The following is a 57,671-nucleotide window of genomic DNA, read 5'->3' as shown; positions in this document are numbered from 1 at the left end:
CCAACGCGCAGCCGCCCGCCTCCGCCGTCCCCAGCGAGAGCGGCGACCCGAGCGAGACCGGCACGCCGTCGCCCGCCGCGTCGCCCGGCTCCCCCGCCTGCGCCGGCACGACCCCGGCCCCGAGCACGGCCGGCACCCCGAGCCCCGCCCCGAGCGGCGGGTCCGGCGGCGGCACGCCGCCCTCGGCGTGCCCGGGCCCCTCGACGTCCCCGTCGCCGTCGCCGTCGCCGTCCGACACCGGTTCGACCGACCCGGGCCCGACGACCCCGAGCGACCCGCCGATCAGCGAGGAGCAGCCCGTCCCGGCCCAGTCCGAGGGCTCCTCCGCCCAGTAACCCCGCCGCCGCACGGGCCGGTGAGACACCGGCCCGGTCCCACGCCCCGCGCGGCCGGTCCGTGTGTCTACCAGCGGCCGGTGGCCGCCATGAGGACTGACAGGGCGGCGACGCCCGCCGTGGAGGTCCGCAGCACCGTCGGGCCCAGGCGCACCGTGCGGGCGCCCGCCGCCGCGAACGCCGCCAGCTCCTCCTCGGTGATCCCGCCCTCCGGCCCGACCACCGCGATGATCTCCCCGGTGGCCGGCGGCCTGACCGCGCTGAGCGGCCCCTCCGCCTCCTCGTGCAGGACCAGCGCGGCGGACGCCGCCGCGAGCCGTCCGGCGACCCGGTCGGTCGTGGCGAGCTCCGCGACCTCCGGCAGGCGGCTGCGGCGGGCCTGCTTGGCGGCCTCCCGCGCGGCGGACCGCCAGCGGCCCAGCGCCTTCTCGCGGCGCTCGGGACGCCACTGGGTGACGCAGCGGGCCGCCGCCCACGGGACGATCTCGTCCACGCCCGCCTCGGTCATCGTCTCCACCGCCAGCTCGCCGCGCTCCCCCTTGGGCAGCGCCTGGACGACCACCAGCCGCGGCTCGGGCGCCGGGCGCCGCTCGCGGGCCAGCACGTCCAGGGTCAGCGACGACCGGTCGGCCGTGACGACGACGCACTCGGCCAGCAGCCCGGCGCCGTCGGTCAGGTCGACGCGCTCGCCGGGCCGCAGCCGCTTCACGGTGGCGGCGTGCCGCCCCTCGGGGCCGTCCAGGACGACCCGCTCCCCCTCCAGACCGGCGGTCTCGGCGAGGAACACCGGCGGACTCATCGGCATCTCCTGGCGTCCGGTGCGGCCGCCGCCGGCCGCACCGCGCTCCTACTGGTTGAAGACGTCCCGGAGCCTGGAGAACACGCTCCGCTGCCCCGGTGCGAACTTGCCGGGCGGGCGCTCCTCGCCGCGCAGCTGCGCCAGGCGGCGCAGGAGCTCCTCCTGCTCCTCGTCGAGCTTGCCCGGGGTCTCGACGTTGACATGGATGTGCAGGTCGCCGCGGCCGCTCTCGTTGAGATGCCGGACGCCGCGCCCGTACAGCCTGATCACCTGGCCGGACTGGGTGGCCGGCTTGATGTCGACGTCCTCGGCGCCGTCCAGCGTCTCGACGGTGACGCTGGTGCCCAGCGCCGCGGCCGTCATCGGGATCTCGACCGTGCAGTGCAGGTCGTCGCCCTCCCGCTCGAAGATCGCGTGCGGCTTCTCCACGATCTCCAGGAACAGGTCGCCGGGCGGGCCGCCGCCCGGGCCGACCTCGCCCTCGCCGGCCAGCTGGATGTGGATGCCGTTCTCCACGCCCGCCGGGATCTTGACCTTGACGGTGCGGCGGGTGCGGACCCGGCCGTCCCCCGAGCACTCCTGGCACGGGGTGCGGATCACGCTGCCGAAGCCGCCGCACTGCGGGCACGGCCGGGCCGTCATGACCTGGCCCAGGAACGAGCGCTGCACCTGCTGCACCTCACCCCGCCCGTGGCAGGTGTCGCAGGTGTCCGGGTGGGTGCCGGGCGCGCAGCCCGAGCCACTGCAGGTGGTGCACGCCACCGCCGTGTCGATGGACAGCTCGCGGGTGGTGCCGAACGCGGTCTCGTCCAGGCCGAGCTCCACCCGCAGCGTCGCGTTGCGGCCGCGGCGGGCGCGGGTGCGCGGCCCGCGGGAGGCCGCGCTGCCGAAGAAGGCGTCCATGATGTCGCTGAACGGGAATCCGGCGCCGCCGAAGCCGCCCGCCCCGGCGCCCGCGCCGCCCGGTGCGAACGGGTCGGCGCCCAGGTCGTACATCTCGCGCTTCTTCGGGTCGGAGAGCACCTCGTAGGCCTGGGTGATCTCCTTGAACCGCTCCTGGGTCTCCGGGTCCGGGTTCACGTCCGGGTGAAGCTCCCGGGCCAGCCGGCGGTAGGCCTTCTTGACCTCGTCCGGGCTGGCGTCGCGGCGGACGCCGAGGGTCGCGTAGTAGTCGTTGGCCACTTACGACCCCGCCAGGATCTGTCCGACGTAGCGTGCCACTGCCCGTACCGCTCCCATCGTGCCGGGGTAGTCCATGCGTGTAGGCCCGAGCACTCCCAGCCGGGCCAGGGTCATGTCGCCGACCCCGTAATCGGCGACGACCACCGAGGTCGATCGGAGCCCCTCGTCGGGGTTCTCGGTGCCGATCCGCACCGTAACTGTAGAGGAGTCGCCCGTCTCCCCGAGCAGCCTCATCAGGACCACCTGCTCCTCCAGCGCCTCGAGCACCTCGCGCAGGCTCTGCGAGAAGTCCACCGCCGCCAGGTTGGCCGCGCCGGCGAAGACGATCTTCTCATCGTGCTTCTCCACCAGCGTCTCCAGCAGCACCGAGAGCACGGCGGCCGTCACCGGCCGGTCCTCGGGCTGCACCCGGTCCGGCAGGTCGGCCACCGCGGCCGGGACCTCGCCGAGCCCGCACCCGTCCAGGCATGTGTTGAGCAACGCCCGCAGGTGCCCGATCGATTCCTCGGACAGCTGCGCGGGCGCCTCGATCAAGCGCTGCTCGACCCGCCCGGTGTTGGTGATCAGGACCAGCAGCAGCCGGTGGTCGGCCACCGGGACCAGTTCGACGTGCCGGACCGACGAGCGGGTGAGCGAGGGGTACTGCACCACCGCGACCTGCCGGGTGAGCTGGGCCAGCAGCCGCACCGTGCGGCCGACCACGTCGTCGAGGTCGTAGGCGCCGGTGAGGAAGGTCTCGATCGCGCGGCGCTCCGCGCCCGACAGCGGCTTGATCGTCGACAGCCGGTCGACGAACAGCCGGTAGCCCTTGTCGGTCGGGACGCGGCCCGCGCTGGTGTGCGGCTGGTGGATGTAGCCCTGCTCCTCCAGCACCGCCATGTCGTTGCGGATCGTCGCCGGGGACACGCCGAGGTTGTGCCGGTCGACCAGCGTCTTGGACCCGACCGGCTCGTTGGTGGACACGTAGTCCTCGACTATGGCCCGCAGGACCGCGAGTTTCCTGTCGTCGAGCACGTGGTCACCTCCTCTGCCCCCGGTACTGGCACTCCATACTTCCGAGTGCCAAGTGTACGGCCAGGCGAGCCGCATTCGGAGATGCCGGACCGCCCGGGCTCTCGTTAGAGTCCTGAACGTGCAGAGCAAGGACTACGGCGACGACGTTCTGGCGGGCGACTGGCGGCGGCCCCGCAAGGGGACCATCCCGGAGATCCCGGCCGAGAACGGCCTGGTCGCCGAGGACCCGGACAGCGGATTCTGCGGCGCCGTGGTCGGATGCGACAAGTTCGGCGTCACGCTCGAGGACCGTTTCGGCAAGCGGCGCGTGTTCCCGCTCGCCAAGGCGGGGTTCCTCATCGACGGCCGGCCGGTGACGCTCGTCCGTCCCACCGGAGCGGCGCCGGGGTCCCCGGGCGGCGCGGGTGGAGCCGGCGGCGGCCAGGGTCGGCCGGTGCGGTCGGCGTCCGGGTCGATCGCCGTGCGGGGCCTGCGCGCACAGGTCGCCAAGGAGAGCCGCATCTACGTCGAGGGCGTCCACGACGCGGAGCTCGTCGAGAAGATCTGGGGCCACGACCTGCGCGTGGAAGGCGTCGTCGTGGAGTACCTGGAGGGCGTCGACGACCTCCCGGCCATCGTGGACGAGTTCGCGCCGGGCCCGGGACGCCGCCTGGGGGTGCTGGTCGACCACCTCGTCGAGGGCTCCAAGGAGAGCCGCATCGCCGCTCAGGTGTCCTCGCCCCACGTGCTCATCACGGGCCACCCCTTCATCGACATCTGGGAGGCCGTCAAGCCTTCGACGGTGGGAATTTCCGCGTGGCCGCGCGTCCCCCGCGGCGTACCCTGGAAAGAAGGTGTGCTCACCGCGCTCGGCTGGGGGGACGACGTGCGTGCCGGATGGAAACGGATCCTCGGATCGGTCGCCACCTACACCGACCTGGAACCCTCCCTCCTGGGCCGTGTCGAAGAGCTCATCGACTTCGTCACCGCGCCGGAGCCCTGAACCTCCTGACCGCACCGCGCCATCCAAGGGGTGGCGGCACCTATCTATCTCCATATCGCCAACTGCCCGATCAGTCCCCGCGCCTTAGATCGATCGCCTCCGTCAGCGACCCCCACGAGGAGAACGCGATGTCGTACGGGCCTCCGGAACAGCCAGGGTACGGACAGCAGCAGCCGGGCCACGGTCAAGCCCCGCACGGGCACGATCCCTACGGGCAGGACCCGTACGGGCAGGGCGCCGGGGGGCAGAACCCCGGCCAAGGCCAGCAGCCCGGGTACGGTCAGGCGCCCGGGTACGGACAGGCCGGTCACGACCCCGGCTACGGGGCCTACGGGCAGGCTCCGGGGTACGGTCAGGCCCCGGCCTACGGCGGCCAGATGCAGCCCTACGGCGCCCCCTATGGGCAGGGCGCGACGTCCGACGAGCGCACCTGGGCCCTCATGGGCCATCTGGGGCAGTTCCTGCTGGGGTTCATCGCCCCGCTGCTGCTCTTCCTGATCAAGAAGGACGAGTCGGCGTTCCTGCGCCACCACGGCGCCCAGGGCCTCAACCTGGCGATCAGCCAGACCGTCTACCTGATCGTCAACCTGGTGCTGAGCGTGGTCACGCTCGGGATCTGGCTCATCCCGACGCTGGCGCTGGGCGTGGCGCAGATCGTCTACCTGATCCTGGCCGCCGTGGCGGGCAACCGCGGCGAGTGGTACACCTTCCCGACCATCATGGCCTGGCCCATGATCAAGTAGGCCGCGGACCTGGTCGGGCACGCCCCGGCCCGGCCCGGCCCGGCCCGGCGCGGCCGGTCAGGTGAGGTCGCGGACGACGGCGTCGGCGAGCAGGCGGCCGCGCAGGGTGAGGACGGCGCGGCCCCGCTCGTACGGGCCGGGCTCGACGAGGCCGTCGGCGATGGCGCGCCGTACCGCCGCGTCGTCCAGCAGGCCGGCCGGGCAGCCCTCGGCCAGCCGCAGTTCCAGCATGACGCGCTCGATGTGCCGGTCATCGTCGTCCAGGACCTCGCGGGCGTGCGCGGGCGTGACCTTCTCGGCCAGCCGGGCGGCGTACGCGGCGGGATGCTTGACGTTCCACCAGCGGGTGCCGCCCACGTGGCTGTGCGCGCCGGGCCCGACGCCCCACCAGTCGGCGCCGGTCCAGTAGAGGAGGTTGTGGCGGCAGGCGGCGTCCGGGGTCGCGGCCCAGTTGGAGATCTCGTACCAGCTCAGCCCCTGGGCGGACAGCAGTTCGTCTGCCATGAGGTAGCGGTCGGCCATCGCGTCGTCATCGGGCGGGGTCAGTTCCCCCCTCCGCACCTGCGCGGCCAGGCGGGTCCCCTCCTCCACGATCAGCGCGTAGGCGGACACGTGGTCGGGGCCTGCCGCCAGCGCCGCCTCCAGGGAGGCCCGCCAGTCGTCATCGCTCTCACCCGGAGTGCCATAGATCAGGTCCAGGTTGATGTGCTCGAAGCCGGCCTTGCGCGTCCAGTCGACGACCTGGGGGATCCGGCCCGGGGTGTGGGTGCGGTCCAGGACGGCCAGCACGTGCTCGCGCGCGCTTTGCATGCCGTACGAGACGCGCGTGAACCCGTTCTCCCGCAGGCGTTCCAGGTAGCGGTCGTCCACCGATTCCGGGTTGGCCTCCGTGGTGATCTCGGCGTTCCCGGCCAGGCCGAACTCGGCGTCGATGGCCCCGAGGATCCGCCCCAGGTCTTCGGGAGGCAGCAGGGTGGGTGTGCCTCCCCCCACGAACACCGTTTCCACGGGCAGGTCCGCGTCGCCCAGCACACGGCGGGCCAGCCGTACCTCCTCGATCGCCGTCTCGGCATAGGAGTCACGGCTCGCCCCGGGGCCGAGCTCTGTGGCGGTGTAGGTGTTGAAGTCGCAGTAGCCGCACCGCGTCACGCAGAACGGGACGTGCACGTAGAAGGCGAACGGCCGCTTCCCCAGCCCGTCCAGGGCGCTCAGGGGCAGCGCACCATCGGCGGGTACCGGGTCACCGTCGGGCAGGGTAGAGGGCACCCTTCAAGTCTGCCCCGCCCGACGCCCTGCTCCGTCCCGCGCCGCCGCGTCCAAGGCGAGCCGACCAGGGCCCAGGGATACACAGCGCCCGGCCGGCGGCCCCGGGGGCGGGCGCTTCTGCCGTTAGCGGCGTGGCCTGAGGGTCGTGATGCCGTGGGCGCCCTCGCCCAGCTTGTCGCGGAGCCAGCCGGGGATGTGCTCCTCCGAACGGGGGAAGCGTTCGAGGTCGAGGGCGTAGGCGGACGGGGTCAGAGGCGGTCTGAACTCGGGTTCGCCGTCGTAGTCGAACTCGGCGCTGAACCGGCCGCCGCGCTCGATGTCCAGCCGCGCGGTGAACCACGCGCCCTGCCCCCGCCGGTACATCACGCGGCGCAGCTCGTCCATCCTGCCGACCGCCTGGCCCGGCGGCATGGCGGCGCGGCTCTCGCCCCCCGCGCCGACCACCTCGAACGAGGCGCTGTCGATGCCCACGGTCGCGCGGAACTCGAATCCGAGCCGTTCCCACCCGCTGGGGGCGGCCGAGCGCAGCGCGCGGACGGCGCCGTTCACCGCTGCCCGCTCCTTGGGAGAGCGCAGCACCTGCTCGGAGTGGGTCACGATCGAACCTCCGGAACCATAGTGGCCACTGCCCCGACCGTACCGATCCGGGGTCCCGCGCCAAGCGACCGCCGCCGTGTCGTGGCGAACCTTGGCTCCGGCAAGGTCTTTTGGACGGATAGGGTCGCCGGGTGGCTGATCAGGGGGCGGTGAAGTACGGGCGGGTGCCCACGCGCGTGCTGCTGTACGGCGAGCCGGAGGGCTGGGGCTACACGGTCGTCGACCAGCACGAGGGCGAACAGCACTTCCCCCTGAGCGGACCGGGCGTCTCCTGGCAGCCTCCAGGGCGGGCCGAACGCGACCCCGAACCCCCGTGGTGGCGGCACCGCCTGGGAGAGACGGCCGAAACCCTGCGCGACCACATCGGACGGGCGCTCACCGACCAGACCTTCCTCGAACTGGGCGCGGAGGCGCAGATCGCATGGTTCGCGGTGGACGACCCCACCTCCTGGGAAGGCCTGGTGACGCTGGGAGACCCCGACCCCGCACGGTTCCCGGGCAAGGTGCCGCCCTTCGTGGTGACCCTGGAGCCTGGACGCGGCGCCGTGCTCCCGAACGCCCACCTCCTCTTCTCGACGCTGGCCTCCGACGCGTGGACGACCCTGAACGCCGTGTCCGAACAGTGCGGCACCCCTGCGCCCAAGGCGTCCTTCCTCTGCGGGTACACCGACCACCGCAGCGTCCGTATCGGCCGGGGCGGTCTCCACGTCTCCACGCTGTGCCTGGAGGACGACACCGAGCGGATAGCCGAGATCCACGGCTCCCTGGGCCCGGGCTGGAGCGGCAACCCGGAACTGCGGCTACGGCTGGACGGCATCGACCTCCTGAACGAACCCGCCGACGATGTCGTCGCGTTGTTCCGCGGCCTCGGCCATGACGTCGCTCCCAAGGGCCGTTACGGCTTCCACGTCCCCGCCATGGGATTGACCCTGCACCGTCCGGACGCCGCCACCGCCGGCAACGGCGGCGGCCCGGCGAATCCCGAGGAGCGCTTCACCGGTGCGTCGCTGAGTTTCCCCAGCACTCCGGCGTTCTGGTTCCTGAACCGCTAACGCCATCCCCGGACGCCCCCAGGCGACGCCACGGCCCCGACACCCACGAGGGACCCGTTCGTCACCTGACCGCAATCCTGGGTCCTTAGGTTCGCGGCCCATGAGAGCCCGTGCGCGTGACACCGCCGCCCTCGCCCTCCTCGTCGCCGGCGGCGTGCCCCTGCTCGTCCACTCCCCCGCCCTCGCCTCCGCTCCGGGCACCCTCGTCGTCGAACGCGACGGCCCCGCACGCACCATTCCGTTCACGGCGGCCCGGGACGGTGAGGCGGTCATCCGGTTCGCCGCGGCCGCTCCCGCCGTCTCCTGGGCCCGCCAGGGCGCCGAATCGGCCGTCCTGGCGATCGACGTGGACGGCCGCCATGTCACCGATCTCGTCGTCCCCGGCCTCGAGGCGGTCCCGCGAAGCCTCGGGCTCGGCCACGTGCGGCAGGGCGAGCACCGGGTGACCCTGCGGTTCCTCAACGCCAGCGCGCCCGCCGCACGGCGCGTCACCCTCGCACGGCCGAAGGTGCACATGCCCACGGCCGACCAGACCGCCCTCCGGCACGCCCCCGTCGTCGTGGGACGAACCGGGTGGCCCTTCGGCGACCCTTACCAGAACGTCCGCACCGACACCCCGCTCATCGCCTGGCACGAGTCACGGCCCGCGGCCACGGCAGGCCACCGCGTCCTGGAGTACTCGGTGGTGTGGAGCAACGAGGACGGCGGCACCGACAGCCCCGCCCTGATGGCCAGGTGGGGGCGCACGACCGACGTGGAGTGGGTCTACCGGGTCGAGGTGGACGAGACCGGCCGCAGGGTCGAAGGGACCGGCGTCTACCAGGGGCCCCAGCACCTGACGCTGAAGTTCACCGGACGCTACGAGGGCGACCATCCCGTCCTGCAGACCTGCACGTCCAACAACAACATGTGCGATGTCATCTCGCCCGGGGCGCCCCTGCGGTTCCTGCCCGACGCCTCCAGGACGCGCCCCGCCGACCGCGCACGCGAGGTCGTCATGGACCGCGAGCCCTGGACGTACCGCGTCATGGCCCAGGAGATGCTGCGCGAGGGACGCGTGGAGAAGCCCTCGGACCCGGACACCCGCGAGGTCGGAAACCCGCGCACCTACCTGTTCGTGGAGCTGGCCAAGAAGACCGGTGGCCCGACCCAGGGTTGGGGCTCGGCCCCAGGGGTGACCCTCGGCGTGCGGCTCAAGGACGACACCTCCCGCCTCTACCGTTCCGACCACGGTGAACGCACCTGGTCGATCGAACGCGACGGACCCGCCGCCACCACGATCGAACTGCCCGCGGGCACCACCGTGGACGACATCGCGGGCATCGAGGCCGTCCGGCAGCCCGTGGGCCTGGGCGACAACGGCGCCCCGGCCACGGTCACCGCACTCCACCGGGGCTTCTTCCTCGGCAGGACCTACCTTCCCCGGCCATCGGCCATCACCTGGAACGGATCCGTCACCCTGACCCCGCAGACCCCGGTGGCGACGCTCTGGCGAAGGTGAAACCCCAAGAATCAGCAAAGCCGACGAAACCGGCAGGCGTTCGCCGAAGTCGATCGAGACCGATCGGAAAGGGTGAACTTCCGGCGCCTCCGGGGAGTCATAGAATTCACCAAAGGTCTCAATTCAGAGCCAGAGCGTTCCGCAACGCCAAGCGGACTCGGAGAGGACACGCGCCATGGCCTACGGGCCTCCCCCGTCGCCCGGCTACGGTCAGCAACCAGGCTGGCAGCAGCCGCCTCCTGGAGGCACGCCCCCCATGCAGGGGCACTACGGCCAGGTGAGTCACGACGACAAGACCTGGGCCCTGATGGCCTACGTCGGCCAGTTCCTGGTGGGCGCGATCGCTCCCGCGGTCGTCTTCTTCGGCAAGGGCCGCTCGGCCTTCGTCCGCCGCCACGCCGCGCAGGGCCTCAACATGGGCCTCGCCGCCATCGCCGTGTGGATCCTCGGAGGGCTGCTCTCCCTGGTCTTCGAGCCGTTCATCTGGCTGCCGCTGGTGTTCACCGCCGCCGTCATGTTCTTCCTGGTGTTCGCGGCCAGGGCGGCCAACCGGGGCGAGTTCCGCCCTGTCCCGTCCGTGGTGGCCTGGCCCCTGTTCAAGACCAGGTGACCCCTTAGCCGGGCCGCACACGCCCCTGCCCAGGCGGGCAGGGGCGAGCGCTCTCAGGCAGCTCAGAGGAACGCGGCCTCAGGACGCCTCGACCTCGACGGGACGGCGCGACCTGTCCTCGCCGTCGTCCAGGGCGTGCTCCTCGACGTCCCGGCACTCCTCCTCCACGTCGCGCCCGCGCCCTTCGGGCCCCGGACGGCGCGCGGGGCCGGGCAGGACCGTCATCGTGCCCGGCTCGCCCGGCGGCTGGTCGAGGCGCACGACGCGGCCCGGATAGGCCCGGGCCGCGATCTCCACGTCCCGCTCGTCCCAGGCGCCGTAGAAGACCGGGCAGCCGTCCCAGAGCTCGACCTTCTCCGCGCCGGTCGGCCAGCGCCGCCCGAAGGAGTCGATGAGGATCGGCTCCTCGCTGCCCGGCAGGTCGGGGCCCGCGGCGTGCGTCGTCACCTGCTCGGACAAGGCGATCATCCTCCTGGGGGCGACCCGGCGCGGCAGCCGGGCGAAGATCTGGTCGGGGGCGATGGAGATCGGGAACGGGCGGGTCAGCGTGCGGGTCTCGCCCCACGCGACACGGGCCTCCTCGGCGTACCGGGCGTCGTCGCCCAGCTCGAACACCACGACCTCGGGCTCGTCGTCGCGGACGTCCACCACCCAGTACGAGGGCACTCCGAACCGCTCGTACAGGGCCTTCTTGGGTCCGAGATCGATCGCGCGCGAGATGTCCGAGGTCACCTCGACGGCCAGCAGCGGCGGCCCCAGCACCGAGCACGCCGACGCCCCGGCACGGTCCTTCCGGAACACCGCGAGATCACAGCGCGCCCAGGTGCCCTCGCCGAGCCGCAGCCCGGCACCCGTCGCCGACCTCTGATCCGCCTTCTCCGCCAGCCCCACCGGCACTACCAGGGCGGCCACGAGAACCTGATGCAGCAACGTGTGGTTCACGACTCCCAGTGTCCTCCCGTGGACACAAGGTCACCGTCACTTTGCCAATTCAAGGGAAACAGCCACGCACCCACCCACGTCCACCTTGTCTGACCAGCGAAAAGACCGGAGACAAGGGGAATGGGCCACCGGCAGCAAAGACCTACAAACCCCTACACGCCCGCCAAAACCCAAGAATCGCGCAAACGGCCCAAACCGTTCAAACAGGCATCCGGGTGCCCCCGCACAGCCCGGTGCCGGGGGGCGGTCGTCCTACTTCTTGCCCTTGTCCGCCGGGGACGCCTCGCCGGTGGACAGGGCGGCGACGAAGGCCTCCTGCGGCACGTCGACCCGGCCGATCGTCTTCATCCGCTTCTTGCCCTCCTTCTGCCTCTCCAGGAGCTTGCGCTTACGGGAGATGTCGCCGCCGTAGCACTTGGCCAGGACGTCCTTGCGGATGGCGCGGATGTTCTCGCGGGCGATGATCCGGGCGCCGATGGCGGCCTGGATCGGCACCTCGTACTGCTGCCGCGGGATCAGTTCCTTGAGCTTGGAGGTCATCATCAGCCCGTACTCGCGGGACTTGTCGCGGTGGACGATCTGGCTGAAGGCGTCCACCGACTCGCCCTGCAGCAGGATGTCGACCTTGACCAGGTCGGACTCCTGCTCGCCGCTGGGCTCGTAGTCGAGCGAGGCGTAGCCCCGCGTGCGCGACTTCAGCTGGTCGAAGAAGTCGAAGATGATCTCCGCGAGGGGCAGCGTGTAGCGGATCTCGACCCGGTCCTCCGACAGGTAGTCCATGCCCAGCAGCACGCCCCGGCGCCCCTGGCACAGCTCCATGATCGCGCCGATGTGCTCGCTGGGGGACAGCAGCGTCGCCTTGACCACCGGCTCGTACACCGTGCCGATCTTGCCCTCGGGGAACTCGCTCGGGTTGGTGACGACGTGCTCGGTGCCGTCCTCCATGACCACCCGGTAGACCACGTTCGGCGCGGTCGAGATCAGCGACAGGCCGAACTCGCGCTCCAGCCGCTCCCGGACGATCTCCATGTGCAGCAGCCCGAGGAAGCCGCAGCGGAACCCGAAGCCCAGCGCGGCCGAGGTCTCCGGCTCGTAGATCAGCGCGGCGTCGTTCAGCCGCAGCTTGTCGAGGGCGTCCCGCAGCTCGGGGTACTGGTCGCCGTCCATCGGGTACAGGCCGGAGAACACCATCGGCTTGGGGTCCTGGTAACCGCCCAGCGCCTCGGGCGCCGCCCGCGAGGCGAGGGTCACGGTGTCGCCGACCCGCGCCTGCCGGACGTCCTTCACCCCCGTGATCAGGTAGCCGACCTCGCCGACGCCCAGGCCCGCCACCGGCTTGGGCTCGGGCGAGATCACCCCGACCTCCAGCGTCTCGTGCGCGGCGCCCGTGGACATCATCAGGCTCTTCTCGCGCCGGGACAGATGCCCGTCCATGATCCGCACGTAGGTGACCACGCCGCGGTAGGTGTCGTAGACCGAGTCGAAGATCAGCGCGCGGGCCGGGCCGTCGGGGTCGCCGACCGGGGCCGGCACCGTCTCGACGATCCGGTTGAGCAGCTCGGGGACGCCCTCCCCGGTCTTGCCGGACACGCGCAGCACGTCCGAGGGGTCGCAGCCGATGATCCCGGCCAGCTCCTCGGCGTACTTGTCGGGCTGCGCCGCGGGCAGGTCGATCTTGTTCAGCACCGGGATCAGGTGCAGGTCGGCCTCGATCGCCAGGTACAGGTTGGCCAGGGTCTGCGCCTCGATGCCCTGCGCCGCGTCCACCAGCAGCACCGCGCCCTCGCACGCCGCCAGCGAGCGCGACACCTCGTAGGAGAAGTCGACGTGCCCGGGGGTGTCGATCAGGTTGAGGACGAAGTCCGTACCGTCCGCGCCGGTCCAGGGGAGCCGCACGGCCTGGCTCTTGATCGTGATCCCGCGCTCGCGCTCGATGTCCATGCGGTCGAGGTACTGCGCGCGCATCTGCCGTTCCTCGACGACCCCCGTGAGCTGCAGCATCCGGTCGGCGAGCGTCGACTTGCCATGGTCGATGTGCGCGATGATGCAGAAGTTGCGGATGATCGCGGGGTCGGTCTTGTTGGGCTCAGGCGCTGGCACCGGGGTCCGTTCGCAAACTCACTGGTGGACAGGGAACGATGGCATGGTCAGCCGTATCCCATGGTCCCATGCCCGGCTCGATGCTCCGTACGCGGGCGGGTTTGGGCCCGTGCCGCGTGATTGGTAGGCTGTGCGACTGCGTGTGGCGTACCGTCGTGCCTCGGGGCACCGTCGCCCCGTCTATCGAACGTTGGAGCCTGCCGCCCGCTGCGCGGCAGGCGAGGATCGCAACCAAGGCTGAGGCACTACGACGTGGCTAACATCAAGTCCCAGATCAAGCGCAACAAGCAGAACGAGAAGGCCCGCCTGCGCAACAAGGCCGTCAAGTCCGAGCTGAAGACGGCGATCCGCAAGTTCCGCGAGGCCGCCGACGCCGGCGAGGTCGAGAAGGCCGTGGTCGCCCAGCGCGACGCCGCCCGCAAGCTCGACAAGGCGGTCAGCAAGGGCGTCATCCACAAGAACCAGGCCGCCAACCGCAAGTCGGCGATCGCCAAGCGCGCCGCCGCGCTCCAGGCCTGAGACAGACTCCTGTACGGCCGGGGCCGCCCCTGAAAGCGACCCCGGCCCACAGTGCTGCTCTTCGTCCCCGCCCGGACTCAATTCCGCGCCGGATCAGCGGCCATGGGTCGCCGCGTAAATGAACTGCTCGCGGGGCCCTTTACGGCTACGGTCATCACCATGGACGAGCGCCGCCTGGTGAAGGTCTCCAAGTACCTCTCCAAACACCTGCGGCACCAGCCCGAGCGCATAGGACTCACTCTCGATCCGGCCGGTTGGACCGACGTCGACGACCTGCTCCGGGCGGCCGCCGCGCACCGCTTCCCCATCACCCGGGACGAGCTCGACCATGTCGTGGCGGCCAACGACAAGCGGCGCTTCGCCTTCGACGACACCGGCGAACGGATCCGCGCGAACCAGGGCCACTCGATCCCGGTCGACCTCGGTCTTCCGGTGACGGAGCCGCCGCCCGTCCTGTACCACGGCACGGCGGGGCCCGCGCTGTCCGAGATCCGCCGCGACGGCCTGCGCCCGATGCGCCGCCACGCCGTCCACCTCTCCCCCGACCGGGAGACCGCGACCCGCGTCGGCGCCCGCCGCGGCCGGCCGGTCATCCTCACGATCGACGCCGCGGGCATGGCCGCCGCGGGCCACGAGTTCCGCGTCAGCACCAACGGCGTCTGGCTCGTCGACATCGTCCCCCCGGAGTTCCTCACCATCCCCTGAACGAACGGACTCGCGATGCGCTTCGAGATCACCGTGGACATCGACGCCCCCATCGAGACGGTCTGGGGCCACCTCGTCGACGTCGAACGCTGGCCTCAGATGACCGAGTCGATCACCCGTGTCGAGCGCCTCGACGACGGCCCGTTCGGAAAGGGCTCGAAGGCCCGAGTCCACCAGCCCAAACTCCCGGCGGCCGTCTGGACGGTCACCGACTTCGATCCCGGCCGCGCCTTCACCTGGGAGTCCCGCAGCGCCGGAGTGGTCACGACGGGCGCTCACATCCTCACCGAGTCCGCCGGCACGGTCTCCGCCCGCCTCACCCTCGACCAGAAGGGCCCCGCCGCCCCCTTGATCGGCCTCCTGTACGGCCGCCTGACCCGCCGCTACGTAACCATGGAAGCCGAAGGCCTGAAAACCATCTCCACCCCCCAAACGTAACCCCACCCCAAAAAGCCCCACGAACGCGCTACCGCAAAGCACACGCACACGGTGCCGGACGGCACGCAGACCTGATGCCGGGAAAGCACGCACACGCGCTACCGCAAGACACGCAGACCTGACAGCCGCAAGGCACACGGACCTGGTGCCCGCCAGGCACGCAGACGTGGCACCCGGAAGGCATGTGGACGTGGCGCCCAGAAGGCACACGGACGTGGCACCCGGAAGGCATGTGGACGTGGCGCCCAGAAGGCACACGGACCTGGTGCCCGCAAGGCATGTGGACGTGGTGCCGGAAGGCACGGGGTGAGAGTGGTAGGAGGGGGTCGGCGGGCGGTCAGCGGGATTGGCGGGCGGCGACGATGTCGGCGACCGTTTTCTCCAGGGCGTAGGCGGGGTCGGCGGCGCCTCCCTTGACCTGGGCGTCCGCCTCGGCGACGGCGCTGAGGGCGCGGGCCACGCCGTCTCCCGACCAGCCCCGCAGCTGCCGCTGCACCCGGTCGATCTTCCAGGGCGGCATGCCGAGATCCTTGGCGAGGGCCGCGCCCCGGGCTCCTCGCGGGGCTCCGCCGACCTTGGCCAGGCCTCGAACGCCCTGGGCGAGCGCGCTCACGATCAGCACCGGTGCGACGCCGGTCGCCAATGCCCAGCGCAGTTGTTCGAGCGCCTCGGCCAGTTGCCCCTCGATCGCCTTGTCGGCGACGGTGAACCCGCTGACCTCGGCCCGCCCCCGGTAGTACCGGGCGACGGCCGCGTCGTCGACCTTGCCCCCGGTGTCGGCGACCAGCTGGCTGCAGGCACCGGCCAGTTCCCGCAGGTCGTTGCCCACAGCGTCGAGCAGGCTGCGGGCCCCGTCCGGCGAGATCTTCCCTCCGGCGCGCCGGATCTCGCCGCGCACGAAGTCGATCCGCTCCCCCACCTTGGTGACCTTGGGGCACGACACCTTCCGCGCACCGGCCTTGGACAGGCCGTCCACCAGCGCCTTGCCCTTGGCCCCGCCGTGGTGGACGGCGACCAGCGCGACATCCTCCGCGGGCCGCTTGGCGTATGCGAGAACCTCGGCGGTGAGGTCCTTACCCAGGTCCTGGCCTGAGCGCAGGACGAGGACCTTGCCGCCGCCGAACAGGGAGGGGGAGGTCAGCTCGGCCAGCCGGCCGGGTTCGAGCCCGCCCGGCCCCAGGTCGATCACCTCGGTCTCGGGGTCCTCGGCGCGCGCGGAAGCGACGATGTCACCGATCGCCCGTTCCACGAGCAGTTCTTCGTCTCCCACGATCAGGGTGATGGCATCAGCTGGCACCCCAGCAGCATGCCACGCCGCGCTCCCTGTTCACGCCCTCGCCGCCGACCGGGCATCGTTTCAGCGGCGGGTGACCACGGACAGGCCGGTCGCGGTCCGGACGACGGCTATGTCTCCGCTCTGGTCGGTGCGGTGGATGCGGGCGCCCTGGGTGCGGAGCAGGGCGAGCGTGGGCGGGGACGGATGGCCATAGTCGTTCTCCTTTCCGGCGGAGATGATGGAGATCGAGGGGCGGGCGGCGGCGAAGAAGGCCGGATCCTGGCTGCGCGAGCCGTGGTGCGGGACCTTCAGGACGTGGACGGGCGGCACGCTCGGGGCCAGTGCCCGCTGGGCGTCGATCTCCGCGTCGCCTGCCAGGAGTGCGCTGAAGCCGGGGCTTCGGGCGACGAGCACGATGCTCGCGTTGTTCATCTCGGTGCCGTCGTCGGACGGGGACAGCCGGGGCGTGGCCGGGGGCGGGCCCAGGACCGTCAGGCTGAGCCGTCCGATGTCCCAGCGTTGCCCGGCCAGGGCAGGCCGTACGGTCAGGCCCCTCGTATAGCGGGCTTCGCGACCGAACCCGGAAGGCGTGATCAGTGCCATGCGGACGGTCCTGCCGCGTCTCACGCCCGCGGTGCCGCCGATGTGGTCGGCGTGCGGGTGGGTGAGGACCAGTATGGAGATCTCCTTCACGCCGAGACGTTTCAGGCAGCCGTCGACGGGCCGGGGGTCTGAGCCGGTGTCGACGACGACGCCGCTGCCCGTCCCGCTGGCGAGGACCAGGGCGTCGCCCTGACCGACATCGCAGGCGACCATGGCCCAGCCGGGCGGCGGCCATCCCGGGGCGGCCACGCGGAGGGCGATGACGGCGATCATCACTCCGGCCATGACGGCGACGGCGATCAGGCGCAGCCGGCGGCTCCGCAGGACGAGTAACGCCACGGCGGCGGCGATGATCAGGCTCGCCGCGCCCAGGCCTCCGCCGCGCCACGGGATGGTCGCGTACGGGAGGTCCGCCGCGGTCCGGGCGATGCCCGCGATCCAGCCGACCGCGAACCCGGCAGGCCAGACCAGGAGCCGGGCCGGCGGCATCGCGACGAGGGCGACGACCGCCGCGAGGGCGCCCAGCAGCGTGGCGGGGGCGACGGCGGGAGCCGCCAGCAGGTTGGCGACGATGGCGATCACTCCCACCTCTCCTGAGAGCATGACCAGTACCGGGGCGACGGCGACCTGCGCTGCGGCGGCGACCGCGAGGGCGTCGGCGATGGGGCCTGGGACGCGGGTCCTGAGCCGTTCCCGCCACGGAGGCGCGAGGAGCAGGAGTCCCGCCGTGGCGAGCACCGACAGGATGAAGCCGTACGAGCGGGCCAGGGCCGGATCGATGAGCACCAGGATCAGCACGGCGGCGCCGAGCGCGGGTAGCCCTTGGCGGCGCCGGCCGGTCACCAGGGCGAGCAGTCCGACGAGGCCCATGACCGTGGCCCGCAGGACGCTCGGCTCAGGCCGTGCCACCACGACGAACGCCAGGACGGCCGCCACCGCGAGGACCGGTGCGTGGAACCGCCCCAGCCCGGCGAGCCTGCAGAGCCCCAGGACCGCCCCGATGATGATCGCCAGGTTGGCCCCGGAGACGACCAGCAGGTGGGCCAGGCCCGAGGTGCGGAAGTCCTCCGCCAGTTCGGGGGTGAGCCGCGAAGTGTCGCCCACGACCATGCCGGGGAGGACGCCCCGCTGGTCGGGCGGCAGCCGCTCCGTCGCCTGGCGCAGGCGCGCCCGTACCGTCTCGGCGGCGCGCTGCACGGCCGAGGGGCCGCCGAGCGTGGCCGGCGGGCCACGGACGAACACGGTGGCCGCCAGTAACTCGGCCCGCCGGGGCGGCGCCGCACGTCCGTTCAGCCGCACCCGCTGGCTGGGCAGCAGCCCGAGCCAGCGCCGGTCGTCCGCGATCAGGAGCACCGGCACGCGGACGTGGATCCGGCGGTCGCGGACAATGACCGCCTCGACTCTGGCCCGCGCCAGGATGGTCGGGCGGCCGGGCCGGACCACCGCCTGCGGTTCCGTGGTCAGCACGGCCTCGACGATGGCGTGCGCGTGGTCGCCGGCCAACTCTCGTACCGGGCCCGAGCCCACTGCGGAGGCGCGCAGGCCCACCGCCGCGGACGACGCCGCGACGCAGGCGAGCATCACGCCCGCCACGAGACGCCCCGAGCGCCCACGCATTCCCGACGCGAGGCTTCTGCCAAACCCGTGCAGCCTGCGCCTGATGTCGAGCGCTGGGGTATTTCCCCCTCTCCAGGAACTGGACTCTTGCGCGCGACGATTCGGCGGAGGGGCCGGGTGCCTGCCCGTCGTGTCGGAGGGCCGCGCCCACTTGTGCCACAGCGCCGGGCGTCGTGGGTAAAGGAGCGCCAAAGCCGCCACACCTGACACCACCGAGACCGTGAACACCACGACCGGCGACGCGCCAAGCGTGAGGGCGGCGGCCAGCCACGTCGCCAGGGCAGGCCCGACCAGGCGCAGATCATGCTTCGGAGGCTCGTCCTGTGTCATACGCGCACCAGGCTTCTGAGATCGGCGAAACGCCTGGAGCCGATGCCGGACACCTCCTGGAGCTGATCCACGGAACGGAAGGCGCCGTGTTGCGTGCGATAGTCGACGATGCGCTGAGCCAGCACCGGACCGACCCCCGGAAGTTGGTCGAGCTGTTCGACCGTCGCCGAGTTGAGGTCGAGCGGCCCCGCCGTTCCGGGCGCGGCTGCGCCGGAGGACGGCGAGGGGTTGGTGGGTCCAGCCGCTTGGGCGGGTTGCGGGGCGCGTACACCAACGGGGATCTGCTCGCCGTCGACCAACTTCCGGGCGAGGTTGAGGGATCCCGTCGCGGCGCCCGGCCGGACTCCACCGGTGGCTTTGATCGCGTCGGCCACGCGGGAGCCGCTCGGGAGGCTGACCACACCGGGGCGCCGCACCTTGCCGTACACATGGACGACGACCTGCGAACCCTGGGACGCGGGCACGGACGTGGGCGGCGCCGAGGCCAGCGACGGCCCCGCCGCCTGTTCCGGCACGGGTACCGGTTGGGGCTGGGGACGCGCCATCCAGAAGTAGGCGCCAGCAGCAAACGCCGCGACGACCCCGCAGATGACCAGCACGCGCGCTCCGGGAATCCCTGGGTCGAGCCGGTCCCGTCCGAAGGAACCACGGGCGCTTCCAGGAGGCTCCGCTCTCTCCTCTCGTCCCTCGGCCTCCAGGAAATGTGCCTCTTCCCAGTGTCTGACCCCAAGTCGCTGGCCCAGGCGCGACGACGATCTCGTCCGCACTCGCTCATCGGACGATGGCGGCTCCAGCAGGCCAACACCGCCTGTCGCCTCGTTCGACGGCCCCTGCGCCTCCGAACGACTCCACGGCCGTGGGCGGCGCCCTCGATCCTTGGTCTGCTCCTCAACCATCGAAGATCGCCGCAGCGGCCAAGGTCTTGAAGAAGAGCGCGAAACCGCCTCGCTCAACGCCACCGGCTCACCGGAAAGCCCCGGAGTTTCCGCGCCTTCCCCCAGCCGGTCATGCCGCCGAGCCGAGACAGCCGTCGGCGAGGGGCTCGACTCCCCTGACGGCACATCCAGAACTTCGGCGGACTGCGGCGCCCGCGACACGCCCTGGCCGCTCCGGTGGGTCTGCCACTCCTCCGAAGGGGCCTGCGACCCGCCCAAGGAAGACCGCGACACGTCCGACCGGGCCCCTGGCACGTCCGGACCGAATTGCGGCACGTCCAACTGAGCCTCCGGCACATCCAGAGCCGAACCGGACTGCACCCCGCCCGGAGAAGGTCGCGACCAACGCGACTGCGACACGTCCAGACGAGACTCCAACACCTCCGAACGCGACGGCACCGGATCCCGGAAGGGCTCCGAACCCTCGGGTCGGGGCCGCAGCGCACCTGAACCAGGTTGCGGCGACGCCGAACGAGGTTGAGACGTGGCCAGACCCGACTCCAACACCTCCAGACGAGACGGCTCCTCTGGACGAAACCACGGCACCTCCGAACGCGACTGCACCACGTCCCGGTAGGGCCGCGAACCCTCCGGGCGGGGCCGCAGCACACCTGAACCAGATTGCGGCACGTCCGAACGGGGCTGGGACGTGGCCGAACGCGACTGCGGCACGTCCAATGAGGACTGCGGGAGGTTCGAGTCGGTCTCTTGGTCGGTGTGGTCGGGATGAGGCTCTGGATCGGCGGGATCTGGCGCTTCGTGCGACCACCAGGGTGACCATTCCGGAGGAGGCGGTGGAATCACTCCGTCCGAGGTGGCTGGCACCTCCGATGGCATCGGCTCTGGCGAGGTGGTTGGGTCCTGGCCTTCCACCCCAAGTCCGAGTTCGGCTGGTCGCGGGTAATCCGGGAACAGGTGTGGGAGAGAAGAAGGTGATTCCTTCTCTGTCTGTTGCGGGGAATCGGGCTCTTCAGGCGGACGCGGTCGTTCTGGAAGAGCTGGGCTCTGATCTTGGTCTGCCTGGTTTGACCGGGACGGGGATGAACGTAAATGGGCGGCGGGCGGAAGATCGTTCTTTGCAGGTGGGGGCACTGCGGGAACGAGGCGCTGGGTGGTCGGGCGTTTCATTCATCCGACGGTAAGGAGCCGGGCGGGGTAGCGGCAGAGGGCCCGGAAATTGTGGATAACTCTCAGAGATGGGGTGCCACGACGACGCCCAGCATCCCGGGGCCGACGTGGGCGCCGATGACCGGACCGACCTCACCCACGTACACATCCCCCACGTGGGGAATGCGCTCGCGGAGATTCTGGGCGAGGGTTTCGGCTCGGTGGGCCGCGGCGAGGTGCTGGACGCCCAGGTCGACGGGGCGTTCACCCGCCTCGGCCACGGCGAGTTCGGTGAGCCGGGCAAGGGCGCGGGAGGAGGTGCGGACCTTCTCCAGAGGAGCGATCTTGCCGCCGTCAATGCCGAGAAGGGGTTTGACCATGAGGGCGGACCCGAGCAGGGTGGCCGCCGCGCCGATCCGGCCGCCGCGGCGGAGATGCTCGAGGGTGTCGACGTAGAAGAGCGACCGCGACAGCTCCGCGCGGCGTTCGGCGGCGGCGACCACGTCGGCGGCCGTCGCACCGTCGAGGGCGGCCGCCGCGGCGGAGAGGGCGGAGAAGCCCAGGCCGAGCCCGATGGTGCCCGAGTCGACGACATGGACGGGGACGGGGGCGTCCTCGGCGGCCAGACGCGCGGCCTCGACCGTGCCTGACATCGCGGCGGAGAGGTGGACCGAGACGACCGCGCTCGCGCCCCCTCCGGCCGCGGCCTTGAACGCGTGGGTAAAGCGTTCGGGGGCCGGGCGGGATGTGGTGACGGGCTGCCAGTCCTTCAATGCCTGGGCCGCCTCCGCGGTGGTGACCTCGCCTTCGTCCCGCAGCTCGGCGCCGATCGCTATCTGGAGCGGGACGACGGTGAGGCCGTGCCTTTCGGCCAGACCGGGCGGGAGGTAGGCAGTGGAATCCGTGACGACCGCGACCGCGCTTCCCATGGCAGGAGATTACTCCTCGGAACAGGGTTCAGGGTGACCATGATGTATCGCTGTGTAACGGGCGGATAGCCGCGCATCCCCTCTACCCGATGCGGCGGACGCTGAACGCGTAGGGCGTCCTTGGTGGGATCCCGGGCACTCCCGCCGGGCCGCACCGCACACGCGTCCGAACGGGCCAGCCGCTACATCTTCTCCTAGTGGTGGTTCAGCAGCCTCAACGAGCGTGGGAGTGCCGGCACCGACCCTTCTGGCGGGCTGGGGTCAGGCTTGGACGGGGACGCCGCCTCGCCAGACTCTCAGGGCTCGGAGGCCGAAGGCCCACGCGAAGGCGCCCTCGTGGTCGGCGTCCCACAGGACGATGTCGGCCAGCATGCCCGGTGCCAGGGAGCCTCGGTCGCCGACGCGCAGCGCGGAGGCTCCGCCGAGTGTGGCGGCGCGCAGGGCCTCGGTGACGCTCAGGCCGAACATGGCGACCGACAGTCCGATCACCAGGGGCATGGAGGTGATGCCGCACTGGCCCGGGTTGTGGTCGGTGCCGAGCGCGACGGTGACGCCGCGGTCGAGCATGGAGCGGACCGGGGCGGGCGGACGGGCGCTGTTGAGGGCGCTGCCGGGGCAGACGGTCGCGGTGACCCCGGCGTGCGCGAGGGCCTTGATGTCGTCGTCGTTGGCCTGGGTGAGCAGGTCGGCGGACGCGCAGCCCACCTCGGCGGCGACCTGGGCGGCGCCGACGCGCTCGTTGGCGCAGGCGTGCATGCGGGCCTTCAGGCCGGAGCGCTTGCCGGTGAGGAGGAGGGCGCGGGCCTCCTCGGCGGTGAAGTGGCCCTCGTCGCAGTAGACGTCGATGCTGTCGGCGCCGGCGACGGCGGCGTCGCCGGCCCACTGGCGGACGGCCTCGATGTAGTCGCGGCGGCGGCCGAAGAACTCCGGCGGGAGGATGTGGGCGGCCAGGAACGTGGCGTGGATCCTGGGCATGGACGGCTCGCCCTCCAGCGAGCGCAGCATGCGGATGTCGGCCAGTTCGCCGTCGCGGGTGAGGTGGTAGCCGGTCTTGGCCTCGACGGTGGTGGTGCCCGCGAGGATCCACTGGCGGAGGCGTTCGCGGACGCCGTTGCACAGCGTCCAGGGGTCGGTGCCGCGGGTGACGGTCACGGTGGAGTTGACCCCGCCGCCGGCCGCGGCGATCGCCGAGTGGGACGAGCCGCTGGTGCGCATGGCCAGCTCGGCCCAGCGGTTGCCCGCGTACACCGGGTGGGAGTGCGCGTCGATCAGGCCCGGGGTGACCAGCCCGCCGCCGAGGTTCTCCACGTGGTCGACGTCGACGATGTCGTCGATGATGCCGGGCACGCTCTGGGGCAGGTCCGCGGCGGGGCCGGCCCAGACGATCCGGTCGTCGTGGATGAGCACGGCGGCGTTGCTGCAGACGTCGGTGCCCGTCCAGAGTCTTCCGATGTTCGTCAACAGCCGTACCGTCATAGGGTCACCGGCCCGGAGCGGTCGGGGCGCCGTGCGAGGGCGCGGAACGGGTGGCCGTGACGGGGCGGGACGGGCGCCGGTGGAACGCGCCATCCGCCTGCCTGGGCGGCCCGCTGGCCGCCGGGCCGGGGTACGGGCGTGCCATGGCGCGCGGGAGCGGGTTTCCTGCTCGCGGGTCCATACCTGCCATGACGTGGGCCACCTGCTCTCGTTCCGGAATGCCGACTGGGTGCCGGCGATTCACCGCTGGAGGGTCGGGTGATCGGATGATCACCATGAGCAACGAGACCGGAGATATCGGTTTCGTCACGGTAGTGCACTCGAGGCCCGGCGGACAACCTCTGTTCGGCGAACGCGGCCACCGCGGGAAAGGTTCCAGGGGAGCGGGGGGGTGGCAGGCTGGGAGGGCCGTGCGTTCACACTGGTCACCGGCGTACGACAACCGGACAATGGTCGCACATTATCAAAAAACCCAAGCACCATCCGGTCATCGTGCATCGCCGCCCTCGCCCCGCCCTGGTCCTATGACCGTACGGATTCCAGGGACGGCGTCAAGCGGAATGCAGAAGCTGTCACCGTTCGGCGACCACCATTCGGTATTTCGTCCGGCTCCTTACCCGAATTTGGATGAGACATAGAGCGACCGTTGGTCTGGCCGAAACCCGGTGGGAGCCCTTCGTCAAACCGGCGGCCGAGCCGCTCGCCTACCGTTCGTACACGAAGAGCGCCGCCCCTCCCGGACGGGGAGGGGCGGCGCCCCAGGGTCGTTCGACGGCCGCACGGCCGCCTGTTCAGAGGGTGGCGGTGGGGGCCAGGTCCTCGTATCGCTCCAGCTCATTGGCCAGGTCCTCGGGCACGCGGGCGTGCAGGACCGTGCCCTCGGCGAGGTGCTCCTGCTTGAGGACCTCGCCGCGCTCGTGTGCGCGCGCGACCAGGTCACCGCGCTCGTACGGCAGCAGCACCCGCATCTCCCGCTCCAGGCCGGGCAGGTCGGCCTCGATGGCCTCGCGGAGCCGGTCGATGCCGAGTCCGGTGCGGGCCGAAACGACCACGCTGTGCGGTTCGCGCAGCTGCAGCCGGGCGATGGCGAGATCGTCCGCGGCGTCCGCCTTGTTGATCACGATGATCTCGGGGATGTCCTGCGCCTCGATCTCGCGCAGCACCTCCCGCACCGCGTCGATCTGCGCCTCGGGGTCGGGGTCGGAGGCGTCCACCACGTGCAGGATCAGCCCGGCGTCGGTGACCTCCTCCAGGGTGGAGCGGAACGCCTCCACCAGCTGGTGCGGCAGGTGCCGGACGAACCCGACCGTGTCGGCCAGGGTGTAGGTCCGCCCGCCCGGGGTCTGGGCCCGGCGGACGGTCGGGTCGAGGGTGGCGAACAGCGCGTCCTCCACCAGCACGCCCGCGCCGGTCAGCCGGTTGAGCAGGGACGACTTGCCCGCGTTGGTGTAGCCCGCGATGGCCACCGCCGGGACCTCGTGGCGGCGCCGCTCGCGGCGCATCGCCTCGCGCCCCTTGGACATGCCCTCGATCTGGCGGCGCAGCTTGGCCATCCGGGTGCGGATCCGGCGCCGGTCCAGCTCGATCTTGGTCTCACCGGGGCCGCGGCCGCCGATGCCCACGCCGCCGGCGGCCCGTCCGCCGACCTGGCGGGACAGGTTGCCGCCCCAGCCGCGCAGCCGCGGCATCAGGTAGCTGAGCTGGGCCAGCTCCACCTGCGCCTTGCCCTCGCGGCTCTTGGCGTGCTGGGCGAAGATGTCCAGGATCAGCGCGGTCCGGTCGATCACCTTGACCTGGACGGTCTCCTCCAGGTGCCGCAGCTGGCCGGGCGCCAGCTCGCCGTCGCAGATGACGGTGTCGGCGCCGGTGGAGATCACGATGTCGCGCAGCTCGGCGGCCTTGCCGGAGCCGATGTAGGTCGCCGGGTCGGGCCGGTTGCGGCGCTGGACGAGAGCCTCCAGCACCTGCGAGCCCGCCGTCTCGGCGAGCAGCGCCAGCTCGCGCAGGGAGTTCTCGGCCATCTCGGCCGTGCCCTCGGTCCAGACGCCGACCAGGACGACGCGCTCCAGCCGGAGCGCGCGGTACTCCACCTCGGTGACGTCGGTCAGCTCGGTGGAAAGGCCCGCCACACGGCGCAGTGCCCGCCGGTCCTCCAGGTCGAGCTCGCCGGTCAGCGGCTCGTCTTCCTCGTACGTACCGGTCACTCGGGGCTCTTGTTCTTCAGGGAAGGCTTCAGTCATATGTCCTCTGTTAAACGCCGCGAAGCGGCTGTGTCTTCCCGGCGATGGTCTCACGCGGGCCCGCGTAGGTCATGCGATTATCCCCGCCGATCCCGCAGCTCACGCCTGCTGGGGCGCGGCGGCCGGTCCCGGTCCCGTCGTGCCTGCACGCCGCTCCGGCTCTTCGCGCGGCGCCTCCGCCGTCCGGCCCTGCCCGGCGGGGCGGTTGGCGGGCGGTGGCTGGGAAGACCTTCCGGGGACGCCGGGATGCTCGGCCGGGGGTGCTTTGACCGGCATCCGTACCGCCAAGTAGCGTTCTTCACACAACAGAAGTCGAATTTCACTATACGAAAGGGCAGGCAGATGGCTGCACCCGAAGGGGTCGAGATCACCGGTACCCTCCGCGACCGATACGACGAGATCCTGACGCCCGACGCGCTCGGCCTCCTCGCCGCCCTGCAGCGGGAGTTCGGCGAGCGGCGCGAGCTGCTGCTGCGGGCCCGGGCCGAGCGCCAGGAGCGGCTGTCGGCGGGCGGCACCCTGGACTTCCTGCCGGAGACCGCCGGGGTCCGGCAGGACGACGCCTGGCGGGTCGCCCAGCCGGCGCCCGGCCTCGAGGACCGCCGGGTCGAGATCACCGGGCCGACCGACCGGAAGATGACCATCAACGCGCTCAACTCGGGCGCCAAGGTGTGGCTGGCCGACTTCGAGGACGCCAACACCCCGCTGTGGGACAACATGCTCCAGGGCCAGCTCAACCTGCGTGACGCCCTCGACCGCACGATCGACTTCACCGACGCCAGGAGCGGCAAGTCCTACGCGCTCAAGGACGACGGCGAGCTGGCGACGATCGTCGTGCGGCCGCGCGGCTGGCACATGGAGGAGAAGCACCTCCTGGTCGACGGCAAGCCGATGTCGGGGTCGCTGTTCGACTTCGGCCTCTACTTCTTCCACTGCGCGCGGCGGCAGTCCGAGAAGGGCAAGGGCCCCTACTTCTACCTGCCGAAGATGGAGAGCCACCTGGAGGCGCGGCTCTGGAACGACGCGTTCAACCTCGCCCAGGACACCCTGGAGATCCCGCGCGGCACCATCCGCGCCACCGTGCTGATCGAGACGATCCCGGCGGCGTTCGAGATGGAGGAGATCCTGTACGAGCTGCGCGACCACTCGGCCGGGCTGAACGCGGGCCGCTGGGACTACCTCTTCTCGGTGATCAAGAAGTTCCGGGACCGGGGCGAGGACTTCGTCCTGCCGGAGCGGAACGCGATCACGATGACCGCCCCGTTCATGCGCGCCTACACCGAGCTGCTGGTGCGCACCTGCCACAAGCGCGGCGCGCACGCGATCGGTGGCATGGCGGCGTTCATCCCGTCCCGGCGGGACGAGGAGGTCAACAAGATCGCGCTGGAGAAGGTGCGGGCGGACAAGACCCGCGAGTCCGGCGACGGCTTCGACGGCTCCTGGGTGGCCCACCCGGACCTGGTCCCGGTCTGCCGGGAGGTCTTCGACGGCGTGCTCGGCGACCGTCCCAACCAGCGCGAGCGGCTGCGCGAGGACGTCCGGGTCTCGGCCGCCGACCTGCTGAACGTGGCCGCGACGCCGGGCGACATCACCGAGGCGGGGCTGCGCAACAACATCGACGTGGCGCTGCGCTACCTGGCGACCTGGCTGGACGGGGCGGGCGCGGTGGCGATCCACAACCTGATGGAGGACGCCGCGACCGCCGAGATCTCGCGTTCCCAGGTGTGGCAGTGGATCTACAACGGGGTCACGCTGAAGGAGGGCGAGAAGGTCACCAGGGAGCTGGTCGAGCGGCTGCTGGAGGAGGAGCTCGGCGCGATCCGCGCCGAGCTCGGCGACGCCTACAACGAGCCGCGCTACAACCAGGCCGTGGCGCTGTTCAAGGAGGTCACGCTCGCCGACGAGTACTCGGAGTTCCTCACGACCCCGGCGTACGAGCGGATGCCCTGAGCGGCGGGCGGACGCCCTGAGCGCCCGCGCCCGGTCCGCCGGGCGCGGGCCGCCGAGGCGAGGCCCGCAGGACGGGCCGCCCGTCCCCGCACGCCGGGACGGGCGGCCGCGGGGCCGATCTTGCGGTCGTTCACGCACGGGAGCATGGTGGACACGATGGAACCGACACCCGACGCATCCCAGACATCGGACGCATTCGAGTCGTCACAGGCGGCCGAGGGCGCGGCCGCGCTGCGCGCCCTCGCCGCGCGCTTCACCGCCCTGCTGGGCGACGACGCCGTGATCTCGGACCCGGTGCGGCTGCGCACCTACGAGTGCGACGGCCTGACCACCCACCGGGCGATGCCGGGCCTGGTCGTGCTGCCCGGCACCGCCGAGCAGATCGCGCAGATCGTGCGGGCCTGCGCCGCCGCGGGGATCCCGTACGTGGCGCGGGGTTCGGGCACGGGGCTGTCGGGGGGCGCGCTGCCGCGCACCGACGGGGTCCTGATCGTCACCTCCCGGATGCGCCGGATCCTGGAGATCGACGTCGAGAACCGGCGGGCGGTGGTCGAGCCGGGCGTGATCAACCTGGACGTGAGCCGGGCCGCGCGCCCGTACGGCTACTACTTCGCGCCCGACCCGTCCAGCCAGCAGATCTGCTCGGTGGGCGGGAACGTGGCGGAGAACTCCGGCGGCGCGCACTGCCTGAAGTACGGCTTCACCGCGCACCACGTGCTGGCCTGCGAGATCGTCACCCCGGACGGGGAGATCACCGAGCTGTCGGCCGACGACCCCGGCTACGACCTGCTGGGCGTGTTCGTCGGCGCGGAGGGCACGCTGGGCATCACCACCAAGATCACGGTCCGGCTGACCCGGGTGCCGGAGACCGTGCAGACGCTGCTGGCGGCGTTCACCTCGATCGAGGCGGGCGGCACCGCGGTGTCGGCGATCATCGGCGCGGGGATGGTGCCGGCCGCGATCGAGATGATGGACGCGCTGTCGATCGAGGCGGCCGAGGCCGCCGTGCGCTGCGAGTACCCGCCGGGCGCGGGCGCGGTGCTGATCGTGGAGCTGGACGGCCCGGCGGCCGAGGTGGAGCACCAGTTCGCGCAGGTCGAGAAGCTGTGCCGGGACGCGGGCGCGTTCGAGATCAGGGTGGCGGCCGACGACGCCGAGCGGGCGCTCATCTGGAGGGGGCGCAAGTCGGCGTTCGCGGCGGTGGGCCGGATCAGCCCGGCGTACCTGGTGCAGGACGGCGTCATCCCGCGCACCGCCCTGCCCGAGGTCCTGGCGGGAATCGACGCGCTGTCGGCGGAGTCGGGCGTACGGGTCGCGAACGTGTTCCACGCCGGTGACGGCAACCTGCACCCGCTGGTGCTGTTCGACGACGCCGAGGAGGGCGCGGCCGAACGCGCCGAGGAGGTCTCCGGGAAGATCCTCGACCTGTGCATCGAGCACGGCGGTTCCATCACCGGGGAGCACGGGGTGGGCGTGGACAAGTCGCGCTACATGCCCCGCATGTTCACCGAGACCGATCTGGACACGATGCAGATGGTGCGGTGCGGTTTCGATCCGGCCGGGCTGTGCAATCCGGGCAAGGTGTTCCCGACGCCGCGGCTGTGCGGCGAGGTGCCCGGGTTCCGCAAGGGGGTCCACCCTCTGGTCGCGCAAGGGAAGGCGGAGCAGTTCTGATGCCGGGCAGCGGAAGCGGCCGAGAGCGTGGCGCCGGAGCGCGCGGCACCGAAGCGGGCAGCACCAGCGTCGGCGCGGCTAGGGGGCGTCCCAGGAAGGCCGGGCGGGCCGCGGCGCTGAGCGCGCTGGCGAAGGTCTGCGGCGACGTGCGGCCGGGCGAGCCGGAGGAGGGCGTCCTCGGCGTCGTCCCGGCGATCGTGGCCGCGCCCGCGACCGTGGCGGAGGCCGCCGAGGTGATGCGGACGGCCGCCGGGAAGGGCCTGGCGGTGGTGCCGCGCGGCGCGGAGACCAGGCTGGACTGGGGCACGCCCCCGGACCGTTGCGACCTCCTCCTCGACACCTCCCGTCTGGACGCGGTCGTCGAGCACGCCGCCGGGGACCTGGTGGCGACCGTCCAGGCGGGGCTGGGAACCGACCGGCTGGCCGAGGTGCTGGCGGAGCAGGGGCAGCGGCTGGCACTGGACTTCCCGCTGCCCGGCTCGACCGTCGGCGGCACGATCGCCGCGGCCGCCGCGGGGCCGCTGCGCCTGCTGTACGGCTCGCCCCGCGACCTGGTCATCGGGCTGACGGTGATCCGCGCGGACGGCCGGGTCGCCCGCTCCGGCGGCAAGGTCGTCAAGAACGTGGCGGGCTACGACCTGGGTCGGCTGTTCAGCGGCTCGTACGGAACGCTCGGGCTGATCGTGGAGGCGACGTTCCGGCTCCATCCCGTTCCGGTGGCGCGCGCGTACGTTACCCGGGCGGTTCCCGACGCGGCGGGCGCGCGCGAGGCGGTCCAGGCGGTGCTGCACTCCCCTACCGCTCCGAGTGCGCTGGAGGTCGCCGCCCAGGGCGGAGGCGTCGTGATCGGGGTGCTGCTGGAGGGCGTCGAGGCGGGGGTGACGGCCCGTACCGCCCAGATCACCGCCCTCTTGGGCGCGGACGCGAAGGTGGGCGAGGAGCCCCCCGAGTGGTGGGGCGCCTACCCGGACGGCACGACGCTGATCGACGTCACCTCCCCGCCCGCGGCGCTCCCCGGACTCCTGGCCGCCGTAGAGGAGACGGGCCCTGGCGCTTCGCTCACCTGGTCCGCCGACGGTCGCGGTCATGTCGGCCTGTCGTCCGAGACGACCCCTGGGCAGGCCAAGGACGCCCTGGAACGGCTCCGTTCCCTCCTCATCGGCGCCCCGCACCGTGGCGGAGCCGTCGTCCGCTACGCGCCCGAGACCGTACGAGCGGAACTCGACCTGTGGGGGCCGGTCCCGGCGCTGTCCCTGATGCGCCGGGTCAAGGAGCAGTTCGACCCGGAATACCGCCTGTCCCCCGGCCGCTTCGTGGGAGGCCTGTAGTGAACGACGAGGAAACGCCCGCACGGCGGGAGCTCCCCCAGCTGATCGGCGACTGCGTGCACTGCGGGTTCTGCCTGCCGACCTGCCCCACCTACGTGCTGTGGGGCGAGGAGATGGACTCCCCGCGCGGCCGCATCAACCTGATGGACCAGCACGTCCAGGGCACGCCGCTGTCCGGGCCGATGGTGGAGCACTTCGACCGCTGCCTGGGCTGCATGGCGTGCGTGACGGCCTGCCCTTCGGGGGTCCAGTACGACCGGATGATCGAGATGACCCGCGCCGATGTGGAACGGGAGCATCCCCGGTCGCTGCCCGAGCGCGCCCTCCGCGAGACGATCTTCAAGCTGTTCCCGTACCCGAACCGGCTGCGGGCCCTGCGCGGGCCGCTGCGCGCGTACCAGTGGACGGGCCTCGACCGCCTCGTCCGGCGTAGCGGCCTGTTGGAACGCCTCTCCCCCTCGCTCGCGGCGATGGAGCGGCTCGCGCCTCCCCTCTCCCGTGCTCCGCGGCTTCCGGAACGGGTGGCGGCGCGCGGCGGGCGGCGCGCCACCGTGGGCATGCTCACCGGCTGCGTCCAGCGCGAGTTCTTCCCGGGGGTGAACGCGGCGACGGCGCGGGTCCTGGCCCTCGAGGGCTGCGACGTGGTCATCCCGCGCGCGCAGGGCTGCTGCGGCGCGCTTTCGCTGCACTCGGGACGGGAGGACGAGGCGAAGGAGTTCGCGCGCCGCACGGTCGTGGCGTTCGAGCCGGTCGACGTGATCGTGGTGAACGCGGCGGGCTGCGGCTCGGCGATGAAGACGTACCGCGACCTGCTCGCCGACGACCCCGAGTGGGCGGGGCGGGCGGACGCGCTGTCGGCCAAGACCCGCGATCTGGCCGAGTTCCTGGCCGAGCTGGGCCCGCGGGCGGAGCGGCGTCCGCTTCCGGTCACGGTCGCCTACCACGACGCGTGCCACCTCTCCCACGCGCAGGGCGTGCGGAGCCAGCCGCGCGCGCTCCTGGCCGGGATCCCGGAGCTGGAGGTCCGGGAGATCGCCGATCCCGACATCTGCTGCGGGTCGGCGGGGACGTACAACCTGCTCCAGCCCGAGGCCGCCGCCGAACTGGGCGACCGTAAGGCGGCCGGGGTGCGCGCCACGGGCGCCGACCTGCTGGTCGCCGCCAATCCCGGCTGCTCGATGCAGATCGCGACGGCGCTGGAGCGGCAGGGCGTGCGGCTTCCGGTGGCGCACACCGCCGAGGTCCTGGACGCCTCGCTCCGCGGCTCGGGCACGGCGGGCCTGCTGCGCGACCACGCCCGCTCCGCGACGTCCTGAGGCGGCCGGGGACGGCCTGACGCGGCCGTTCCCGGCGCCGGGCCGGGGGACGTCCGGAGGCACTTCGCGCACAAAAGCTCCCGCCGAACCCCCCACTGGGGGACATATGCCGCCAATCGGCCATCCTGTAACGTGGTCTGCCCGCCAGGCAAGTTTGCACTTACCTTCCGGAGAGGCCGAGGAGTACGGGAAGCCATGTCCAACAGGCCGATGCCCCCGGGAATGCCGCCAGGGCCGCCAGGGCCGCCGCCGGGAAGGCCGGGGAGGCCGGGACCACCCGGCCGGCACCCCGGAACCGGGCCCCTGCCCCGCGGCCACCGTTCCCACCGCCGCCGCAAGAAGCGCGGGGCGGCCAGGCTGGGCATCGCCGGAGCGCTCACGGGCGTGGTCGGCATCGCCGCCATCGCGGCCGGGATCGTCGTCTTCCGCCCGGACGACGGCGGACCCGGAGGCTCGGGCGGTGGCGGCGCTCCATCGCTCAACGGGGGGACTCAGGACGCGCCCGGCTCCGTCAGCGCGCCCCAGACCGGGCCCGTCCTCAGCGTGACCACACCGGAGGGCTACGGGTACGGCCTCGCCGCCATAAGGGCGGGCGTGGACCAGAAGCCCTTGAGCGACAGCCCGCCCCTGACAGAGAACGGCATGACCTACGCGTACGCCGACTACGTCCTCACCAACAACCAGAGGCGTCCCGCCCTCCTCGACCATCCGGCCGACCTGTTCATGCCCCGCTCCCAGGTAGCGGAGTCCGCGCGCGAACGCTGCATGCCGCAGCCGGGCATCCCCGAGGACATGTGCACGCTGCCCAACCGCAGCGTCGTCACGGCCCGCGTCAACGGCTCCGAGCCTCCGCTCAAGGAGGCCGGGGACACCCTCATACCGGCCGGTGCGTCCTACGTCGTGCGGGTCGCCGCGGACCTTCCCGTGAAGGACGGCGTCAAGCCCGAGGACCTCAAGCTCTACGTGTGGAACGCGCGCTACACCAGTGACCGCAAGGGCATCGAGCTCGCATTCCCCTAACCCCTGCGTGGGCCAGGGCGAACGCCACCGGCCGGCGACGCGGGGAAAGCGTCACCGGCCGGGCATTGCCGTTCTGCCTCGCCTCAGCGGGTCTCAGGAAGCCATGGCGGGCTCGCGTTCGGGCGCCTCGGCCGGCTTGCCGCGCGACCGCAGGCCGCCCAGGCCGAGCAGGACCAGCCCCGCGACCGCCCAGCTCAGCAGGACGATCAGCGGCCCGGTGGACCCGGCGCCGTCGAAGTAGGCCACCGAGCGGAGCAGCGTGGCCGCCGCGCCGGGCGGGAGCAGCTGGCCGATCTCGCCCCAGGGCTGGGGCAGCAGTTCGGGCGCCGAGGTGGCCCCCGACAGCGGGTTGCCCAGCAGCAGGAGCGTCAGCGCGCCCAGTCCGATCCCCGCGCGCCCGACCGCCGACGCCAGGCCGGAGACCGTCGCGGAGACGGCCAGGATGGCCAGCGCCATGACCGACGCGACGAGCAGGTAAGAGCCCGGCAGTACCGACAGCCAGCCCTGGGCCAGCCAGGTGGCGCCGAGGCCGCCCAGGACGGCGAAGGACACCAGGCCCACCGCCCGCGCGCCGACGCCGGAGACGCCGAAGAACAGCAGCACGGCGGCGGCGAGGCTCGACATGATCAGCGGCAGCGCGAGGGCGCCGAAGCCCGCGCCGCGCGGGTCGTCCGAATCGATCGGGACCACGTCCTGGACGGCGCCGCCCCTGGCGCCCGACATCTGCTGCGCCATCTGCGTGAGCTGCTGGGAGATCACCGGCGAGGCCGCCGAGGCCGTCAGCACGCGCGGACCGGACGGGGTGGTGACGATGGCGCCGTAGGCCTCGCGGTCGGTGAGCGCGGCTCGGGCCGCGGCCTCGTCGGCGACGCCGGTGACCTTGAACGCGCCGGGGAGCTCGTGCTCGAGCCGCTGGGCCACGGCCGCGGCCTGCGGGCCCGCCGTCACGATGGGCACGTCGTGCGGCGCGGAGCGGACGGCGGGCCACGAGAAGGCGAGGATCATGAGCAGTTGCAGCACCGCCGCGCCGAGAGCGACGCCCACGGCGCGCTGGATCGGGGAGGTGTTCACGGCCGCCTCCTATAAAGCGAATATCCGTTCTCTTTGATCTCCCCAGCGTCACACCGGCATGGCGAGTTGTCAAGAACGAACATTCGTTTTAAATTGGTCCCATGCCACGAGTGAGCGAGGAGCATCTCGAGCGGCGCAGGCAGCAGATCCTGGACGCCGCCCGGGCCTGCTTCATTCGCAAGGGCGTCCACGAGACGTCCATGCAGGACATCTTCACCGAGTCCGGGCTGTCGGCCGGGGCGGTCTACCGCTACTTCAAGAGCAAGAACGAGATCATCGAGGCCATCACCTGCGCGGTCATCGGCGACCTGCACCTGTTCCTCGGCGACCTCGTGAACCGCGACCCCGTCCTGCCCCTGGACGAGGTGGTGGTCCGGATGGCGCGCACCATGGTGGCGATGTCGGGCCCCGACGGCACCGTCCGGCTGGCCCCGCAGGCCTGGGCCCTGGCGATGTACGAACCGGACCTGCGCGGATACGTCCGCGACAACATCACCAACCTGCGCGCGCACTTGATCACCTACGTGCGGCGCTGCGCGGAGGCCGGCCTCCTGCCGCCGGACACCGACGCCGAGGCCGCCGGCAGGACCCTCTTCGGGATCCTCCCGGGATTCCTGCTGCAACTGCTCATCACCGAGGACGTCGACCCCGAGCAGCTCCGCCTGGGCGTCCGCACCGTGATCAACAGCGGCCTGCTGGCGCAGCGCGACGACACCGTCCCCCAGGCCTGACCCCGCGCCCGGGCGCCGTCCCCTGAGATCCGTCCCCTGGGACCTGTCCCCTGAGACCTGTCCCCGGCGGCCCGATCAGGTCTCCGAGGCGATGACGGCGGCCCCCGAGGCACGCGCCGAGGACGCTCCGGAAGCGAGGTCCGCGCACCTTACCGGCGGGACGGTCTTGCCGTGGGGCGGGCGTGTCCGGTACCTCTTTCTCGACGGATCACGACATTCCGGGCATGGCCCGTGGTCGGCCCTGCCGTGATCCGGCCCCCGCCGCCCCCCGCGCACGCCCGCCCCGTCCCCCGCATCCTCGGACATCGCCTCCCGTGTACCCCGTGACCTGCACGAGATCCCCCGTGACCTGGACGAGACCGCTTCCCGGGTGCTCCTCCGGAACCCGTGAAGCGTCGTCAGTGTCGGCGGGTCCGGGTCCCGCTGTCCTGAGGCGGACGCCCTCAGGGCACCGGGACACCCACCAGGACGTTTTAACATTCCATTACTTTTGAAAAGCCGGGGAGTGCGCATGGTCACCGAGGATCGCGGGGGCGGCGGCGCCCGCTGGGCGCTGCCGGTCGCCGTCGCCGCCGTGTGCGCCGCGGTCGCCTCGCTGATCAGCGGCCTGTGGCTGCCCGAGGCCCGCCGGATGGTGTGGTGGCATCCGGAGATCGTGGTGGCGGTCATGTGGACCCCGGTGGCGGCGTTACTGCTGCGCCACCGGCCCGGCCTGGCGGTCGGCCGGCTGATGCTGGTGTGCGGGGCCAGCGCGGCCGTCTACGTGCTGGCCCTCAACCTCGGGCCGCTGTTCGAGCTGCGCGGCTGGCCCGGGGCCGGGTTCCTGAACTGGCTCGGGGTGTGGCTGTGGGCGGTCGACACCTTCGGCCTCACGCTGATCCTCCCGCTGATCTTCCCGGACGGGCGGCTGGTGTCGCCCTGGTTCCGCCCGGTGCTCGCGGCGGCGTGCGCCGTCCCGCTGATCGTCTGCGTGCACCTGACCGTCGACCCCGGCGCCCGGCGCTTCCACAACGGCGTCTCGGTCTACCCGTTCCAGGACATCCCCCTCGCGATCAGCGCGGTCATCCTCGGCACGCTCGTGCTCGGCCTGCTCTCGGTCGTGCTGCGCTTCATGACCTCGCCGCCGGACGTGCGGCGGCAGATCGGCTGGGTGATCTACCCGGGGGTGCTGGCGCAGGCGATCATCTACGTGGGCGAGACCACCCCCATCGGCGACCCGCTGCGCAACATCACCATCGCCGCGGTGCCGCTGTGCGTGGCGATCGCGATCACCCGCTACCGGCTGTACGACATCGACCTGGTGTTCAGCCGGACCCTGGTCTACGCGGGGCTGGTCGTCGTGATCACTGGCGTCTACTTCGCGCTGGTCGGCGCGGCCAGCCACGTGCTTTCCGGGCACGGGCCGCTGGCCGGACTGGTCGGGGCGATCGCGGCGGGCGCGGTCTTCGAGCCCGCCCGGCGGCGCCTCCAGCGCGCCGTGGACCGGCTGCTGCACGGCGAGCGCGACCCGTACCGGATCGCCGACCTGCTCAACCGGCGGCTGCAGACCACCTCCGACCCGTCGGCCGCGCTGGCCACCGCCGTCGCGGTGGCGCGCGAGGCGCTGCGCGCGTCCGGCGCGGTGATCGAGGTCCTGGACCGGGACGGCCATGTCACCGCCACCGTCGAGGACGGCGCGCTGGGCGAGCGCCCCCAGCTGATCCCGCTGGTGTGGCACGGCGAGCCCGTCGGACGCCTGCTGTTCGGCGTGACCCGGCCGCCGGACGCCCGGCTCGCGGGCGTCCTGGCCCGCAACCTGGCCGAACTGACCAGCGCCGCCCGGCTCGCCGCCGACGTCCAGCGGTCCCGCGAGCGGATCCTGCGGACGCGCGAGGAGGAGCGCCGCAGGCTGCGCCGCGACCTGCACGACGGCCTCGGCCCCACCCTGGCCAGCCTGGCCATGACCGTGGACGCGGCGCGCATCACCCTCAAGACCGACCCCGAGGCCGTGGACGCCCTGCTGGAGAACCTGCGCACCACCATGGGACGCACCATCGGCGACATCCGCGAGCTGGTGTACGGCCTGCGCCCGCCCGCACTGGACGACCTCGGCCTGGCCGGGGCCATCAGGGCGCTCGGCGGGGTCGTGGCCACCGGGGACGGCCCGGCCGTGGACGTCCAGGTGGAGGGCGACCTGGACAAACTGCCCGCCGCCGCCGAGGTCGCCGCGTACAGGATCGTGCAGGAGGCCCTCACCAACGTCTACCGCCACGCCAAGGCCGACAGCGCCGTCGTCCGGCTGTACCTGAACGGGGACCTGCACCTGTGCGTCCGCGACAACGGTGTGGGGATGTCCGCGAACGCGCGTTCGGGCGTGGGGATGTCGTCGATGCAGGAGCGTGCTGCGGAGATCGGCGGTTCCTGCACGGTCGGCCCGGGGCCCGAGGGGGGCACCATGGTCCGCGCCAGGCTTCCCGTCGGGCTCAATGGATCGGGCGGGGCCGATGAGACCAATGGGTCCAATGGGGCCAACGGGGCCACGCCGGCCGCGGCGAACGGCGAAAGCCCTGGAACGGCTGTGAGCAACGGAAACGGCGGCAAGGCGGGCTAGGAGCAATGCCGGGTAGTTAAGGGCTTGGGGTGGGCGTCAACTCAGGTGGGTGGAGGATGTCGATGGTGAGGGTCGCCCGGTGGTTGGTGCGGTCGACCTGGCCTTTTGCCCGGTGTTTGGAGATCGCTCGTTTGACGATGCGGGGGCAGCTGCGGTCTCGGCGGGCGGGCAGCGGGTTGTCCAGGACCGCCCGGCCGATCTGTCCGACCAGGTCGATGACGGTGCCGGCGATGACCCCGGCGGCGTGGACGACCTGGTCGCGGGCGGCCAGCAGCGCGACGGTGAAGCTGGCCCGGTCGGCGGGGAGGCCGCCGCCGGCCGTGGCGTCGGCCATCGCCAGCCGCAACGCCTGGTAGACGGCCAGCAGAGCGTAGATCTCCTGGTCGGCGCCCTGCGGGGTACGCGAGCGCAGGACACGGCCGCCCAGCATGGTGGACTTCAGCTCCAGATAGGTCGTCTCGATCTCCCACCGCTGGTGGTAGAGCCTCACGATCTCCGCAGCCGGGTGGAGGCGCGGATCCAGCAGGGTGGTGATCAACCGGTAATGGCCGGTGCGGTGCCCGCCGCCCGACAGGGTGAGGGTGATCTGGGCGTCGATCACCCGGATCGGCACCCCGCCCAGCACCGAACGCCACGATCGGTCGGCCAGGGTCTCAAGACGGGGCAGCGGCCGGTTGCTCTTGCAGCGGATCAGCAGGTCCGCGCCGGTGCCCTGCGGACCGGCGATCGCCGCCACCAGGGCTTTGACGGCGAAATTGCGGTCGGCCAGCAGCAGCATGCCCGCCTTGAGGCAGCCGAACAACTCGGGCGCGTAGGCCGTCTCACCGGTCGCGAACCGGCCGAACCCGGCCCCCAGCACGGTGCGGGTGCCGCAGGCGACCACCGCGACCAGCCGGACCAGCGGATAGCCCGACCCGCCATGACTGCCGCTCTGATGACCATAGGCCGCCAGATTGGCCGGGCTGTCGGGGACACTCATCGTGGTGCCGTCCATCGCGCACACCAGCAGCCCCCGCCACCGCACCGCCCCCGCGGGCGGACCGGCCAGCAGATCGAACAACGCCCGCAGCGGCGCGACCCCCACCCGGCGGCGGGCCTGGGCCAGCACCGACGACGAGGGCACCCACCCCGGCCCCTCCAGGCCCGACACCAGCCGCGCCCACACCTGCCCAAGGCCCTGCCCCTCGAACAACCCCGCCGCCAGCAGCAGATACACCACCACCCGCGACGGCAACCGCCGCACCCGCCGCTGCGCCGACCGCGTCTCGGCCAGCACCTCGTCCACCATCTCGAACGGCACGATCCGGGTCAGTTCCCCCAGATGCCCGGGCGCGAACACCCCGCCCGCCCAACGGTCGACCGAACCCATGGCACAGGCCCCAGCAGACCTGGCAGACTCAACACCCAACGGAGATCCAGTAGGTCAGACGGACGATGGTAGAAGATCACCCGTTCTACTGGATCTCCGTTCCCACGTCTCCAAGATCCACCAAACCCCTGGACAACCAGCCCACAGGCCTAACTACCCGGCATTGGGGCTAGGAGAGGAGAACACCGCAACGCCCGGGAAGATCCAGAAGTTCCGGCCGCCGGGGCCACTGGGTTTTCGGCGATCCTCCACCCACTCTGGAGTGGAGGGCCGGTGGCCGCCCCCCGCCAAGAAGGAGCCACCGGCCCTCGGCACCACCCGGACCGGGGCTCCCATCCCGATCCGAGCGGGCCTTCACCAGAGGGTGTGCACTACTGAAGGTAGCGCCTTTCGGTCCTAGTGGTCAGGGACACCCGTCCCGAATATGCCGGGACGATCCGGGGCCCATCGGCTCACACCACCGGGAAACTCGTACAACACCACGAAAAGCCCAGGTCAGGGCGGGGGCGGCACCCGGGGTGTTCAGGTCACGTTCAGGCGCCGTAGAGCCAATCGTTACGGAACTCGCCGTCCGCGACGAGCACGGCGGGACCGCGCAGATGGCTGGTACGGCCGTCGAGGGTGACGACGACCCGGCCGCCCGGGACATCCACGGTCCACTCGGACGTCGCGTCCCCCGCACCGGCTCCGGCCTCGACCGCCTGGTCGCCGCCGTTCCCGGCGAGCGCGGCGGCGGCCGCGACGGCGACCGTCCCGGTGCCGCAGGACCGGGTCTCGCCCGACCCGCGCTCGTACACCCGCATCTCCAGGTGCCGCTCGCCGACCCTGCGGTAGAACTCCACGTTCACGCCGTCGGGGAACGCGGCGGGGTCGAAGCCGGGGGCGCGGGTCAGGTCGAGGCCGGCGACCGGCTCATCGATCGCGCAGGCCAGGTGCGGGTTGCCCATCGACACCCGCCGGCCCCGGTACGTCCGCCCTCCCAGGGACGCCTCGCCCCCGCCGAGATGCCGGGGCGGGCCCATGTCGACGCTCACGTCACCGGACGCCCCGAGCGTCACGCGGCGCAGCCCGGCGCGGGTGGCCAGGTCCCATCCGCCGGGGGCGGCCAGGCCGGCGTCGACCAGGTAGCGGGCGAACACCCGCACCCCGTTGCCGCACATCTCCGCGACGCTGCCGTCGGCGTTGCGGTAGTCCATGAACCACTCGGCCTCGCCCGCGAGCGCCTCCACCGCCGGGTCTCCCGCGGCCTTGGTCCGCACCGCGCGCAGCACGCCGTCGCCGCCGATCCCGGCGCGCCGGTCGCACAGCCGCGCCACCGTCTCCGGCGACAGCTCCAGAGCCCCGTCCGGATCCGGGAGGATGACGAAGTCGTTCTCCGTGCCATGCCCCTTGACGAACCGCATGCGGCCCATCCTAGGGTCCGGCCGGGCCGGGGACTCACCGCTCCGACCGGGCACGACGCACGTCACACGGCGGCCGCGGCCCGCACCGCGCGCGTGGGTCAGCCGGCCGTCGTCTCGTGGCCCTGGACGGGTTCCGTGGCCAGGGCCACGGCGCGGTCCAGCAGATCCGGGGCGTCGTAGGGGAGCCAGTGCACGCGCGGGTCGCGCCGGAACCAGGACTCCTGCCTGCGCGCGAAACGCCGGGTCAGCCGGATCGTCTCCTCCTTGGCGTGGTCCTCGGTCCACTCCCCTGCCAGGAACCGCAGGACCTGGGCGTATCCCAGCGCGCGGCCCGCCGTCAGGCCGTCGCGCAGCCCGGCCTTCTCCAGGGCGCGGACCTCGTCGACCAGGCCCGCCTCCCACATCCGCTCCACGCGCAGCGCGATCCGCGCTTCCAGTTCGGGGCGCGGCACGGTCAGCCCGATCTGCACCGCGTCGTACCGGTAGCGGTGCTCGGGCAGCGTCGCGCTGAACGGCCGCCCGGTGATCTCGATGACCTCCAGCGCGCGGACGATCCGCCGCCCGTTGCTCGGCAGGATCACCGCGGCGGCCTCGGGGTCGCGGTCGCGCAGCCGCCCGTGCAGCGCGGCCGGACCGGCCTCCGCCAGCTCCGCCTCCAGCCGCGCCCTGACCCCGGGGTCGGTGCCGGGGAACTCGAAATGATCGAGCGCCGCCCGCACGTACAAGCCCGATCCCCCGACGAGCACGGGAACCCGGCCGCGCGCCCCGATCTCCGCGACGGCCGCCGCCGCGAGGCGCTGGTACTCGGCCGCGCTCGCGGTCACGGTGACGTCCCAGATGTCCAGCAGGTGGTGCGGGACGCCGCGCATCTCGGCGCGGGCGAGCTTGGCCGTGCCGACGTCCATGCCCCGGTACAGCTGCATCGAGTCGGCGTTGACCGCCTCGCCGTCCAGGCGCAGCGCCAGGTCGACGGCGAGATCGGACTTGCCCGCCGCGGTCGGTCCCACGACGGCGATGACGTCTCTGGAGGTCACGGGCTTAGGTCCGGCGGCGGAATGGGTAGGAATGCGGGGGTAGGGGCGCCGGGCGGGTTCCGCACGGTGCCATGGGACGAAAGATTCGGGGGGAATCCAGATGTCCATCGTCGACAAGATGAAGGAAATGCTCGGCCAGCACGGGGACAAGGCCAAGAAGGGCATGGAGAAGGGCGGTGACGTGCTCGACCAGAAGACCGGCGGCAAGCACACCGACAAGATCGACCAGGCCCAGCAGAAGGCGGGCGACTACATCGACCGCAGCGGCCAGGGGGACGCCCCGCAGGGCGGGCAGCAGCCGGGTGAACGGCCTGGAGAGGGGACCCCGGGCACCTGAACCCGAACCTGAACCTGAGGGCGCTGAGGACGCGCACCTGACACCGGCTCCTGCTCAGGGCCGAGCCCTGGGTGGGCGGCCCGGTTCGCTCCCAGGACGGCGCGGACGCGCGTGGACGCTCGTTGCGTGGCGGGGTCACGGCCGCGGGCGCCCGTCCCAGGTGGCCACGAAGTAACCCACGCCGTAGGGCGCCTCGTAAGCCAGCAACTCCGCATCGAACGGCGCTCCGCCGCGGTCGGCCATACCGCCTGCCGCGGGTGGGCGCGCCGGACCCGCCGTGGAGGCGGCGGCCGGGCTTGCTGTGGCCGCGGGCGCTGTCGCCGCGCTCGTTCTGGGCGAGGCCGCGCCTGCGAGGACCTGCCAGGCCGCGCGGCCCGCCGCTTGAAGTTCGTGGGACAGCCCAGGGTCGAGGTCGGCCAGGGCTGCGGTGTCGGCGCGTTCAAATGCCCCGGCCACGGCGGTGTCGTACGGCTCGGCGCGCGGGTCCAGGTAGCCGGGGGCCTTCTCGGTCAGGCAGGCCGATCCGTCCCCCATCACCAGGAGCGCGACCCGGCGGCCCTCCGGCCCGGCGAGCTGCCGGCCCAGGCTCAGGCATTCGCCGGGGGCCGCGTCGTACGCCACGGCCTGGAACCGGACCGTCACCTCGTGGGGAGGGCCGTCCCGGAGGCCGCGCAGAAGATCGCGCAGCAGCCAGCGGCCGATCGTGAGCGACAGGGGCAGAACCTCGGCTCCGATTAGGGTCTTTCCGGAATCCGGATCGGACCGTTCTCCGGTGTCCGCAAGCCCGTTTTCGGGTTCCCCGTTAAGGCCGGGACTGACCAATCCGTAAGGACGCAGCGTCGCGGCGGCGTCCGGTCCGTAGGAACGCGTCGCGGGGCCGCCCCCGACCACCACGATCTCGGTAGCGGAGGCGACGGCCTCACCGAGCCGCGACACCGCCGTCGCGCACGCCGCGCGCAGGGCGTCCAGCTCGCCCGCCGCCTCCCCGGCCAGCTCCGGCACCAGCAGGGGCGGGTGCGGGCACACCGCCGCGTAGATCAGCATGGCCGGCGCCCTACGGGCACGCGGAGCAGCCGGAGGCCGCCGACGCCGTGGCCGTGGCCGTGGCCGCCGGAGCGGAGCCGGGCGCGGGCGCCGCCGGGCGGCCGATGCCCGGCATTCCCAGCGCCACCCCCTTGGCACCGCCGCCGGCCCCCTGCCGGGCCTCCCAGGCGTCGCCCGCCCTCGTACGGCGGACGCCCTCGACCGGCTTGTCGGCGACCAGGTGGTGCGGGGCCGCGTAGGTAACCTCGACCGTGACCATGTCCCCCGGCCGTACGGGCTCGTCGGGGGCTCGGAAGTGGACCAGGCGGTTGTCCCGCGCGCGCCCGGACAGGCGCCGCGTCGCGCCGTCCTTGCGCCCCTCCCCCTCGGCGACCAGCACTTCCAGCTTGCGCCCGAGCTGCTTCTTGTTCTCCTCCCAGGAGATCTCCTCCTGGAGGGCGACGAGCCGCTCGTACCGCTCCTGCACGACCTCCTTGGGCACCTGGCCGTCCATCGTGGCCGCGGGGGTGCCAGGACGCTTGGAGTACTGGAAGGTGAACGCGCCGGAGAACCGCGCCTCCCGCACCACGTGCAGGGTCTGCTCGAAGTCCTCCTCGGTCTCCCCGGGGAAGCCCACGATGATGTCGGTGGTGATGGCGGCGTCCGGGATGGCGGCGCGCACCTTGTCGATGATGCCGAGGAAGCGCTCCTGCCGGTACGAGCGCCGCATCGCCCGGAGCACCGGGTCGGCGCCCGACTGCAGGGGCATGTGCAGCGACGGCATGACGTTCGGCGTCCCGGCCATGGCGGCGATCACGTCGTCGGTGAAGTCCTTGGGGTGCGGGGAGGTGAAGCGCACCCGCTCCAGCCCCTCCACGTCACCGCAGGCGCGCAGCAGGCCGGCGAAGGCGGACTGGCCGCCGTCCGTCATCGCCCGCACCTCCTCGGGCGCGGTCGCCAGCGCGCCGAACCCGGACCCGTAGGCGTTGACGTTCTGGCCGAGCAGCGTGATCTCCAGGACCCCGTCGGCGACCAGCGCCTCCACCTCGGCCAGGATCTCGCCCGGCCGGCGGTCCCGCTCCTTGCCGCGCAGCGACGGGACGATGCAGAACGTGCAGGTGTTGTTGCAGCCCACGGAGATCGACACCCAGGCGGCGTACGGCGACTCGCGCCGGGTCGGCAGCGTCGAGGGGAAGGTCACCAGGGACTCTTCGATCTCGACCTGGGCCTCGTCCTGGATCCGGGCGCGCTCCAGCAGCGCGGGCAGCGACCCGATGTTGTGCGTGCCGAAGACCACGTCCACCCAGGGCGCGCGCTTGACGATGGCGTCCCGGTCCTTCTGCGCCAGGCAGCCGCCGACCGCGATCTGCATGCCCGGATGGCCGTCCTTGACCGGCCGCAGGTGGCCGAGGTTGCCGTACAGCCGGTTGTCGGCGTTCTCCCGGACCGCGCAGGTGTTGAAGACGACGACGTCGGGCTCGGCGTCCCCGGCTCGGACATACCCCGCGTCCTCCAGGAGGCCGGACAGCCGCTCGGAGTCGTGGACGTTCATCTGGCACCCGTAGGTACGGATTTCGTACGTGCGGGCGCCTGTCTCCATAGGCACACTCATGACAGTCACCAAGGGTACGCGTCATGGCACCCCCGGATGTACGCGTTGACCGCCATCGGAGCAAACGGCGGGGCAACGTCCAAACGCTGTCCTAGCGCCGTCCGAGTGCCTCCGAGGGCCGCCGGGCGGCGCCGCGCACGGCCCCCGGCCGGTCCGGCGGGACGGGTTCGGTAACCAGGGGATCACTTCTGGGTCACGTTAAGGCGACCGAGCCGCCCCCGGACGGCGCCTCTGCCAGGCACGCCGCGGCCCGTCGCGCCAACGCCGGCGGCCTCCGCGGCGGCCTCCGCGGCGGCCTTCGCAGCGCCCGTCCAGGCCGGTTTCGCCCCTCCCTGGACGCCGCCGCGCGAGCCCGCCCCGGAAAGCGTTCGCACCGCCTACCAGGGCCGTTCTGCACGCATTAACGAGTACTTAACCGGGTATGTCGCTTTCACCACTGTCGTCCGGCCGGCAGGGAACCCGGGCTCCGGCTGTCCGAATTCTCCGATCGTGCCGCCGACGTGGGGATTCGTGATCGGATCGGTACCGCGCCGAGAGTCGACGGTCGAGAACGATGACGTAAAGTCCGGCTCCATGACGGACAGCGGAGGCGGGCCCGAGCTCACCAAGGGCGGCGGGCCCAGGGACGACGGCGCCAAGGGAGCGCCCCTCGTGGTGGTCGAGCACGTCAACAAGCACTTCGGCGACCTGCACGTGTTGAAGGACATCAACCTCACCGTCGACCGCGGCGAGGTGGTGGTGGTCATCGGCCCGTCGGGCGGCGGCAAGTCGACCCTGTGCCGGTCGATCAACCGGCTCGAGCCGATCGACGACGGCAGCATCAAGGTGGACGGCAAGGAGCTCCCCAAGGAGGGCCGGGAGCTGGCCAAGCTGCGCGCCGACGTGGGCATGGTGTTCCAGTCGTTCAACCTGTTCGCCCACAAGACGATCCTCGACAACGTCACCCTCGGCCCCGTCAAGGTCCGCAAGTCGGGCAAGCAGGAGGCCGAGAAGCACGCCTTGGAGCTGCTCGACCGGGTCGGAATCGCCAACCAGGCCCAGAAGTACCCCGCCCAGCTGTCGGGCGGCCAGCAGCAGCGCGCCGCCATCGCCCGGTCCCTGGCGATGAAGCCCAAGGTCATGCTGTTCGACGAGCCGACCTCGGCGCTGGACCCGGAGATGGTCAACGAGGTGCTGGACGTCATGACGGGCCTGGCCCGGGACGGCATGACCATGATCGTGGTCACCCACGAGATGGGCTTCGCCCGCCGCGCCGCGCAGAAAGTCGTGTTCATGGCCGACGGGCAGATCGTCGAGGAGAACACCCCGGACGAGTTCTTCACCAACGCCCGCACCGACCGTGCCAAGGACTTCCTGTCCAAGATCCTCACGCACTAGGGCCTCCGACCACGAGCGCACTCGAGAAGAACGAGCCGCGAGCGAGAGCGGCGAGCGACGAGCGATCGCCGATGAGAGACCGGGCGCACCCGCCCCGCACACCGAGCCCCGCGCGGCCCCGGCCCACCGGCCGAGGCGCGGCTCCGGCAGAAGCAGCCGGCAGAAAGCAGAGGGAGAACGAGCAATGCGAGTACGTCGTTTCGGCGCCGTCATCGGCGCGGCGACCGCGCTGGCGATGGCCCTGACCGCCTGTGGCAGCGACACCGAGAAGACCGAGGCCAAGACGGTCGCCCAGAAGGCCAAGGACACCAAGAAGATCACCGTCGGCATCAAGTTCGACCAGCCGGCGCTGGGCCTGAAGAAGCCCGACGGCTCCTACGAGGGCTTCGACGTCGACGTGGCCAAGTACGTCGCCAAGGAGCTGGGCGTGCCCGAGGGCGGGGTCACCTTCAAGGAGGCCCGCTCGGAGAACCGCGAGTCGTTCCTGGGCGGCGGGCAGGTCGACCTGGTGATCGCCACGTACTCGATCACCGACGCCCGCAAGAAGCAGATCACCTTCGGCGGCCCGTACTACGTCGCGGCGCAGGACACCATGGTCCGGGCGGACGACAACAGCATCAAGAAGCCCGAGGACCTCAAGGGCAAGAAGCTGTGCAAGGCGGCCGGCTCCAACTCCTTCCGCCGCGTCACCGAGGGCCCGCCGGACGGCAAGCTCGCCATCTCCGGCGTGAACCTGGTGGACGCCTCCAGCTACTCCGAGTGCACCGCCAAGCTGGGCACCGGCGCGCTGGACGCCGTCAGCACCGACGACCTGATCCTGGCCGGCTTCGCCAACCAGCAGAAGGGCAAGTTCAAGGTCATCAACTCGCCCATCAGCGACGAGAAGTACGGCATCGGCATCAAGAAGGGCGACACCGAGACCTGCGAGGCCGTCAACAAGGCCGTCACGAAGATGTACCAGGACGGCACCGCCGCCCAGCTGCTGAGCAAGCACTTCGCGGGCACCGGCCTCAAGACCAAGACCACCGTCCCGCAGTTCGAGGGCTGCGCCTGATCCCAGGCTGAGGCTCCGCCGTCCCGGCCCGCTCCCCGGAAGACCCGATCCGGGGGGCGTGCCGGTATGGCCCGACCCGCTGGAACGCCATGGAACAGCTACTCGATCTGTTTGACTTCGGCCCGTTCTTCGACAACATCGACACGATCCTCGAAGGCTTCTGGGCGACCATCCGGCTGTCCGTCGCGGCGGCCATCCTCTCGCTCATCATCGGCGTGATCCTGGTGACGTTCAGGGTGTCGCCCGTGCCGGTGCTGCGGATGGTGGGCACCGCCTACGTCAACGTCCTGCGCAACACCCCGCTCACCCTCGTCCTGCTGATGTGCAGCCTGGGGCTCAGCGACACCCTGCGCCTGGTCTTCTCCGACGACTCCGGCACCAACTACTACTGGTGGGCCGTGCTGGGCCTGTCGGGGTACACCGGGGCGTTCGTCTGCGAGGCCCTGCGCTCGGGCATCAACACGGTGCCGCTGGGCCAGGCCGAGGCGGCGCGCTCGATCGGGCTGACCTTCACCCAGTCCCTCCGCATGATCATCCTGCCGCAGGCGTTCCGGGCGGTGATCGCACCACTGGGCAGCGTCCTGATCGCCATGATCAAGAACACCACGGTGGCGGCGGCCGCCGGCTACGCCGAGACAGCGGTCATCATGAAGCAGTTCATGGACGACCCGACGTTCCAGAGCGGGGCGCTGCCCCTGTTCATCGGCGTCGCGGTGGGCTTCATGATCCTGACCCTGCCGACCGGATTCTTCTTCGGCTGGCTGGCCAAGCGGACGGCGGTGGCGCGATGAGCAAGGAAGCCAACGTCCTGTTCGACGCCCCCGGACCGGCGGCGCGCAGGCGCAACAACATCCTGACGGCGGCCTCCGCGCTCCTGGTGATCGCCGTCGTCACGGCGGCGGCGCTGCGGCTGAACGACCAGGGCCAGTTCGCCTGGCGGCTGTGGAAGCCGTTCCTGGACGGCAACGTGTGGGCCAACCTGATCCTGCCGGGCCTGTGGAACACGCTGAAGGCGGCGGCGCTGGCCTCGGTGCTGGCCATCCTGTTCGGCGTGGTCTTCGGGCTGGCCAGGCTGTCGGACCACGCGTGGATCCGGGTGCCGGCCGGGGCGGTGGTGGAGTTCTTCCGGGCCATCCCGCTGCTGATCCTGATCTTCCTGGCGTTCTTCGTGCCGAACAAGATCAGCCCGGTGATCGCCGAGTCGCCGTTCGGCACCTTCCAGCGGGTCCTGGTCGACACCTTCGGCGGCGTCTTCGGCGTGGAGATCAACGCCGGTGTGATCACGGTGCCCGCGTTCGCCGCGGTGGTGTTCGGCCTGGTGCTCTACAACGGCTCGGTGCTCGCCGAGGTCGTCCGGGCCGGCGTGAACTCCATCCCCAGGGGGCAGTCGGAGGCCGCGTACTCGATCGGCCTGCGCAAGAACGGCGTGATGCGGCTGGTGCTGCTCCCGCAGGCGATCACGGTCATGATGCCCGCGATCGTCAGCCAGCTGGTCGTGCTGCTCAAGGACACCGCGCTGGGCTTCATCATCGCCTACGGCGAGCTGCTGCAGGCGGGGTTCAAGCAGGTGCCGGCCAACTACGAGAACAACGTCATCCAGGCGGGCATCGTGGTCGCGGTCATCTACATCGCGATCAACATGGCGCTGAGCTCGGTGGCGAACCGGCTGGAGTCGCGCAGCCGGCGCAGCCGCAAGACGTCCGCCAAGACGCTGGGCACCGGGACCGGTGCTCCGCCCGCTCCCGGCATGTCGGTCGCGGGACAGACTCCGTCGACCTGAGCGGAGTCGTCAGGTACGGGCCATCGGGAGGGGCCGCCGGGAATCCGGCGGCCCCTCCCCATGTTCTGCGTGACGTGCTGGACGTGGACGTGGTGGACGTGGACGGGGCCGTGGTGGACGTTGACGGGGCCGTGGTGGACGTTGGCGTGGACGGGGCCACGGCCGTGGACGTGGCCGTCATCGGGGCCGGGCAGGCCGGTCTGTCGGCGGGGTACTTCCTGCGCAGGGCGGGCCTGGACGCCGTCATGTTCGACCACTCTCCGCATGCCGGAGGGGCTTGGCAGTACCGGTGGCCCACGCTGACCCTCGGCGCGGCGCACGGTATTCACGATCTGCCGGGGATGCCGTTGGGCGAGCGCGACGCGACCCGTCCCGCGTCCGAGGTCGTCTCGGAGTACTTCGCACGCTACGAACGCGAGTTCGCCCTGGACGTGCATCGCCCCGTCGACGTCACGGCCGTCCTCGGGGGTACGCCCGGTGGGCGCCTGCTGGTGGAGACGTCCGAGGGCCTGTACGCGGCCAGGGGCCTGATCAACGCGACCGGCACCTGGGACCGGCCGTTCTGGCCGTACTACCCGGGGCTCGGGTCGTTCCGCGGGCGGCAGCTCCACACCTCCGGCTACCGGGGGCCGGACGAGTTCGCCGGGCGGCGCGTCGTGGTCGTCGGCGGCGGGGCCTCGGCCGTGCAGGCCCTCACGGAAATCGCTGAGCGGGCCGCTGAGACGACGTGGGTGACGCGTCGGCCCCCGGTATGGGTCGAGGGGCCGTTCGACCAGGAGCGGGGACGTCAGGCCGTGGCGCGCGTCGAGGACCGCGTCCGGCGCGGCCTGCCGCCGGGCAGCGTGGTCGGCGCCACCGGGCTCGTCCTGACGCCGGAGGTGCGGGCGGCCCGGGAGAGCGGCGTGCTGCGCCGCCTGCCGATGTTCGAGCGCGTCACGCCGACCGGCGTGGCCTGGGCCGACGGGACGGAGGTCGAGGCGGACGCGATCCTGTGGGCGACCGGTTTCCGCGCCGCCCTCGACCATCTGGCGCCGCTGCGGCTGCGCGCCCCGGGCGGCGGGATCGTCATGGACGGCACGCGTGTGGCCGGTGACCCGCGGATCCACCTGCTCGGGTACGGGCCGTCCGCCAGCACCATCGGCGCCGGGCGCGCCGCCCGCGCCGCCGTGCGCGACCTCAGGGCCCTGCTGGAGCCCCTCCGCGCCGCCTCCTGACCGCCCGCCCGGGGTCCTGGGAGCGCCCGGACCCCCGGAAACGCCCGCCGGCTCCTGACCCGCCTCGTCAGAGGGTGTTCAGGCCCCGTACGATGTCCGTTTTCGGTACCGCCGTGCCATCGTCGCCACATGCTCGGGCCCGCCCCTTGTGAACGGGTTGTATCTTTCCGAGGTCAACTGCCCCGTCATGGCCCCAAGGGATCCCTGTATGCGGGACGATTCGCATATGACCGCTCGTGCGACCCTTCCCTACGGCTCCTGGCCCTCTCCCATTTCCGCCGCCGACGTCGCCCGCGCCCGGCTGCGCCTCAGTTTCCCCCTCGTGCACAACAGCGACGTGTGGTGGCAGGAGACCCGTCCGGAGGAAGGCGGCCGGACCACGGTCATCCATCTTCAGGGCGGGCACCGTACCGAGCTTCTGCAGGCCCCTTGGGACGCCCGTACCCGCGTGCACGAGTACGGGGGGCGGTCCTACCTGCCCGTCCGTACCGCCGAGGGGCATGCGATCGTGTTCTCGAACTACGAGGACCAGCGGCTGCACCGCCTTGACCCCGGTGACCCCAAGCCGCGTCCACTCACCCCTGAGCCCGCCATTCCCGGGGGGCTGCGGTACGCCGACTACATCGTTTCCCCTGACGGCCTGGAGGTGTGGTGCGTGTGCGAGGGGCACACCCCCGACGGCATCCGCCGCGCCATCGTCGCCGTTCCCCTGGACGGCAGCGCGGCCGCGGACGCCTCCGCCATCAGGGAGCTGGTCACCGGCGCCGACTTCTACGCCAACCCGGCCCCCTCCCCCAGCGGCGGGCACCTCGCGTGGGTCCAGTGGAACCACCCCCGGATGCCCTGGGACGGCACCGAGATCCGTGTGGCGGCCCTGGAGGACGGCCAGACCGTCGCGCCCCGCACCGTCAAGGGCGGTCTCACCGAGTCGGCGCTGGCCCCCCTCTGGCGTGACGACGAGTCGCTCTACGTCATGTCGGACTGGCCCGGCTGGTGGAACATCTACCAGGTCGGTCTGCACGGCGAGTCGCCCCAGGCGCTGTACCCCGCCGAGGAGGAGTTCGCGGGGCCCCTCTGGCAGCTGGGCGGCATGCCCTACGCGCTGCTGGAGGACGGCCGCCTCGCGGTGCTGCACGGGGAGGGCGACCAGAGGCTCGGCGTCTACGACCCCGAGACCCTGGAGCTGACCGACCTGGAGGTGCCCTACGACAACTGGCAGCTCTGCGTGTCCGCGCACGGGTCCACCATCGTCGGCATCGCGGGGGGGCGCGACCGTCCCGCAGTCGGTGGTGCGCATCGACACGACGACGGGACGGGTGGAGGGCCTGCGGCGCGAACTGGCCGAGCTCCCGGACGTCGCGTACCTGCCCAAGGCGCGCGCGGAACAGCTCGAAGGCCCCTTCGGCCGCCCGGTCCACGCCCTCGTGTACCCGCCGTCCAACCCCGAGTACACGGGGCAGGAGAAGGAACTGCCCCCGTACGTCGTGTTCGTCCACGGCGGGCCCACCAGCCGCGTGTCGAGCGTGCTCAACCTCGAACGGGCCTACTTCACCAGCCGCGGCATCGGCGTCATCGACGTCAACTACGGCGGCTCCACCGGTTACGGCCGCGCCTACCGCGAACGCCTGCGCCGCCAGTGGGGCGTGGTGGACGTCGAGGACGCCGTGGCCGCGGCCAAGGCGCTCGTGGACGGCGGCATCGCCGACCCGGAGCGCCTGGCCATCCGGGGCGGCAGCGCCGGAGGCTGGACGACCCTGGCCGCCATCACCCAGACCGACGTGTTCAAGGCGGCGACGTCCTACTTCGGCATCAGCGACCTGCAGAGCTTCGCCGAGGCCACGCACGACTTCGAGTCGCGGTATCTCTTCGGCCTGATCGGCCCGCTGCCCGGCTTCGAGCGCGCCTACGAGGAGCGCTCCCCCCTCAACAGCGCGGACCGTACGGCGTGCCCCGTCCTGCTCCTGCAGGGCCTGGACGACCCGGTCGTCCCCCCGGACCAGTCGGAGCGCTTCGCGGTGGCGCTGGCGGCCAAGAAGACCCCGTACGCGTACATGACGTTCGAGGGCGAGAGCCACGGGTTCCGGCGCGCCGAGACGGTCGTCGCCTCCCTGGAGGCCGAGCTCGCCTTCTACGGGCAGACGCTGGGCTTCCAGCCGCGCGGGGTGGACCCGATCGACCTGACCGTCGGGTGACGGTGTCAGCCTGGGCTGACAAAGCGCGATTGTCAGCCTAGGCTGACAGCATGACCACGATGACGGAACTCGCGGAGGCCGCGGACAGCCGCGACCCCGCCACCGGCCTCGCCGCCGTGGCCGCCCTGCGCCGGCTCACGGACGAACTCGAGGCCCTCCACGTCGGCAACGCACGCGCCAACGGATGGTCCTGGCAGGCCATCGCCTCCTGCCTGGGCGTACGGCGCCAGTCCGTCCACAAGAAGCACGCGAGGCGGCTCGCATGATGACACTGGACGACTTCAGCCCCTCCGCTGGCGACACCCTCATCCGAGCGGCCATGTCGGCCGAGGGCCCCATCCTCGGCACCGGCCCCCTGCTCCGCGCCCTCGCCCAGGGCGGCCCCGTGGCCGGCGTGGAACTCAGCCCCGACGCCCTTCCCAAGGACTCAGGCCGCGCCCTGCTCGCGACTCTGGGCATCGACCTGGACGACGTGCACCACCGCGCCTACGAGGCCACGTCCCTGCGCCTGGACGACCCGTCCCTGTGGCGCCTGCGGCGCTCCCCCCTGCTGCCCCTGCGCGTAACCCTGACGGGCCCCGGAACGCGCGCCACGTTCAACGAGGCTGGCCGCAAGACCCTGGAAGTCGCCCTCTGGTCCGCACGCCGCCGGGGCCTCCCCTCGGCCACCAGGGAGGACCTCCTCTGGGGACTGCTGGCCGACGCCTCCAACGACGCCGTCCGCATCCTGCGCCGCCAGAGGATCGACCTCCACCGCCTGTGGACCACCCTGAAAGCCGCCTGACCACCACCCGGCGGGGCCTCAGCGGGCGAACTCGATGGCGCGGGACTCGCGGACGACCGTGACCCGGATCTGCCCGGGGTAGGTGAGCTCGCTCTCGACCTGCTTGGCGATGTCGCGGGCGATCACCTGCGCCTGGATGTCGTCGACCGCGTCGGGCTTCACCATGACGCGGATCTCCCGCCCGGCCTGCATGGCGAAGACCTTCTCCACGCCCTCGTGCTTCTCGCGGGCGATCTCCTCCAGCCGCTCCAGCCGCTTGACGTAGGCCTCCAGCGACTCGCGGCGCGCGCCCGGGCGGCTGCCGCTGATGGCGTCGGCGGCCTGCGTGAGCACCGCCTCGACGGTGCGGACCTCGACCTCGTTGTGGTGCGCCTCGATGGCGTGGACGACGTCGTCGTGCTCCCCGTACCGGCGGGCGATCTCCGCGCCGATCAGCGCGTGGCTGCCCTCCACCTCGTGGGTGAGCGCCTTGCCGACGTCGTGCAGCAGCGTGCACCGCTTGGCCTGCTCGACCGGCAGCCGCAGCTCGGACGCCATGATCCCGGCCAGGTGCGCCGACTCGATCAGGTGCTTGAGCACGTTCTGCCCGTACGACGTGCGGTACCGCAGCTGGCCGAGCAGTGTGATCAGCTCCGGATGCATCTCGGTGATGCCCAGCTCGACCAGGGCGTCCTCGCCGGCCCGCACGCACAGCTGCTCGACGTCGCTCTTGCTGCGCTCGTAGATCTCCTCGATCCGCTGCGGGTGGATCCGGCCGTCCAGGACCAGCTTCTCCAGGGTGAGCCGGCCGACCTCCCGGCGGACCGGGTCGAAGCAGCTGAGCAGCACCGCCTCGGGCGTGTCATCAATGATCAGGTTGACGCCGGTGGTGGACTCGAACGCGCGGATGTTGCGGCCCTCGCGGCCGATGATCCGGCCCTTCATCTCGTCGCCGGGCAGGTGCAGCACCGACACCACCGACTCGGCGGTCTGCTCGCTGGCGACCCGCTGGATCGCCAGCGTCACGATCTTGCGGGCGCGCTTCTCGCCCTCGGCCCGGGCCGAGTTCTCGATCTCCCTGGTGATCGGGATGGCCTCCCGCTTGGCCTGGTTCTCCAGCGCGACGACCAGCTCGTTCTTGGCCTCTTCCGTGGTGAGCCCGGCGGCGCGTTCGAGGACCTGGCGGCGCTCCTCCTCCAGCTCGCCGAGCTCCTGGCGGCGGCCCTCCAGCGACCGCTTGGTCTCGGCCAGCCGGCCGGACCACTCCTCCAGGCGCCGGACCTCACCGTCCAGGCGCTGCTCGCGCTCGGCGAGGCGGGTCTCCCTGCGCTCCAGGTCCTCGCGCAGGGTCCGCAGGTCCTCCCGGACGCCGCGGGCCTCCTCCTCCAGCTCGCCGCGCGCCGTGCTGCCGATCCGCTGGGCCTGCTCCTCGGCCTTGGCGAGGATCTCCTGGGCCTGCGAGCGGGCCTCGGCCCTGATCTCGTCGGCGTCCTGGTGCGCCTGGTCGAGTTCGCCCTTGTCGGGCCCGCCGGGCCGCCGCAGCACCACGATCACGAGAGCGACCAGGGTCACCAGTAGCGCGGCACCCAGCAGGACGCTCTCCATGAGGCAGACCTCTTCCTCGCCCGCGGGCCCCGCCGGAGATCGGGGCCCTGCTCTGCGAGGATTTACCCGCGTCCCGGCGAACCGCCGCACGCCCGGCCACAGTGCCGACGCCCGCACGGCGGCACCCGCCGCCCGGTGATCGGGCACCGTGCCGCAGCGCCCCGGACTCTCGCCCGGTGCCGCCTGCCGCATGCCCGGTGATCGGGCACTGTGCCGCAGCGCCCCGGACTTTCGCCCGGTGCCGCCTGCCGCATGCCCGGTGGTGGGTACGCCGCAACCCCCGGGCGGCGGCGAACCGCACCCGGCGATACCGGCCCCCTCCTCCGAGGTCGGCCGAACGTCTGTCCTCTATGCCTCTCAGCTGTGCGAACGTGCTCGGTCGTATGGCAATCCGCGGTGCGCGGAGTAACTCCTCACTGCCGTAACGGTAAGCGGCATGGAGGTAATGAGCAAGCAAACCTTGGGCATTCCGGACTAACCGAGCGGTCGCGTGAGGAAATGCTTACCGCTGCCCCCAAGCCCGTGACCTGCCAGAACACAGTCAGGTCCGCCGCGGCCCCGCGTCAGGCGCCCCGGTCATTCCCCGGCGTGTCGCCCCGCCGTCACCGTCCCGAGGAACGTCAGTCGAACTCCGCGCCCTCCGGCGGCTCCTCGACGTCCGCGCCCTCCTCGTCGAGGACCTCCCGCACGACCCGGTACGCCGTCCCGGGCGGGTACCCCTTCCGCGCCAGCACGCCGACCAGCCGCCGCATCCGCTTGCCCGGCTCCACGCCCCGCGTCGCGGCCGCCTTCCGCGCGATCAGCCGCCGCGCGGTCTCCTCCTCCTGCTCGGCGTCGAGGGTCTCCACCGCGTCGTTGACGGTCTCCTCGGCCACGCCCCGCCGCCGCAGCTCGGCCGCCAGCGCCCGCCGGGCCAGCCCCCGGCCGTTATGCCGCGACTGCACCCACGACTGCGCGAACGCCTCGTCGTCGATCAGACCGACCTCGGTGAACCGCCCCAGCACCCGTTCGGCGACCTCGTCGGGAACCTCCTTGCGCCGCAACGCCTCGGCCAGCTGCGCCCGAGTCCGCGGCCCCCGCTCCAGAGCCCGCAGGCAAACCTCCCGCGCCCACTTCTCCGGGTCCCCCGAACCGCCCTCAGCCTTGCCCCGCGCCCTCCGCCTCCCGCTGGACGCGTCGGCCCGCTCCCCCTCGCCGTCCGACGCCCCCTCAACGCCGCCGCCACCTTCCACGCGCCGGCGACGCTTCTGCCGCGAGCCCCTTTCTCCGGACCCGCCGGGTGAAGCCTTCCGCGGAGCATGCGACTCCTCGCCCGAAGAGTCACCCGATGCCTGCCGCGTGAGACCGCCCACCGCATCATCACGAGGGACCTCCTGGCTCTCAAGCCCTCGCCGCGCCGCCGAACGACCAGGACGACGAACAGAACCCGCCGCCTCACTCCCCTCGTCCCCCGGCTCCACCGAACCGTTGGGATCGGGTGCGCCGGGCTGCGAAGGCCCCGGAGGCTCGGGGCTGGGGGCGCGTTTCTGGTCGGCCGGTCTCTCGCCGGGGGACTTCCGGCGGGCAGCCGGACGGTCCGGACGGCGGACGGGGCTCGTGGCCTCGCTTACGCCTTCTTCTGCTTTGTGGAGGTCGGGTGCGCCGGGCTGAGGCTTGGGGGCGCGTTTCTGGTCGGTGAGCCATGGATTGCCGGGGGGCTCGTTTGGTGACCAGGGTGTCGGGCTGGGTGCGGGCTTCGGCTCGGGTTTGGGCACGGTCGACGGGGCGCCGGTCCAGGCGTTGCTGGACCACTCGGTGACGAAGGGGTTGGCCGGGGGTGGCCCCTGATCGGCCTCCCAGGGGAGGGGTTCCTCCCGTACGGGCTCGTCCTCGTCGTCGGTCGACCAGGGGTTGCGGGAGGCCGGGGGATCGTCGTCGTGCCGTGTCACGGGCGGCCGCCCAGGGCCCTGAGGCGGGGCCCAGAGCCCGGAGCGGCGGCACCATCGGGGAAGGTCCGGTCACCGGACGGCCGGTGCGGGATAGGGCGCCGCCGCCCTGCGTACGAGATCATTCCCCACCCTTCGCTCAGGAGTCGCCCGGCTTGGGGGTCTTGCTCTTGCGCGAGGCGGCCGAGGTCGAGGCGGCACGGGTGGTGGCCGCGGGCGCCGCCGCGGGAGCCGGGGTACCGGCCGCGGGGGCCGGCTCGGCCTCCTTGTCGAGCTTGGGCCCGACGCCGAGCTTCTCCTTGATCTTCTTCTCGATCTCGTCGGCCATGTCGGGGTTGGCCTTGAGGAAGTTGCGGGCGTTCTCCTTGCCCTGGCCGAGCTGGTCGCCGTCGTAGGTGTACCAGGCGCCGGACTTGCGGACGAAGCCGTGCTCCACGCCGAGGTCGATCAGCCCGCCCTCGCGGGAGATGCCCTGGCCGTAGAGCAGGTCGAAGTCGGCGACGCGGAAGGGCGGGGCCATCTTGTTCTTGACGACCTTGACGCGGACCCGGTTGCCGACCGCCTCGGTGCCGTCCTTGAGGGTCTCGATGCGGCGCACGTCCAGCCGGACGGAGGCGTAGAACTTCAGCGCGCGGCCGCCGGTGGTGGTCTCCGGGGAGCCGAACATCACGCCGACCTTCTCGCGGAGCTGGTTGATGAAGACGGCGGTGGTGCGGGTCTGGTTGATCGCGCCGGTGAGCTTGCGCAGCGCCTGCGACATCAGCCGGGCCTGGAGGCCCACGTGGCTGTCGCCCATCTCGCCCTCGATCTCGGCGCGCGGCACCAGCGCCGCCACGGAGTCGATGACGACGATGTCGATCGCGCCGGAGCGGATCAGCATGTCGGTGATCTCGAGCGCCTGCTCGCCGGTGTCGGGCTGGGAGACCAGCAGGGCGTCGATGTCGACGCCGAGCTTGGCGGCGTACTCGGGGTCGAGCGCGTGCTCGGCGTCGACGAACGCCGCGATGCCGCCCTTCTTCTGGACGCTGGCCACCGCGTGCAGCGCGATGGAGGTCTTGCCGGAGCCCTCGGGCCCGTAGACCTCGACCACGCGGCCGCGCGGCAGGCCGCCGATGCCGAGCGCGATGTCGAGCGAGATGGAACCGGTGGGGATCACCTCGACCGGTGCCCGCGCCTCCTCGCCCATCCGCATGACCGAGCCCTTGCCGAACTGCCGCTCGATCTGGGCCAGTGCGGTCTCGAGAGCCTTCTCCCGGTCGTTCGCTGCCATGAGGTGTCGCCCCTTTTTCGTCTGTCGTTGCGGTGTCGGAGGCGACGTTACGGGGCGCCACCGACAGTTGCCGACCCCACGACTTTACCGAACATCCGTTCGATCATGGTCGTGCCCGCGGATTTGCCCGGGAATCTCCGTGCACGCGACACTCGAGACCCCGTACGCTGGCGCCGTCCACGGAGGGTTCCATCATGACGCTGACCGTCATCTTCTGCGTCGATCCGCTCCGCCCCCGGCGCGTTGACCCCCACTTCGCCCGCGAGGCCGCCGCCGTGCGGGATCATTACGGCGAGATCGCCCTGATCGACCACGACGCGCTGCGGCAGGGCGACGTGGACGCGGCCCTGCGGGCCGTCCCGGGCGATCTCGGGCCGGTCTGGTACCGGGGCTGGATGCTCACCAGCGCCGAGTACGCGGCGATGGCGGGAGCCCTGAAAAGGCGCGGCACGCTGCTGCTCACGCACCCGGACGATTACCAGCGGGCGCATGAACTGCCCGGCTGGCACGACACGTTCGCGGGACTGACGCCGCAGAGCGTGTGGCGTCCCCTCTCCCCCGGCGAGGACCCGGGTGATCTGGGCGAGCTCGTACGTCCGCTCCGGGGCGGCGCGGGGATCGTCAAGGACTACGTGAAGTCGCGCAAGCACGAATGGAACGAGGCCTGCTTCGTTCCGGACGTGAAGAACCTCGCCCTGTTGCGCGGGGTCGTGGCCAAGATGCTCGCGTTGCAGG

48 protein-coding genes (2 of these 48 cut by a window edge) are annotated in these 57,671 nt (G+C 72.0%); 26 read left to right on the top strand and 22 right to left on the bottom strand.

Annotation, left to right across the window (positions count from 1 at the left end; all coding sequences use genetic code 11):
• Positions 1-335, top strand: partial view of a hypothetical protein gene (locus tag ACZ466_RS34870; RefSeq protein ID WP_378288906.1) — the 3' portion only. It extends 331 nt beyond the left edge of the window; the window shows 335 of its 666 coding nt (coding positions 332-666); its start codon lies beyond the left edge, outside the window; the stop codon is at positions 333-335.
• Positions 336-402: 67 nt separating this feature from the next.
• On the opposite strand, the gene ACZ466_RS34865 is transcribed toward ACZ466_RS34870, so the two are convergent.
• From ACZ466_RS34865 to hrcA, 3 genes are read right to left on the bottom strand one after another with little or no spacing between them, the layout of a single operon-like run.
• Positions 403-1,134, bottom strand: coding sequence for a 16S rRNA (uracil(1498)-N(3))-methyltransferase (locus ACZ466_RS34865; protein WP_378288908.1), 732 nt, complete (start codon positions 1,132-1,134; stop codon positions 403-405).
• Positions 1,135-1,182: 48 nt separating this feature from the next.
• Entirely contained in the window at positions 1,183-2,316 is a 1,134-nt protein-coding gene (dnaJ, locus tag ACZ466_RS34860) for a molecular chaperone DnaJ (protein WP_378288910.1), read from the bottom strand.
• Complete coding sequence (gene hrcA / locus ACZ466_RS34855) at positions 2,317-3,330, bottom strand: heat-inducible transcriptional repressor HrcA (protein WP_378288912.1); 1,014 nt, start codon at positions 3,328-3,330, stop codon at positions 2,317-2,319.
• A 118-nt stretch (positions 3,331-3,448) separates the two neighbouring features.
• Between hrcA and ACZ466_RS34850 the strand changes: the two genes are divergently transcribed.
• Positions 3,449-4,312 (top strand): DUF3097 domain-containing protein, encoded by an 864-nt coding sequence (locus ACZ466_RS34850; RefSeq protein ID WP_378288914.1) that lies wholly within the window; start codon positions 3,449-3,451, stop codon positions 4,310-4,312.
• Positions 4,313-4,440: 128 nt separating this feature from the next.
• Positions 4,441-5,055: a DUF4870 domain-containing protein gene (locus tag ACZ466_RS34845; RefSeq protein WP_378288916.1), complete on the top strand. Its 615-nt coding sequence runs from the start codon at positions 4,441-4,443 to the stop codon at positions 5,053-5,055.
• A 57-nt stretch (positions 5,056-5,112) separates the two neighbouring features.
• Here ACZ466_RS34845 and hemW read toward each other — a convergent pair whose 3' ends face one another.
• Positions 5,113-6,321: a radical SAM family heme chaperone HemW gene (gene hemW, locus ACZ466_RS34840; RefSeq protein ID WP_378288918.1), complete on the bottom strand. Its 1,209-nt coding sequence runs from the start codon at positions 6,319-6,321 to the stop codon at positions 5,113-5,115.
• 123 nt (positions 6,322-6,444) lie between these two features.
• Positions 6,445-6,918, bottom strand: a complete 474-nt coding sequence (locus tag ACZ466_RS34835) for an antitoxin YezG family protein (protein WP_378288920.1) — start codon at positions 6,916-6,918, stop codon at positions 6,445-6,447.
• Positions 6,919-7,049: 131 nt separating this feature from the next.
• On the opposite strand from ACZ466_RS34835, the gene ACZ466_RS34830 reads away from it, so the two are divergent.
• The 3 genes from ACZ466_RS34830 to ACZ466_RS34820 all read left to right on the top strand — a co-directional run bounded on the left by ACZ466_RS34830 (position 7,050) and on the right by ACZ466_RS34820 (position 10,081).
• On the top strand, positions 7,050-7,970 hold the full coding sequence (locus ACZ466_RS34830) for a hypothetical protein (protein ID WP_378288922.1): 921 nt from the start codon (positions 7,050-7,052) through the stop codon (positions 7,968-7,970).
• Positions 7,971-8,070: 100 nt separating this feature from the next.
• Positions 8,071-9,471: a hypothetical protein gene (locus tag ACZ466_RS34825; RefSeq protein WP_378288924.1), complete on the top strand. Its 1,401-nt coding sequence runs from the start codon at positions 8,071-8,073 to the stop codon at positions 9,469-9,471.
• 256 nt (positions 9,472-9,727) lie between these two features.
• Entirely contained in the window at positions 9,728-10,081 is a 354-nt protein-coding gene (locus ACZ466_RS34820) for a DUF4870 domain-containing protein (protein WP_378288926.1), read from the top strand.
• 78 nt (positions 10,082-10,159) lie between these two features.
• Here the strand turns inward: ACZ466_RS34820 and ACZ466_RS34815 are convergent, their stop codons facing one another.
• The gene (locus ACZ466_RS34815; RefSeq protein ID WP_378288928.1) at positions 10,160-11,023 is read right to left on the bottom strand and encodes a Uma2 family endonuclease; all 864 of its coding nucleotides are present in this window, start codon (positions 11,021-11,023) and stop codon (positions 10,160-10,162) included.
• Positions 11,024-11,275: 252 nt separating this feature from the next.
• Positions 11,276-13,123: a translation elongation factor 4 gene (gene lepA, locus ACZ466_RS34810; RefSeq protein WP_378288930.1), complete on the bottom strand. Its 1,848-nt coding sequence runs from the start codon at positions 13,121-13,123 to the stop codon at positions 11,276-11,278.
• 252 nt (positions 13,124-13,375) lie between these two features.
• On the opposite strand from lepA, the gene rpsT reads away from it, so the two are divergent.
• The 3 genes from rpsT (at position 13,376) to ACZ466_RS34795 (ending at position 14,785) form a co-directional block, all read left to right on the top strand.
• Positions 13,376-13,642, top strand: a complete 267-nt coding sequence (gene rpsT / locus ACZ466_RS34805; protein ID WP_378288932.1) for a 30S ribosomal protein S20 — start codon at positions 13,376-13,378, stop codon at positions 13,640-13,642.
• A 159-nt stretch (positions 13,643-13,801) separates the two neighbouring features.
• Complete coding sequence (locus tag ACZ466_RS34800; protein WP_378288934.1) at positions 13,802-14,347, top strand: RNA 2'-phosphotransferase; 546 nt, start codon at positions 13,802-13,804, stop codon at positions 14,345-14,347.
• Positions 14,348-14,362: 15 nt separating this feature from the next.
• Entirely contained in the window at positions 14,363-14,785 is a 423-nt protein-coding gene (locus ACZ466_RS34795; protein WP_378288936.1) for an SRPBCC family protein, read from the top strand.
• Positions 14,786-15,122: 337 nt separating this feature from the next.
• On the opposite strand, the gene holA is transcribed toward ACZ466_RS34795, so the two are convergent.
• From holA to hflX, 6 genes are all read right to left on the bottom strand, one after another.
• Positions 15,123-16,082 carry a DNA polymerase III subunit delta gene (holA, locus tag ACZ466_RS34790; protein ID WP_378288938.1) on the bottom strand — a complete coding sequence of 320 codons (960 nt, stop codon included), beginning with the start codon at positions 16,080-16,082 and terminating at the stop codon, positions 15,123-15,125.
• A gap of 60 nt (positions 16,083-16,142) precedes the next feature.
• Complete coding sequence (locus ACZ466_RS34785) at positions 16,143-18,245, bottom strand: DNA internalization-related competence protein ComEC/Rec2 (RefSeq protein ID WP_378288970.1); 2,103 nt, start codon at positions 18,243-18,245, stop codon at positions 16,143-16,145.
• A gap of 362 nt (positions 18,246-18,607) precedes the next feature.
• Entirely contained in the window at positions 18,608-19,210 is a 603-nt protein-coding gene (locus ACZ466_RS34780) for a ComEA family DNA-binding protein (protein WP_378288940.1), read from the bottom strand.
• Positions 19,211-20,736: 1,526 nt separating this feature from the next.
• Positions 20,737-21,582 (bottom strand): DegV family protein, encoded by an 846-nt coding sequence (locus ACZ466_RS34775; RefSeq protein WP_378288942.1) that lies wholly within the window; start codon positions 21,580-21,582, stop codon positions 20,737-20,739.
• Positions 21,583-21,843: 261 nt separating this feature from the next.
• The gene (hutI, locus tag ACZ466_RS34770; RefSeq protein WP_378288944.1) at positions 21,844-23,058 is read right to left on the bottom strand and encodes an imidazolonepropionase; all 1,215 of its coding nucleotides are present in this window, start codon (positions 23,056-23,058) and stop codon (positions 21,844-21,846) included.
• A 791-nt stretch (positions 23,059-23,849) separates the two neighbouring features.
• Positions 23,850-25,298 (bottom strand): GTPase HflX, encoded by a 1,449-nt coding sequence (gene hflX, locus ACZ466_RS34765; RefSeq protein ID WP_378288946.1) that lies wholly within the window; start codon positions 25,296-25,298, stop codon positions 23,850-23,852.
• 342 nt (positions 25,299-25,640) lie between these two features.
• Here hflX and aceB point away from each other — a divergent pair, with 342 nt between their 5' ends.
• From aceB to ACZ466_RS34740, 5 genes are all read left to right on the top strand, one after another.
• Positions 25,641-27,248: a malate synthase A gene (aceB, locus tag ACZ466_RS34760; RefSeq protein WP_378288948.1), complete on the top strand. Its 1,608-nt coding sequence runs from the start codon at positions 25,641-25,643 to the stop codon at positions 27,246-27,248.
• A 156-nt stretch (positions 27,249-27,404) separates the two neighbouring features.
• A complete protein-coding gene (locus ACZ466_RS34755; RefSeq protein ID WP_378288950.1) occupies positions 27,405-28,922 on the top strand; it encodes an FAD-linked oxidase C-terminal domain-containing protein in 1,518 nt (505 codons plus the stop codon).
• Positions 28,922-30,250 (top strand): FAD-binding oxidoreductase, encoded by a 1,329-nt coding sequence (locus ACZ466_RS34750; protein ID WP_378288953.1) that lies wholly within the window; start codon positions 28,922-28,924, stop codon positions 30,248-30,250. The genes ACZ466_RS34755 and ACZ466_RS34750 overlap by 1 nt, the downstream gene beginning before the upstream one ends.
• A complete protein-coding gene (locus ACZ466_RS34745) occupies positions 30,250-31,566 on the top strand; it encodes a (Fe-S)-binding protein (protein WP_378288955.1) in 1,317 nt (438 codons plus the stop codon). Before ACZ466_RS34750 ends, ACZ466_RS34745 begins: the two co-directional genes overlap by 1 nt.
• A 195-nt stretch (positions 31,567-31,761) precedes the next feature.
• Complete coding sequence (locus ACZ466_RS34740; RefSeq protein WP_378288957.1) at positions 31,762-32,586, top strand: hypothetical protein; 825 nt, start codon at positions 31,762-31,764, stop codon at positions 32,584-32,586.
• Between the two features lie 93 nt (positions 32,587-32,679).
• On the opposite strand, the gene ACZ466_RS34735 is transcribed toward ACZ466_RS34740, so the two are convergent.
• Positions 32,680-33,657, bottom strand: coding sequence for a hypothetical protein (locus ACZ466_RS34735; RefSeq protein WP_378288959.1), 978 nt, complete (start codon positions 33,655-33,657; stop codon positions 32,680-32,682).
• 101 nt (positions 33,658-33,758) lie between these two features.
• Between ACZ466_RS34735 and ACZ466_RS34730 the strand changes: the two genes are divergently transcribed.
• Both ACZ466_RS34730 and ACZ466_RS34725 read left to right on the top strand, forming a co-directional pair.
• Entirely contained in the window at positions 33,759-34,388 is a 630-nt protein-coding gene (locus tag ACZ466_RS34730) for a TetR/AcrR family transcriptional regulator (protein WP_378288962.1), read from the top strand.
• A gap of 511 nt (positions 34,389-34,899) precedes the next feature.
• Positions 34,900-36,978, top strand: a complete 2,079-nt coding sequence (locus ACZ466_RS34725) for a sensor histidine kinase (RefSeq protein ID WP_378288964.1) — start codon at positions 34,900-34,902, stop codon at positions 36,976-36,978.
• Positions 36,979-36,994: 16 nt separating this feature from the next.
• On the opposite strand, the gene ACZ466_RS34720 is transcribed toward ACZ466_RS34725, so the two are convergent.
• The 3 genes from ACZ466_RS34720 to miaA form a co-directional block, all read right to left on the bottom strand.
• Positions 36,995-38,347, bottom strand: a complete 1,353-nt coding sequence (locus ACZ466_RS34720; RefSeq protein ID WP_378293554.1) for an IS4 family transposase — start codon at positions 38,345-38,347, stop codon at positions 36,995-36,997.
• Positions 38,348-38,880: 533 nt separating this feature from the next.
• Positions 38,881-39,750, bottom strand: a complete 870-nt coding sequence (gene dapF, locus ACZ466_RS34715; RefSeq protein WP_378288604.1) for a diaminopimelate epimerase — start codon at positions 39,748-39,750, stop codon at positions 38,881-38,883.
• A gap of 98 nt (positions 39,751-39,848) precedes the next feature.
• Positions 39,849-40,784: a tRNA (adenosine(37)-N6)-dimethylallyltransferase MiaA gene (gene miaA / locus ACZ466_RS34710; protein WP_378288602.1), complete on the bottom strand. Its 936-nt coding sequence runs from the start codon at positions 40,782-40,784 to the stop codon at positions 39,849-39,851.
• 100 nt (positions 40,785-40,884) lie between these two features.
• Here miaA and ACZ466_RS34705 point away from each other — a divergent pair, with 100 nt between their 5' ends.
• Complete coding sequence (locus ACZ466_RS34705) at positions 40,885-41,121, top strand: antitoxin (protein ID WP_378288600.1); 237 nt, start codon at positions 40,885-40,887, stop codon at positions 41,119-41,121.
• Between the two features lie 135 nt (positions 41,122-41,256).
• On the opposite strand, the gene ACZ466_RS34700 is transcribed toward ACZ466_RS34705, so the two are convergent.
• Together ACZ466_RS34700 and miaB are read right to left on the bottom strand one after the other, a co-directional pair.
• On the bottom strand, positions 41,257-42,165 hold the full coding sequence (locus tag ACZ466_RS34700) for a class III extradiol dioxygenase subunit B-like domain-containing protein (protein ID WP_378288598.1): 909 nt from the start codon (positions 42,163-42,165) through the stop codon (positions 41,257-41,259).
• Positions 42,166-42,175: 10 nt separating this feature from the next.
• Positions 42,176-43,756 (bottom strand): tRNA (N6-isopentenyl adenosine(37)-C2)-methylthiotransferase MiaB, encoded by a 1,581-nt coding sequence (miaB, locus tag ACZ466_RS34695; RefSeq protein ID WP_378288596.1) that lies wholly within the window; start codon positions 43,754-43,756, stop codon positions 42,176-42,178.
• Between the two features lie 654 nt (positions 43,757-44,410).
• Between miaB and ACZ466_RS34690 the strand changes: the two genes are divergently transcribed.
• The 8 genes from ACZ466_RS34690 to ACZ466_RS34655 all read left to right on the top strand — a co-directional run bounded on the left by ACZ466_RS34690 (position 44,411) and on the right by ACZ466_RS34655 (position 52,157).
• The gene (locus ACZ466_RS34690; RefSeq protein ID WP_378288610.1) at positions 44,411-45,133 is read left to right on the top strand and encodes an amino acid ABC transporter ATP-binding protein; all 723 of its coding nucleotides are present in this window, start codon (positions 44,411-44,413) and stop codon (positions 45,131-45,133) included.
• Between the two features lie 184 nt (positions 45,134-45,317).
• Complete coding sequence (locus tag ACZ466_RS34685; RefSeq protein WP_378288593.1) at positions 45,318-46,187, top strand: glutamate ABC transporter substrate-binding protein; 870 nt, start codon at positions 45,318-45,320, stop codon at positions 46,185-46,187.
• A gap of 89 nt (positions 46,188-46,276) precedes the next feature.
• Complete coding sequence (locus ACZ466_RS34680; RefSeq protein WP_378288591.1) at positions 46,277-46,978, top strand: amino acid ABC transporter permease; 702 nt, start codon at positions 46,277-46,279, stop codon at positions 46,976-46,978.
• Positions 46,975-47,967: an amino acid ABC transporter permease gene (locus tag ACZ466_RS34675; protein WP_378288589.1), complete on the top strand. Its 993-nt coding sequence runs from the start codon at positions 46,975-46,977 to the stop codon at positions 47,965-47,967. Before ACZ466_RS34680 ends, ACZ466_RS34675 begins: the two co-directional genes overlap by 4 nt.
• A 164-nt stretch (positions 47,968-48,131) precedes the next feature.
• A complete protein-coding gene (locus tag ACZ466_RS34670) occupies positions 48,132-49,181 on the top strand; it encodes an NAD(P)-binding domain-containing protein (RefSeq protein ID WP_378288608.1) in 1,050 nt (349 codons plus the stop codon).
• A 1,289-nt stretch (positions 49,182-50,470) separates the two neighbouring features.
• Positions 50,471-51,373 carry an alpha/beta hydrolase family protein gene (locus ACZ466_RS34665; protein WP_464041797.1) on the top strand — a complete coding sequence of 301 codons (903 nt, stop codon included), beginning with the start codon at positions 50,471-50,473 and terminating at the stop codon, positions 51,371-51,373.
• A gap of 50 nt (positions 51,374-51,423) precedes the next feature.
• Positions 51,424-51,639, top strand: coding sequence for a helix-turn-helix domain-containing protein (locus tag ACZ466_RS34660; RefSeq protein WP_378288585.1), 216 nt, complete (start codon positions 51,424-51,426; stop codon positions 51,637-51,639).
• Positions 51,636-52,157: a hypothetical protein gene (locus ACZ466_RS34655; RefSeq protein ID WP_378288583.1), complete on the top strand. Its 522-nt coding sequence runs from the start codon at positions 51,636-51,638 to the stop codon at positions 52,155-52,157. Before ACZ466_RS34660 ends, ACZ466_RS34655 begins: the two co-directional genes overlap by 4 nt.
• Positions 52,158-52,175: 18 nt before the next feature.
• Here ACZ466_RS34655 and rny read toward each other — a convergent pair whose 3' ends face one another.
• The 3 genes from rny to recA form a co-directional block, all read right to left on the bottom strand.
• The gene (gene rny, locus ACZ466_RS34650; RefSeq protein ID WP_378288581.1) at positions 52,176-53,741 is read right to left on the bottom strand and encodes a ribonuclease Y; all 1,566 of its coding nucleotides are present in this window, start codon (positions 53,739-53,741) and stop codon (positions 52,176-52,178) included.
• Positions 53,742-54,361: 620 nt separating this feature from the next.
• On the bottom strand, positions 54,362-54,973 hold the full coding sequence (locus ACZ466_RS34645) for a regulatory protein RecX (protein WP_378288579.1): 612 nt from the start codon (positions 54,971-54,973) through the stop codon (positions 54,362-54,364).
• A gap of 832 nt (positions 54,974-55,805) precedes the next feature.
• A complete protein-coding gene (recA, locus tag ACZ466_RS34640) occupies positions 55,806-56,936 on the bottom strand; it encodes a recombinase RecA (protein ID WP_378288577.1) in 1,131 nt (376 codons plus the stop codon).
• Between the two features lie 194 nt (positions 56,937-57,130).
• On the opposite strand from recA, the gene ACZ466_RS34635 reads away from it, so the two are divergent.
• Positions 57,131-57,671: the 5' portion of an ATP-grasp domain-containing protein gene (locus ACZ466_RS34635; RefSeq protein WP_378288575.1), read on the top strand. It continues 320 nt past the right edge of the window; 541 of the gene's 861 nt are visible here — the first part of the coding sequence; its start codon is at positions 57,131-57,133; its stop codon lies off the right edge, out of view.

The sequence above is a fragment of the Actinomadura rugatobispora genome (assembly GCF_055379765.1).
The sequence above is the reverse complement of the archived record's forward strand: the minus strand, read 5'-3'. Positions and strand labels throughout refer to the sequence as shown.

Excerpts from the sequence above, each read along its gene's own strand:
- ACZ466_RS34865 (WP_378288908.1), bottom strand. The coding sequence starts at position 1,134 with ATGAGTCCGCCGGTGTTCCTCGCCGAGACCGCCGGTCTGGAGGGGGAG.
- ACZ466_RS34845 (WP_378288916.1), top strand. The coding sequence starts at position 4,441 with ATGTCGTACGGGCCTCCGGAACAGCCAGGGTACGGACAGCAGCAGCCG.
- ACZ466_RS34825 (WP_378288924.1), top strand. The coding sequence starts at position 8,071 with ATGAGAGCCCGTGCGCGTGACACCGCCGCCCTCGCCCTCCTCGTCGCC.
- ACZ466_RS34820 (WP_378288926.1), top strand. The coding sequence starts at position 9,728 with ATGCAGGGGCACTACGGCCAGGTGAGTCACGACGACAAGACCTGGGCC.
- ACZ466_RS34800 (WP_378288934.1), top strand. The coding sequence starts at position 13,802 with ATGGACGAGCGCCGCCTGGTGAAGGTCTCCAAGTACCTCTCCAAACAC.
- ACZ466_RS34795 (WP_378288936.1), top strand. The coding sequence starts at position 14,363 with ATGCGCTTCGAGATCACCGTGGACATCGACGCCCCCATCGAGACGGTC.
- ACZ466_RS34785 (WP_378288970.1), bottom strand. The coding sequence starts at position 18,245 with ATGCTCGCCTGCGTCGCGGCGTCGTCCGCGGCGGTGGGCCTGCGCGCC.
- ACZ466_RS34775 (WP_378288942.1), bottom strand. The coding sequence starts at position 21,582 with ATGGGAAGCGCGGTCGCGGTCGTCACGGATTCCACTGCCTACCTCCCG.
- hutI (WP_378288944.1), bottom strand. The coding sequence starts at position 23,058 with ATGACGGTACGGCTGTTGACGAACATCGGAAGACTCTGGACGGGCACC.
- hflX (WP_378288946.1), bottom strand. The coding sequence starts at position 25,298 with ATGACTGAAGCCTTCCCTGAAGAACAAGAGCCCCGAGTGACCGGTACG.
- aceB (WP_378288948.1), top strand. The coding sequence starts at position 25,641 with ATGGCTGCACCCGAAGGGGTCGAGATCACCGGTACCCTCCGCGACCGA.
- ACZ466_RS34755 (WP_378288950.1), top strand. The coding sequence starts at position 27,405 with ATGGAACCGACACCCGACGCATCCCAGACATCGGACGCATTCGAGTCG.
- ACZ466_RS34750 (WP_378288953.1), top strand. The coding sequence starts at position 28,922 with ATGCCGGGCAGCGGAAGCGGCCGAGAGCGTGGCGCCGGAGCGCGCGGC.
- ACZ466_RS34740 (WP_378288957.1), top strand. The coding sequence starts at position 31,762 with ATGTCCAACAGGCCGATGCCCCCGGGAATGCCGCCAGGGCCGCCAGGG.
- ACZ466_RS34730 (WP_378288962.1), top strand. The coding sequence starts at position 33,759 with ATGCCACGAGTGAGCGAGGAGCATCTCGAGCGGCGCAGGCAGCAGATC.
- ACZ466_RS34725 (WP_378288964.1), top strand. The coding sequence starts at position 34,900 with ATGGTCACCGAGGATCGCGGGGGCGGCGGCGCCCGCTGGGCGCTGCCG.
- ACZ466_RS34720 (WP_378293554.1), bottom strand. The coding sequence starts at position 38,347 with ATGGGTTCGGTCGACCGTTGGGCGGGCGGGGTGTTCGCGCCCGGGCAT.
- dapF (WP_378288604.1), bottom strand. The coding sequence starts at position 39,750 with ATGCGGTTCGTCAAGGGGCATGGCACGGAGAACGACTTCGTCATCCTC.
- ACZ466_RS34705 (WP_378288600.1), top strand. The coding sequence starts at position 40,885 with ATGTCCATCGTCGACAAGATGAAGGAAATGCTCGGCCAGCACGGGGAC.
- ACZ466_RS34700 (WP_378288598.1), bottom strand. The coding sequence starts at position 42,165 with ATGCTGATCTACGCGGCGGTGTGCCCGCACCCGCCCCTGCTGGTGCCG.
- miaB (WP_378288596.1), bottom strand. The coding sequence starts at position 43,756 with ATGAGTGTGCCTATGGAGACAGGCGCCCGCACGTACGAAATCCGTACC.
- ACZ466_RS34685 (WP_378288593.1), top strand. The coding sequence starts at position 45,318 with ATGCGAGTACGTCGTTTCGGCGCCGTCATCGGCGCGGCGACCGCGCTG.
- ACZ466_RS34680 (WP_378288591.1), top strand. The coding sequence starts at position 46,277 with ATGGAACAGCTACTCGATCTGTTTGACTTCGGCCCGTTCTTCGACAAC.
- ACZ466_RS34675 (WP_378288589.1), top strand. The coding sequence starts at position 46,975 with ATGAGCAAGGAAGCCAACGTCCTGTTCGACGCCCCCGGACCGGCGGCG.
- ACZ466_RS34660 (WP_378288585.1), top strand. The coding sequence starts at position 51,424 with ATGACCACGATGACGGAACTCGCGGAGGCCGCGGACAGCCGCGACCCC.
- ACZ466_RS34655 (WP_378288583.1), top strand. The coding sequence starts at position 51,636 with ATGATGACACTGGACGACTTCAGCCCCTCCGCTGGCGACACCCTCATC.
- rny (WP_378288581.1), bottom strand. The coding sequence starts at position 53,741 with ATGGAGAGCGTCCTGCTGGGTGCCGCGCTACTGGTGACCCTGGTCGCT.
- recA (WP_378288577.1), bottom strand. The coding sequence starts at position 56,936 with ATGGCAGCGAACGACCGGGAGAAGGCTCTCGAGACCGCACTGGCCCAG.